Origin of the sequence: Priestia koreensis (assembly GCF_001274935.1) — a bacterium.
Classification (GTDB): domain Bacteria; phylum Bacillota; class Bacilli; order Bacillales; family Bacillaceae_H; genus Bacillus_AG; species Bacillus_AG koreensis.
This window is the reverse complement of the sequence record NZ_LILC01000025.1, coordinates 1-52,193: the sequence shown is the minus strand read 5'-3', so window position 1 is coordinate 52,193 and position 52,193 is coordinate 1. Positions and strand designations below refer to the sequence as shown.

The following is a 52,193-nucleotide window of genomic DNA, read 5'->3' as shown; positions in this document are numbered from 1 at the left end:
AACACGGAAGTTAAGCTCTCGAGCGCCGATGGTAGTTGGGGGTTTCCCCCTGTGAGAGTAGGACATCGCCAGGCACATTAAAAAAAGACTAGTCATTTGACTAGTCTTTTTTGTATTTTTATTAACATGGCATTAGCCTAGTGCGTATGATATAAAAAGTAAATCATCTTCTAACTGAATAAATTTCTGAAAACTGTTTATAACTGTTTAATGGAGGTGGAGAAACTTGTTAACGACTCAAGAAACGACGTGTATTGTATGTGAAGAATTGAAAGAAGAGGGAATCCATATCTTTTCCAATTTTATATGTGTAGAATGTGAACAAAAAATGGTAAGTACTGAAACGGATGATGTTCAGTATCAATACTTTATACATCAACTAAAACATATAAGTTTATCCTATAGTGAATAACCAAAGCCTACGAGAATAGGCTTTTTCTTTTTTCTGCAGGTTACTGTTCTTATTGTTATAATAGAAATAGTTTAAGCAAAATGAAAGGTTTTAAAAATAATGTTACATAAACAGCAAACTTGCCCATTATATAATCAATTAAGAAGTCATGCTTTAAAGAGTCCTATCTCTTATCACGTGCCAGGACATAAAAATGGAGCTGTTTTTTCTCGTAAAGAAGATCATTTTTTTAAATCGATCTTGCCGATAGACGTGACGGAATTAACAGGATTAGACGATCTTCATGATCCTTCTGAATCTATTAAAGAGGCAGAAGATCTTGCTGCTTCGCTTTATGAAGTGAAGCACACTTTTTTTCTAGTAAACGGTTCTACAGTAGGAAACTTAGCTGCTATTTTAGCTACTTGTAGTGAGGGTGACAAAGTATTGGTTCAGCGAGATTCACACAAATCCATTATAAATGGATTAAAATTATCTGATGCTGATCCTATCTTTTTAGCACCAGCAGTAGATGAAGATCTTTCGCTAACGTTAGGAGTTCCAAGTGAAACTGTTTGTAGAGCAATCAAGCAATATCCCAATGCGAAGGCGTTAATTTTAACAAATCCTAATTATTATGGAGTAAGTCGAGATCTAAGTGAAGTCGTCCGGGTGGCCCATAATTATAATATTCCTGTCATTGTAGATGAAGCACATGGTGCCCATTTTGCCATAGGACATCCTTTTCCGATATCTGCAATTCAAGCTGGAGCTGATATTGTTATTCACTCTGCACATAAAACGTTGCCTGCTATGACAATGGGGTCTTATTTACATATTCAAGGTGATTTGATTTCTAAAGAGCAAGTAGGCAAATACCTTTCTATCCTACAATCTAGTAGCCCATCTTATCCCATTATGGCTTCTCTAGATATTGCACGCGCTTATTTATATGAAATGGCTCAAAATGATCGCAAAGCGTTATTAGTAAAGCAAATTTCAAACTTTAGAGAACAAATATCTAAAATAGATGGTCTAACGGTAGTGGAATATAAAGATAAACGTGTTGAAATCGATCTTTTAAAAGTAACGATCATGCCATCTTTCTGTACGGGCTATGAGTTACAGCAAAAATTAGAGGAAGTGGGCATCTATACAGAGTTAGCTACTACTCAGCATGTTCTATTTGTTTTGCCATTGGCAGCGGAATTTAGGTGGGAAGAAACGATTGAAAAGATAGAAAAAATTGTTAGTCCATATCAAGAACTGCCTCATGACTTTTCAAGCGCTCCACTATCATTTAAGTTTTCTAATAGCCAATTAGGGATATCTTATAAGAAACAGAGTATTTTTACAAAAACCAGTCTTCCATTAACAATGACAGTGGGGAGAATAGCAGCTGAATCTGTTATTCCATATCCACCCGGTATTCCTGTATTAATGGAAGGTGAAATCATTACGAATGATCACATCGAATATATAGAAGAAATTTTAAGCACAGAAGTAAAACTACAAGGCAGTGCGACTTCATTAGAGAGACGTTTAATTAGTGTATTTGAAGACGAAAGGGAGTTAACACCATGAGAGGTAAATTCATTACGTTTGAAGGTCCAGAAGGGGCTGGTAAAACAACCATTATGGAAATGGTTTATAACTATTATAAACAGAAAGAGGTACAGATTTTATCTACTAGAGAGCCTGGAGGAATCCATATTGCGGAGGAGATCCGAAAAGTGATCCTAAATCCCGATCACACAACAATGGATGGAAGAACAGAGGCTTTACTGTATGCAGCAGCACGTAGGCAGCATCTTGTTGAAAAAGTCGTGCCTGCATTAGAAAACGGGACAACCGTATTTTGTGATCGATTTATCGACAGTTCACTTGCTTATCAAGGCTTCGCACGAGAGTTAGGTATTGAAGAAGTGTTCCAAATTAACCAATTCGCAATTGGTCATACGATGCCTGACCTTACGATTTATTTTGATCTTGATCCTGAAGTAGGTCTACAGAGAATCAATGAAACACAGGGAAGAGAAATTAACCGTTTGGATCTAGAAAAGTTAGATTTTCATCGAAAGGTTAGAGAAGGTTACTTACTATTGGTAGAAAAATTTCCTAGTAGGATTATGAAAATCAATGCAGATCAATCTATTGAAAATGTGTATAAAGACGTGATAAATCAATTGGAAGCATTATTGTCTTAAATAGTCATTCATCAGTAGGTTTGTGTTTTTAAATTGGTATAATGAGGACAATAAATATGAGACGAAAGAGGCGATTAAGTGATGAAAATGATTATGGTTGTTGTTCAAGATTCAGATAGTACAAAGCTTATTAATGCTCTAGTAGAAGAGGGATTTCGTTCCACAAAACTATCTAGTTCAGGTGGATTCTTAAAGTCTGGGAATACAACAATTATGATAGGAACTGAAGATCATCGTGTCGAATTAGCATTAGAGGTTATAAAAGACACTTGTCAGAATAGACGTCAGCTTATTTCACCTGTTTCTCCAATGGGAGGAAATGCAGATTCTTATATTCCTTATCCAGTAGAGGTTGAAGTAGGAGGAGCTACTGTATTCGTTCTTCCTGTGGAAGGATTCCATCAATTTTAAATTATAGTTAGAGAGTGATTAAACATGAATAAAACGTGGGCACAGCTTGAAGAATTGCAGCCACAGGTTTTAAAGATTTTAAACAACGCGTTAGTGAAAGATAGAGTTGCCCACGCCTACATATTTGAAGGTAATAGGGGAACTGGGAAAAAAGAAGTAAGCGTTTTGTTTGCGAAGTCATTGTTATGTCAAGATAATCGTGGAGTCTACCCATGTAATGAATGCATTAATTGCAAGAGAATTGATTCTGGCAATCACCCCGATATGCACGTTGTTGAACCTGATGGCAATTCAATTAAAAAGGAACAAATTCAGCAATTGCAAAGTGAATTTGTGAAAGCAGGGGTAGAGTCGAACCGGAAAATTTATGTGATTGAGCACGTAGACCGAATGACAGTGAATGCTGCCAACAGTTTGCTGAAATTCTTAGAAGAACCCAACAGTGAGACATATGCTATCTTATTGACGGAAAACCCTCAGAAATTATTGAATACCATTATTTCAAGATGTCAGGTACTATCATTTAGAACTCTCCCTCCCATACACTTGCAAACTCGCTTAATTAATGAAGGCGTAGATGAATCTAGTGCTATCATACTTTCGAATTTGACGAATAGTATGGAAGAAGCGTTACAATTAAATAACGATGAATGGTTTGGACTTGGAAGAAAGTTAGTGATACAATTATATGAAGTACTAATGAATAGACCTCACCAAGCTTTGTTATTCATCCATGAGAATTGGGTAAAGCATTTTACAGATAAAGCCCAAAACGAGGTTGGATTAAATCTATTACTCCTTTTATATAGAGACATCCTTCATATTCAAATAGATCAGGAAGAAAAAGTGGTGTTTTCTTACAAGAAAGAAGAGCTTAAGAAAGACGCTCTTCAGCAGAGTCAGAAAAAAACCGTTCGATCTTTAGAACTTATTTTAGAGGCCAAAAATAAATTAAACTCCAATATGAATTTACAACTTTTAATGGAGCAGCTGGTGTTGGATTTGCAGGAGGGATAAAGGCTTGTACGATGTAGTGGGAGTCCGTTTTAAAAAAGCTGGTAAAATTTATTATTTCGATCCCGGCGAGTTAACTATTGCTGATGGTGAATACGTTATTGTTGAAACCATTCGTGGAATAGAGTTTGGGAAAGTAGTTATCAATAAAAAACAGGTCAGTGAGAATGATGTTGTCTTGCCTTTGAAGAAGGTAATTCGAGTTGCTGATCCGAAAGATAGACTGATCGTAGAAGAGAATAAAAACGCGGCTAAAGAGGCATATGATGTATGTGTAGAGAAAGTTCTTGCACATAGCTTAGATATGAAGTTAGTTGACGTGGAATATACATTTGATCGTAACAAGGTCATTTTCTATTTTACAGCAGACGGGAGAATTGATTTCAGAGAGCTTGTAAAAGACCTGGCAGCGATTTTTCGTACGCGCATTGAGCTTCGTCAAATTGGTGTAAGAGATGAAGCAAAATTGCTAGGAGGTATTGGACCTTGCGGAAGAATGCTATGCTGTTCAACCTTCTTAGGTGATTTTGAGCCTGTATCGATTAAGATGGCGAAGGATCAGAATTTATCATTAAACCCAACAAAGATTTCCGGTCTATGTGGCCGTTTAATGTGCTGTCTAAAATATGAAAATGATGAGTATGAAACGGCAAAAGAGCAATTGCCAGATGTAGGCGAAGTAATTGCGACGCCAAACGGCCAAGGACGCGTAATTGGTCTAAACATTCTTGAGCGTATTCTGCAAATTGAACTTGTAGGTAAAGAGCAAATTGTAGAATTTACGTTAGATGAACTGACGAAAGAAGGCGCTGTTTCATTTCAGTCCACGGAGTAATGAGGTGGGTATAAGTGGATAAGAAAGATATTTTTGATTCTGTAACGAATATGGAGGAGCAGATCGGCCACCTGTACAAGCAGCTAGGTGAATTAAAAGAGCATTTAGCTGATTTAATTGAGGAAAATCATCATATGCAAATAGAGAATGAGCATTTGCGTCGTCGTCTTGAACAGAATGATAAAGAGCTAAGACAAAAAAGTCAGCGAAAACGTTCTAATCGAAACAGCCGTGATGAGAAACAGGCCGATGTTGGGGAAGGTTACGATAACCTTGCCCGCCTCTATCAAGAAGGATTCCATATATGTAATATTCATTATGGTAGTGTGCGCAAAGATGGAGATTGCCTATTTTGTTTATCTTTTTTGAATAAGAAGTAACGAAGCCTTTCCATTAGGAGAGGCTATTTTTATGATGAAGATGTAAGAAAGGGAAACATAAGTTATGGTATATTTATACGAAGATGAGCGTTTAGACTATTTGTTAGCAGAAGAAAACTTGAGGATTATTCAAAGTCCATCCGTATTTTCTTTTTCATTAGATGCTGTATTATTGGCACGCTTTGCCTATGTACCGGTTCGAAAAGGAACCATAGTGGATTTATGTACAGGAAACGGTGTTGTTCCCTTGTTTCTTTCTACTCGAAGTAAAGCCGCTATCACGGGGGTAGAAATACAGGAAAGACTTTGGGGGATGGCAACACGCAGCGTAGCTTATAATGGATTAGAGAATCAGCTTACAATGATACACGACGACTTAAAAAATGCTCCTGAAAGGCTAGGATACGGAAAATTTGATGTTGTTACATGTAATCCACCTTATTTCCCAACGCCTAAAAAAGAAGAGCAAAACTTGAATGAACATTATGCGATCGCTCGACACGAAATTCATTGTACGCTAGAAGACGTTGTACGCGTTAGCAGCCAGCTTGTTAAACAAGGTGGTAAGGTAGCACTCGTTCATCGACCTGGTCGCTTATTAGATATTGTTACTTTGATGCGAAAGTATCGCATCGAACCAAAGCGTTTGCAGTTTATTTATCCAAAAGAAAACAAGGAAGCAAACACCATTTTGATTGAAGGAATTAAAGATGGACAGCCTGATCTTAAGGTACTTCCACCACTTGTTGTATACAATGAGAATAATGAATATACAAAAGAGGTTAAACAGATTTTATATGGAAACGAGTAAGCATTATTTCTATGTATTGAAATGTAAAGATGGTAGTTTTTACGGTGGCTATACAAATAATCTAGAGAAAAGAGTGGCCACGCACAATTCAGGCAAAGGAGCAAAATATACAAAGGCGAGAGTTCCCGTTGTGCTGATTCACTCCGAAACATTTGATACAAAAAGCGAAGCGCTAAGAGCAGAAATACGTTTTAAGAAATTAACGCGAAAGCAAAAGGAACGGTATTTGGAAGAGTTTCACGTATCGTTTGATTAGAAGTATGAGAGGATGGAAAGCCATGCATCAACAAAAGAGTTTTCAATCTCATGAGGCGGAGGGAATGCTTTATCTAGTCCCTACTCCGATCGGTAATTTAGAGGATATGACATTTCGGGCTATTCGTATTTTAAAAGAAGTGGATTATATCGCTGCTGAAGATACGAGACAAACGAAAAAACTTTGTAATCACTTTGAGATTTCAACACCTATTGTTAGTTATCATGAACATAATAAAGAAACAAAAGGACCGAAAATCGTTGAAGACCTGGAGCAAGGAAAAAAAGTAGCGCTCGTAACCGATGCTGGTATGCCTGCTATCTCAGATCCGGGATACGATTTAGCAGTTTTAGCTATTGCGAAACAGCAAAAGGTTGTGCCTCTCCCTGGTGCTAATGCAGCATTAACAGCTTTAATTGCTTCTGGCCTTTCTACGGATCATTTTCTCTTTTATGGTTTCTTGACTCGTCAGAAGAAGCATAAAAAAGAGGAACTTGAGCAATTAGCGTATCTACCATACACGTTGATTTTTTACGAAGCTCCTCATCGCCTAAAGGAGACGTTAAAGGTGATGGAAGAGGTTCTTGGAAATCGTGAAATGGTTATTTCGAGAGAGCTTACAAAGCGATATGAAGAGTTCGTTCGTGGCACAATATCAGAAGTCTCAGAATGGGCCCATAACGATGAGATAAGAGGAGAATTTTGCCTAATCGTTGAGGGAAGCAAGGAAGAAAAGCCGAGCACAGATCTTTGGTGGGAGGAAAAGAGCATCAATGATCACGTCGAGTACTATATCCAAGAAAAAGAATTTTCGACAAAAGATGCGATTAAACAAGTAGCCGTTGATCGCGGGATGGCGAAGAGAGACGTCTACAGTGAATATCATATAAATTAAAAAAAGCCCTAAATAGGGCTTTTTTAATTACTTAGAAGCTTCTAAAGAATTTTGAAGTTCTTGTAAGATTTGTTCTGCACCTTCACGGCTTAAGATTAATTTACCGTTAGCAAGTTTTAAGTTTTCATCTGAAACTTCACCTGTTACTTGGCAAGTCATGTTTGGTTTGTATTTTTTAAGAATGATGCGCTCGTCATCAACATAAATTTCTAATGCGTCTTTTTCTGCAATCCCCAATGTGCGTCGTAATTCGATAGGAATAACCACACGGCCTAACTCGTCAACTTTACGTACAATACCTGTAGATTTCATAAAAATAATTCTCCTCTCGTATTCTTCTAAACTATTTATATTTTTTTCGTCATTATTCGACAAATTCAATTACCCTTACATCATATCAACGTTTCCAAAACTAGTCAATAATTTTATATGTCAAAAACTGTAGATTTCGTTCTTTATGACTAGGAACCTTGATATATCGGGACTTTTCCCTCATGGAAATGAAGGCTTATCAAAATAAATAGCAAAAAACGGGATAAAAAACTATTGCTACTATAATTTTTTATCAGAAGATATAGAAACAGTATATAGATTATTCGACAAAATTCAACGTTTGTCAAAAAACTGTAAACATCTTGTAAATTAAGCAATAAAGAGTAATAAAGAAAAATTACGATCATGTGTATATTTTTTTGAATAGGAAGGACAAGATGATAATATGGAAGTACTGTTATAACAGTACTTAGAATTCATGAAGAAACGTTCTAGCTACAAGATCAACTATCCGCTTTCGAAAGTGTTTTGTAACGGGATATGTCCCATACACAATAGAAGGAACTATTGCATTTTAAAAAGAAGAATTTTATTAAGTTATTATGTAAAATAGTGTTATAGTAGAAGGAAAATGACTTTTAGATGAGTTTCAAATTTGGATATGATTTTCGACGATATTGCATGGAGCTTTTTGTCGGAGGTTATGTCATTTCTACTAACAGAACTCGCTTTTAGCACTAAAGGTCAATTTCATAGAAAAGCTTTTGGAGGTTAGTTATATGTCAGGAGAGAAGAATACGTTTTATCTCACAACCCCTATTTACTATCCAAGTGGAAACTTACATATAGGACATGCTTATACAACGGTAGCTGGAGATGCTATGGCGAGATATAAGCGCCTAAAAGGGTTTGATGTGTACTATTTAACAGGTACGGATGAGCATGGTCAAAAAATTCAGCGTAAAGCAGAAGAAAAAGGCATTACGCCGCAAGAATATGTGGATGGAATGGTTGCCGATATTCAAGAGCTTTGGGGGAAATTAGATATTTCTTATGATGATTTTATTCGTACAACCCAATCTCGTCATAAAGAAGTCGTAGAGAAAATCTTTGCTAAGCTTGTTGACCAAGGAGATATCTATTTAGACGAGTACGAAGGATGGTACTCTGTCCCGGATGAAACGTTCTATACAGAACTTCAACTCGTAGATCCGATCAAAGAAGACGGAAAAATTGTTGGCGGTAAAAGTCCTGATAGTGGTCATCCTGTAGAATTAGTCCGCGAACAGTCTTATTTCTTTAAAGTAAGTAAGTACGCAGATCGTCTGCTAAGCTATTATGAAGAAAATCCTGAGTTCATTCAGCCAGAATCTCGTAAAAATGAAATGGTTAATAATTTCATTAAGCCAGGGCTAGAGGATCTTGCTGTTTCACGTACGACATTCGATTGGGGAATTAAAGTACCTGGAGATCCGAAACATGTCGTGTACGTTTGGATTGATGCTCTTTCAAATTATATTACAGCTCTTGGTTACAGTATGGATGATGATTCTAAATATCAAAAATATTGGCCTGCGAATGTTCACTTGGTAGGGAAAGAAATTGTTCGTTTCCATACTATTTATTGGCCAGTAATGCTTATGGCATTGGACTTACCTTTACCGAAGAAGGTATTTGCACATGGCTGGTTATTAATGAAGGACGGTAAAATGTCTAAATCAAAAGGGAATGTTGTGGACCCTGTAACGTTAATTGATCGATATGGTCTGGATGCCCTTCGTTACTACTTACTTCGCGAAGTACCATTTGGTTCTGACGGCGTGTTCACTCCAGAAGCATTCGTTGAGCGCATTAATTTCGATTTAGCCAATGACTTAGGGAATCTGGTAAACCGCACAGTAGCGATGATTAATAAATATTTTGATGGGGTAATTCCAACTTATAAGGGCAACGTTACGGAGTTTGATGAGTTACTTGTTGCGACTCAAAAAGAGACACTAGCAAAATACGAAGAAGCAATGGAAAACATGGAGTTTTCCGTAGCGCTAGCATCGATCTGGCAGCTTGTGAGCCGTACAAATAAATACATTGATGAAACACAGCCGTGGGCACTGGCGAAAGATGAAAGCAAAATAGAAGAATTAGCTTCTGTTATGAGTCATTTAGCAGAATCGATTCGTCACATTGCTATTCTTCTTCAACCGTTCTTAACTCAAACGCCTCGTAAAATGTTTGAACAACTGGGATTAGAAGATGAAGAGCTACGTACTTGGGGTACTACTGATTCGTTTGGTGTTATTCCAGAAGGTGTGAAGGTTCAAAAAGGAACACCTCTATTCCCGCGTTTAGATATTGAGGAAGAAGTTGGGTTCATTAAAGAAAAAATGCTGGGTAGCGTACATTCTGAAGAAGAAACGTCTAAAAGCAATGATGACGTTCCTGAAGTAGAGGAAATCACAATAGATGATTTCACGAAGGTTGAACTGCGTGTTGCTGAGGTGAAAAAAGCAGAGCCTGTGAAAAAAGCAGACAAGCTTCTTAAGCTACAGTTGGACCTGGGTTACGAAACACGTCAGGTCGTATCTGGCATTGCGAAGTTTTATAAGCCAGAAGATTTAATAGGAAGAAAAGTTATTTGTGTTACGAACCTAAAGCCTGTTAAATTACGCGGAGAATTGTCTCAAGGGATGATTTTAGCAGGAGAAGATCAAAATGGCCTTTCATTAGCAGCAATTGATGCTAACGTAGCGAACGGTACGAGAATTAAATAAATTCATAGTGAATAGGGCAATTTAATTATGTAAATGGGTGTTTCACGTGTAACAAACGAGAGCACCCATTTTCCTTTCAGCAGAAAAGAAATAAGTAGAAAGAAGGTTTGTGGAGATTATGTTATTTGATACACACGTACATTTGAACGCAGAACAATACGATGAAGACTTGCAAGAAGTAATAGACCGAGCGCTTGATGCGGGTGTCCAGAATATGGTTGTGGTTGGCTTTGACGAAGAAACGATCAACAAAGCGATGGAATTAGTGGAGCGTTATGACTTTTTATATGCAAGTGTAGGGTGGCATCCTGTAGATGCAATCGACATGACGGATGAGCATTTAGCTTGGTTAGAGGAGCTAGCCGCACATCCTAAAGTAGTAGCACTTGGTGAGATGGGATTAGACTATCATTGGGATAAGTCTCCGAAGGATGTTCAAAAGGAAGTTTTCCGCAAACAAATTCGTCTTGCTCGTAAGGTGAAACTACCTATTATTATTCATAATCGTGATGCAACAGAGGATGTTGTAGAGATTTTATCAGAAGAAAATGTAAAAGAAGTAGGCGGCATTATGCATTGCTTTACGGGTAGCTTAGAAGTTGCCAAGCAGTGTATGGATATGAATATGTACATTTCCTACGGTGGACCGGTTACGTTCAAAAATGCAAAAAAACCAAAAGAAGTAGTGGTAGATATCCCCTTAGACCGCTTACTAATTGAAACAGACTGCCCGTACTTAACACCACATCCTCATCGTGGAAAACGAAATGAACCTGGATATGTTTCACTTGTAGCGGAGCAAATTGCAGAATTAAGAGGCATATCTTATGAGGAGTTGGCAGTAAAAACGACTGAAAATGCGAAAAAATTATTCGGCATAAATCGATAATTTTTTTCTGTTAAATACAGCCATTTTTCTACTAGCTATCACGCTTCGTAAAAAAAGTTCTAATTCTCTTTTCCCATTCATAGGATTAACTTGTCGACAATTCTTCCTTCCATTTTTTAGAACATTCGGACATAATAGACTACATGCAGTGCTCGAGTGGGAGGGTTGACAAGCAAGTGACGACTCTATATAATCTCTGCGAGAGAAGGAGGAGTTTTTCATCGTGTCAAAAAACGTGAAAAAGCTGTTATCCAAATCTATGAGTGGGAGGAGACTGTTAGTCGTTTTTGCTAGCTTAATAGTCGCTTTCTCTGTGATTGGATTTGTTACGTTTAAGGCTACTCAAGCCTCTGTAGCTCTTACATTAGATGGGAAAAAGCAAAAGGTAAAGACCCATGCTAAAACGGTAAAAGAGTTACTAGCAGATCAAGACATCAAATGGAAAAAGGGAGACTATGTCTCTGAGCCGTTAGATGCTGATGTAACAGATAATATGAAGATTGTGTGGAAATCTTCAAAGCCAGTCAAACTTGTAGTAGGGAGTCAAAAGAAAACCATTTGGACTACGGCTCATACAGTTCAAGATGTGTTGAATGAACGTCAGATTCAACTTTCGAAGCATGACCAAATTCATCCCAGTCAACATACAACAGTCAAAAAAGATTTAAACATAGAAGTAAGCAAGGCTTTTCCAGTTACACTACAACAAAGTGCCCATCAAAAAAAGGTTTGGTCCACTTCGACTACGGTCGCTGACTTTTTAGAGCAACAAGGAATCAAACTCAATAGATTAGACAGAGTAGAGCCTAATTTATCTAGTCCTATTTCCCCTAACAGTAAAGTAAATATCATCAGAGTTGAAAAAGTCACCGATGTGGTGGAAGCACCAGTGGATTATGCTGTCGTAACGAAGAGTGATCCTTCATTGAAAAAAGGCAAGAAAAAGGTTATCGAAGAAGGAGAACAAGGGCGTGTAAAGAAGCATTATCGGGTTATTTTGGAGAATGGAAAAGAAGTGTCCCGAACGCTAGTTAAGCAAGAAGAAAAGAAAAGTAGTAGAGATCGTGTCGTAGCAGTAGGTTCGAAGGTTGAAAAGCCTGTATCTAAAACGGCTGCTGAAGTTTCTTACAACGGTCAGGTATCTCGTAGTAACAATGATAAGGGTAAAGAAATGCGTGTAATGGCAACAGCTTATACAGCTTTCTGTACCGGATGTTCTGGAAAAACAAGAACAGGTGTTGATTTACGAGCGAATCCTAATGCAAAAGTCATCGCTGTTGACCCAGATGTCATCCCATTAGGCAGTAAGGTGTATGTCGAAGGTTATGGATATGCAATCGCCGCAGATACTGGATCAGCTATTAACGGAAACCGCATTGATGTGTTTTTCTCAGACCAGTCTGAAGCATATCGATGGGGACGTCGAACGATCAAAATAAAAGTGCTAAATTAATTCATTCTGTGCAGAGGATATTTTGTCCTCTGCATTTTTTTCCGTTAAAATAAGAAAAGTGTTGATTCTAGTTAATAAGACGTATAAGAGTACAAAAAAGTTTCACGTTTTGGAGGAAAAAATGAAGATAAGAGAATTTATTGTGGTTGAAGGTCGAGATGATACGACTGCCATTCAGCGTGCGGTAGAAGCTGATACGATAGAAACAAATGGTTCTGCGATCGGAGAGGCCGTAATAGAGCGTATAAAGCATGCACAGGAGAAGAGAGGGGTCATTATTTTTACAGACCCGGATTATCCAGGACAACGCATTCGAAATATTGTTTCAGAGCGAGTACCTGGCTGTAAGCATGCCTTTCTTACAAAGGAAGAGGCTTTACCTAAAAAGGGGAAAGGCATTGGAGTAGAGCATGCGAGCCGTGAGGCCATACGTGCGGCGTTGAAGGCTGTACAGCAGGAGATGGAGGAGGAAGTAGACTCGAATATTACAGCTGAAGATTTAATCGATGCTGGACTTATCGGGGATGCTAAGTCTAAATTAAGAAGAGAAATTATCGGTAAGATTTTAAAAATTGGCTATACAAATGGAAAGCAGCTTCATAAGCGCTTAAAAATGTTTCAGATTTCGAAAGAGACATTTGCTCAAGCAGTGGTGAAAATGAAAGAGGAGGAACAGAAGCATTGTTAAAAGATATTGCAACTCCAAAGCGTACAAAAGAAATTTTAGACAAATATGGTTTTTCATTTAAGAAGAGTTTGGGTCAAAACTTTTTAATCGACACTAATATCCTGCATCGTATTGTCGATCATGCTGATATTACGGAGGAGACAGGAGTGATTGAAATTGGTCCTGGAATTGGAGCATTAACAGAGCAGTTGGCAAAGCGAGCAAAGAAGGTAGTTGCATTTGAAATTGATCAACGTCTATTACCCATTTTAGCGGACACGCTCTCTCCTTATCCAAATGTGAAGGTTATTCATCAAGATATTTTAAAAGCAGATGTACAAACGGTTATTAAAGATGAATTCCAAGAATGCAAAGATTTAATGGTTGTTGCAAACCTTCCATATTACGTTACTACACCAATTTTAATGAAATTACTAGAAGAGCAGCTTCCTTTGCGTGGAATCGTTGTTATGCTTCAAAAAGAAGTAGCAGACCGTATTGCAGCAGAGCCAGGGAATAAAAGTTATGGCTCGTTATCAATTGCAATTCAATACTATACAGAAGCAGAAACAGTTATGATCGTTCCAAAAACGGTTTTCAATCCACAACCTAACGTTGATTCAGCAGTTATTCGTCTTATTAAGCGCCCTGAGCCTCCTGTTAAAGTAAAAGATGAGGCATTTTTCTTCCAGGTTGTGCGAGCAAGCTTTGGACAAAGACGTAAGACGATCTTAAATAATTTAACGAGCAATTTATCATTTGGAAAAGAGCAAAAAGAGCAGGTTATCCTCGCTTTAGAAACCGCTCAGATTGATCCAAAAAGAAGGGGCGAAACACTGTCCATTCAAGAGTTTGGTGTGCTAAGTGATGAGCTTCTGAAGCTTAGGGAAGAAAGCAAGTAATAAAAATCACCTTTTTGAAACTCCGTCATAGGCTATTTAGAGATTTAATATCCACGATTTTTGAGTAGCTAAGACGGAGTGAATAATATGCAAATAAATATTGGTGACATCGTAACCCGTCCTTCCTATGATCGGGATTTGCTTTTTCGGGTTATTTCTTTTACGAGAGAGGGAAGTAATGCTTCTGACGCCATTTTGTACGGAGAAAACATTCGCTTAATAGCCGATGCTCCCTTTTCGGATTTGGAAGTCGTAGACCCTCAGGAAAGGCTGCGAAGGCAGCGGAGTGAAGAAGAGATATTAGATAGATCGTTGGCCCTCATTCAGCAGGATTATCGCTTAGCTCGGGAAAAAAGTGAGTATGCCGTCACGAATGGATACGGTCATTCCCACCAGTTCTTTCAGTTGCCTGGTAAGGTGCTCCATGTAGATGGAGATCCCAATTATTTACGCAAGTGTCTTGTTCTCTATAACAAGATTGGAATACCGGTGTACGGAATTCACTGTAGCGAAAAAGAAATGCCCAAAAAGGTTCCGGCGTTAATCAATGAGATTCGTCCTGACATTTTAGTGATTACCGGCCACGATGCATATTCAAAGGCTCAAGGAGAAAAAGGAGATATAGAAGCTTATCGCCATTCACAATATTTTGTTCAAACGGTTCATGAGGTGCGAAAACAACTTCCTAATCTTGATCAATTGGTTATCTTTGCAGGTGCCTGTCAATCTCACTTTGAATCGATTATACGGGCAGGTGCGAACTTTGCAAGCTCTCCGGGGCGTGTTAATATTCATGCGCTAGATCCTGTGTATATTGTGGCAAAAGTCAGCCTAACGCCTTTCACAGAGCGTGTAAACATCTGGGATGTGCTTCGCAATACGCTCACAGGTGTAAAAGGGCTTGGAGGCGTCGAAACAAAAGGGTTACTTCGAACAGGTATGCCATATCAATTTTATGATAATGAACAAAATATGAATACTTAAAAAGGTAGAGGGGATTATTCTCCTCTGCCTTCTTTTCATGATCCATTATTGATTTTTATAGTAGTGTTTAGCTATGTTTTTCATGATGTTCCTAAATATAGAAATAAATATGCATAAAATGTGTGTTTTTGTTGAAATATATGTATTGACAACAGAATGCACGCATTGATATAATTTATAATTTTGCATTTACGTAAAATTATGTTATACTGTGTATAGCGAGGTGGATAAGATGGCAAAAACATTATCTGATATCAAAAAAGACCTTGATTTAAACTTAGGGAAAAGATTGACGCTAAAGGCAAATGGTGGACGCAGAAAAACTGTCGAGCGCTCAGGAGTACTAGCTGAGACTTACCCGTCTGTATTCGTGGTGGAATTGGATCAAGAGGAAAACTCGCTTGAAAGAGTTTCTTACAGTTATGCGGACGTTTTGACAGAAACGGTTCAACTTACATTCTTTGATGAAACACATGGAAGTATGGCAATAAGCAGTGGGCAGTAGACTAACGTTTGCTGCTTTTTATTTTGCCCTTTTTTAGGATACATATGGAGCAAAACCTGTTAACATATCATTTCCCCTTTGGATGGATACTACAAAGGTCGGCGTTATCTAAAAGGGGATGAAGAACAATGGCGAAACGAAAAGGCACAATGTCACCCGGGTTCAAAGAAGAACTCGCAAAAGAGCTAGGTTTTTACGATACGGTTCAACGAGAGGGCTGGGGTGGTATTCGCTCTAAAGATGCTGGAAACATGGTTAAGAAAGCGCTGGAGCTTGCTGAACAACGATTAAATCAATCGAAAAATTAATTCGTAAATTTATTCAGAACCTCATATGAAAATGACTCTGCAGTGGTATAATAAGTACTATTGAAATTGCGACAGCCGAAGCGTAATAGCTTCGGCTTCTTTTAGTCATATAATGAATCGATAAAAGAGAGAAAAAGCGAAAAAGTTTATGATACAATAACGTTAAAATGTAGAAGTCGGAGTAGGTGAGTAGAAATGAAGTTAATGGTGAAAGCACCAGCTAAAATAAATTTATCTTTGGACGTCTTACATAAGAGACCTGATGGGTATCATGAGGTTAAGATGGTCATGACGACAATTGATCTGGCAGATCGAATTGAATTAGCGAAGCGCAACGATTCTAAAATTATTGTGCAATCGCAAAACCGCTTCGTTCCCGATGATCAACGTAATTTGGCATATCAAGCCGCTCATCTGTTAAAGGAGCGCTTTAACGTGTCTAGTGGGGTAACGATTAATATTGAAAAGAACATTCCGGTAGCAGCGGGGCTTGCAGGAGGAAGTAGTGATGCAGCTGCGACCTTAAGAGGATTGAATACGCTTTGGGAATTAGGTCTTTCCTTGGACGAGCTAGCAGACATAGGAGCTGAAATTGGATCAGATGTGTCCTTCTGTGTGTATGGAGGAACAGCTCTTGCGACTGGAAGAGGAGAAGTTATTGAGCATATTGAAACGCCACCTAATTGTTGGGTTATTCTAGCAAAACCTGAAACAGGCGTTTCAACAGCTGAAGTGTATCGTAACTTGCGTCTAGGAAACGTGGAACATCCGGACGTTGACGGGATGGTTTCAGCAATTAACGAACAAAATTATGCAGATATGTGCAAATTGGTAGGAAATGTGCTTGAGAGCGTGACATTAAACATGCATCCGGAAGTTGCTTTAATTAAAGACCAAATGAAGCGCTTTGGTGCGGATGCAGTTCTAATGAGCGGAAGTGGGCCAACTGTTTTCTGCTTGGTGAAATATGATTCTAGAATGCAACGGATTTATAATGGGTTAAGAGGTTTTTGTAGCAAGGTTTATGCAGTGCGATTACTTGGGGAACGTCTACCTCTTGATTAAATCCGTATGTTGATGATATATTTATATTAGAATATTCGGATTTTAAGGAGGACGAAATGAAATTTCGGCGCAGTGGACGATTAATTGATATGACTAACTATTTTATTCAAAACCCCCAACGTCTTATCCCTTTGACCTATTTTGCAGATAAGTATCAATCCGCAAAATCTTCTATTAGTGAAGATATGGGAATTATTAAGCAGACTTTTGAGCAACGTGGGATTGGTACGTTGATTACACTACCAGGAGCAGCAGGAGGGGTTAAATTTATCCCTAAAACTTCGAAAGAGGAAGCAACCTCCTTTATCGCAGAGCTTGGCGATATTGTTCAAAACCCTGAACGCCTCTTACCTGGTGGATACTTATACTTAACAGATATTTTAGGGAATCCAACGCTTGTAAATCACATTGGCAGACTCTTTGCTTCTGTATTTGCTGATCGCGACATCGATGTGGTCATGACGGTTGCTACAAAGGGTATTCCGCTTGCTTATGCGGTAGCACAGTATTTAAATGTTCCAGTTGTGATTGTAAGAAGAGATAGCAAGGTGACAGAGGGGTCTACTGTAAGTATTAATTATGTATCAGGCTCATCTAAACGAATTCAAACAATGCTACTTGCAAAACGAAGCTTAGCTCAAGGATCGAAAGTATTAATCATTGATGACTTCATGAAAGCTGGCGGAACGATAAATGGAATGATTAGCTTGCTAGAGGAATTTGATGCTAAGGTAGCAGGAATTGGCGTTCTTTTAGAATCTGAGGATACACAAGAGCGTTTAGTTGATGAATATGTATCGCTTGTTAAATTAACAGCAGTAGATGTAAAAGAAAAACATATTAGCGTTGAGGCAGGAAATTATAGCTCATTTATCTAATGTGAATATAGAAAAACAAAAAGCTCTAATTTTAGCAAGGAGATCATCCCCTATAGAATTAGAGCACTTTTATATTGGAGGAAAAATTATGCGTCAAGTACAAACGAAAAATGCTCCCCAGGCTATTGGCCCTTATTCTCAAGGAATCATTGTAAACAACTTATTTTATAGCTCCGGGCAAATTCCCTTACGAGCTGATGGAACGATGGTTGAAGGGGATATCCAAGCACAGGCTCATCAGGTGTTTCGAAATCTACAAGCAGTACTAGAAGCTGCAGGTGCTTCTTTCGAAACAGTGGTAAAAGCAACTGTATTTATTAAAGACATGAATGACTTTGCATCATTAAATGAAGTATACGGAGAGTATTTTTCTACGCACAAACCTGCACGTTCCTGTGTAGAGGTGGCGAGATTACCTAAAGATGCTTTAGTTGAAATTGAAGTTATTGCTCTTGTAAAATAAGCCTTAAATCATAAAAAATAAAGGTTTTTTACTAAGATGTTCACGCCAAAAGTCCTGATAATCCAGAATAAATTTCCATTTGTTCACTTTTTTTGCGAAATATTACTAAAAAATTTTTTAGAATTGCAGGAAAACTCTAAAAGCTGTTGAATTACTATTTAAAGCTTCATTTAGAGAAAAGGTGGTGAACATAAATGGAAGTAACTGACGTAAGATTACGCCGCGTGAACACCGATGGACGTATGAGAGCGATTGCATCTATTACTCTAGACAACGAATTTGTTGTCCACGATATCCGAGTAATCGATGGCAATAATGGCTTATTTGTTGCAATGCCAAGCAAACGTACACCAGATGGAGAGTTCCGTGATATTGCTCATCCGATTAATTCTGGCACTCGCGGAAAAATCCAGGATGCTGTACTGGCTGAATATCACCGTTTAGGTGAATTAGAAGTTGAATTCGAAGAAGCTGGAGCTTCCTAAAATAGTTTAAAAGAGCCTATTTGAAAAAAATGGGCTCTTTTATTATGGAAGCGCTATTTATTTTAATAAGCGCTTAATGCGTTTGGTTCAGCCTATACATAATGATTTACTCCGAGTGTCGCATCTATGAGCAACTTCAAAAAAAAATTCCTCTTTAAAAAATCCGTCAAACCTATTTCTACTCGTACTCCATGAATTGCTAAAAATATGTACTTTGTTATCCTTCTTGAAATGCAAGCTTATTTAGGATAATATTCATAATGGATAAAAAGGTAAAATTGGAGGCCTATTATGACAAAACGATATGCAGTCATATTGGCAGCTGGCCAAGGAACGCGCATGAAATCTTCTTTATATAAGGTTTTACACCCTGTTTGTGGGAAACCGATGGTTCAGCATGTCATTGAACAACTTGCTTCTCTGAATTTAGAACAGATGGTCACAATTGTGGGCCATGGTGCTGATAAAGTAAAAGCTGAAATTGGCAATCGCAGTGCATTTGCTTTGCAAGCAGAACAACTTGGAACAGCACATGCAGTTATGCAAGCTACACAGCTAGAAGGTAAAGAAGGAACAACTATTGTCGTATGTGGTGATACACCGCTTATTACAGCAGAAACAATTCAATCTTTATTAGATCATCATGAGCAACAAGGGGCGAAAGCAACTATTTTAACAGCTCATGCTGAAGATCCAACTGGATACGGACGCATTATCCGTAACCAAGAAGGACTAGTGGCAAAAATTGTTGAGCATAAAGATGCTTCAGAGCAGGAACGTAACGTGCAAGAAATTAACACTGGTACGTATTGTTTTGATAATGGTTTCTTATTTGACACGCTTAAGAAAGTTTCAAATGATAATGTTCAAGGTGAATACTACCTTCCAGACGTTATTGAGATCTTGAAAAATGAGGGCGAAGTTGTTTCGGCATTCCAAACACCTCATTTTGAAGAAACATTAGGGGTAAATGATCGTTTTGCTCTTTCTCAAGCAGAAGAGTTTATGAAAAATAGAATTAGTAAAAAACATATGTTAAACGGCGTTACAATTATTGATCCTTCTCACACATATATTTCTGTGGATGCAGAAATTGGTCGAGACACAGTTTTACATCCAGGAACAACAATTTCTGGTGAAACGGTAATCGGGGAAAACTGTTTCGTTGGACCGAATACAGAAATAAAGGATAGTAAGATTGCAAACAATACAGCAATCAAGCAATCGGTTGTACACGATAGTGAAATCGGAAATGATGTAACAATTGGTCCTTTTGCTCATATTCGTCCTCAATCTTCTATTAGTGACGAAGTTCGAATCGGAAACTTTGTAGAAATTAAGAAAACGAAGTTTGGAAAAGGAAGCAAGGCTTCTCACTTAAGCTATATTGGTGATGCAGAAGTAGGTCAGGATGTAAACTTGGGTTGTGGTTCTATTACAGTGAACTACGACGGGAAAAATAAATTCTTAACAAAAATTGAGAACGGTGCATTTATCGGATGTAATTCAAACCTAGTTGCACCTGTAACAGTTGGAGAAGGCGCATATGTTGCTGCAGGATCCACAATTACAGAAGATGTTCCGGGCAATGCGTTATCAGTTGCACGAGCTAGACAAGTGAATAAAGAAAATTATGTAGATAATATGGATGTTAAGAAAAAGTCCTAATGGAGGGTTATTAAAAAGATGTCAAAAGTATACGCGGATCAAAATTTGAAGGTGTTTTCGTTAAACTCTAACCCAGATTTAGCGGATGAAATTGCTAAGGTTATTGGTGTAGAGTTAGGGAAATGTTCAGTAACTCGCTTTAGTGACGGAGAAGTACAAATCAACATCGAAGAAAGTATTCGTGGTTGTGACGTATATGTAATTCAACCTACAAGTGCTCCTGTGAACGAGCATATCATGGAAACACTTATTATGATTGATGCATTAAAACGTGCGTCAGCTAAAACGATTAATATCGTAATGCCTTATTACGGTTATGCACGTCAAGATCGTAAAGCGCGTGCTCGTGAGCCGATTACAGCGAAACTAGTAGCAAATTTACTTGAAACAGCTGGTGCTACACGTGTTATTACGCTTGATTTACACGCGCCGCAAATTCAAGGTTTCTTTGACATCTTAATCGACCACTTAGTGGGTGTGCCAATTTTAGGTGAATACTTCAAGAGCAAAAACCTTGATGATATAATTGTAGTTTCTCCAGACCACGGTGGTGTAACACGTGCCCGTAAGCTTGCTGAGCGCTTGAAAGCACCAATCGCTATTATTGATAAACGCCGTCCGCGTCCAAACGTAGCAGAAGTAATGAACATCGTTGGTAACATCGAAGGAAAAACGGCCATCTTGATTGATGACATTATTGATACTGCGGGTACGATCACGTTAGGAGCTAATGCTCTAATCGAAAATGGTGCAACAGAGGTTTATGCTTGTTGTACACACCCTGTTTTATCGGGTCCAGCTATTGAGCGCATTGAAAACTCTAAAATCAAAGAGCTTGTTGTAACAAACTCGATTGCATTGGCAGAGGAAAAGAAAATTCCAAAAGTAACGCAGCTTTCAGTTGCACCTTTACTAGCGGAAGCAATTATTCGTGTTCATGAAGAGCAATCTGTAAGTACATTATTTGATTGATTCGTTTGAAGATAAATTCGATCTGAAATTTCATGTTTAACTCTACTAGATTTAGGGAAACTATATAGGGAACCTAAAAATAGATAAAACATGGAAGGTGAGATAGATGAGTACTTTAGTAAAAGCTAATGAACGCAATGATTTTAAAAATTCAGCGAGACGTAAGATTAGAGAGGGAGGAAACTTCCCAGCAGTAGTCTACGGTAACAAGGTGGAGCCAAAGGCTATCTATCTTGACAGCGCTGAGTTTATCAAAACAATTAGAGAGACTGGACGCAACGGAGTATTAAATCTCCAAGTAGGAAAAGAGAAATTTTCCGTCATGCTACATGACGTCCAAGTAGACTCTTTGAAAAATGATATTGTACATGCTGACTTCCGCGTAGTCGATATGTCTACAGAAGTGGATGCTGATGTAAATATCGTGCTAGTAGGAGAAGCAAAAGGTGTAAAAGAGGGCGGAGTTTTACAACAATCTCTTCACCAAGTTTCTGTTACAGCACTTCCGAATGACATTCCATCTGAAATCGAAGTGGATGTTACAGACCTAGAAGTGAACGACACAATTACGCTTGCTGACTTAAAAGCGAACAAAAAATATACGCTAAACCAAGATGATAGCGAAGCAATTGCTTCTGTGTTACCTCCTCAGCAGGAGGAAGTAACGGATAGTGGGGAAGAGCAAGAAGAGAGCGATCAAGAGCCTGAAGCGATTAAGGAAAAGAACGACGAAGAATAATTCGTTAAAATCCCTTACGCATTAAGCTTTTTTGGTAAAGAAAAAAAGAAAATGAAAAGACGTAACCAAAAGGTTACGTCTTTTCGTATGAATTGATTATAATATAGAGTAAGAGCTATTTTTAGAAAGGGGCAAGTCCTTTTGAAGTTGATTATTGGATTAGGAAATCCAGGAAGAGAATATGATCGTACAAGGCATAACATTGGTTTTATGATTATCGACCAATTAGCTGATCATTTGTCGATCTCTTTGGATAAAACAAAGTTTAACGGCCTATTCGGAATGGGAATGGTAAAGGGTGAAAAGGTTATCCTATTGAAGCCATTAACCTACATGAATTTATCCGGAGAGTCTATACGACCTTTAATGGATTATTATAATATAGATGTAGAAGACATTATGGTTATTTATGATGACCTAGATCTTCCAACAGGAAAAATTCGTCTTCGTACGAAAGGTAGTCCTGGTGGACATAACGGAATTAAATCAATGATTCATCATTTGCACACGCAAGAGTTTAAGCGCATACGTGTAGGAATCGATCGCCCGTTCAAAGGGATGAAGGTACCTGATTATGTATTAGGTCGCTTTACTGAAGACGAAATGGTTCATATGAAGCCAGCAATGGACAAGGCGGTTGAAGCGTCGGAAGAATCGATTAGCAAGCCATTCTTAGAAGTAATGAATGTCTACAATCAGTAAGAAATGAATAATGTCCTTCTTATGTGTCCATAATAGGAATAAAACACATGGAGGATTCATATGTCTATTCATTATCGCTGTCGACACTGTAGATGCGCAGTAGGCGAACTGGATCAGCCGCACGTTGATATGAAGCAGCTAGGTTTAGATCACCTGAACATCGAGGAAAGAAAAGAATTTGTCTCTTATGAAACAAATGGAGATGTTGTTATTCAAACAATTTGCGAGGATTGTCAAGAAGCGTTAGAGCGCAATCCAGATTATCATCAGATAAGAACCTTTATACAGTAAGAAGGCTTTGGGCTTAAGACTCAAAGCATTTTTCTGTTTTGAATACATGTAAGACCATCGGGAGGAGGGAAAGTTTTGTTAGGCATTAAACAACATTTTTTACATAGTGATGAAGTTGGAACCATCATTAGCAGTTTAGAAGAAGGCTTAAAAGAGCAGCTTATTACCGGGCTTTCTGGATCAGCACGTTCTGTTCTTTTATCTGTTTTACATGAGGAGAAAAATAGACCTGTTTTAGTTGTAACTCATAATTTACTTCAAGCGCAGAAGATCTATGATGATCTACAGAACTTATTGCCTCGTGGGAACGTATTTTTGTATCCCGCTAATGATTTAATTGCCTCTGAAATGGGAACAGCAAGCCCCGAATTAAAGGCACAGCGTATTGAAGCACTAAACTATTGGAGCAGTCACACAAGCGGGGTGATGGTAGCGCCAATTTCAGGATTAAGAAAACTTTTACCAAGCAGAGAGTCATGGAAGAAAAGTCAGCTGAAGTTTGAAATAGATCATGATATTGAGGTTGATGAATATGTGAATGAGCTTGTCACGCTAGGGTATGAGCGTATGTCGATGGTTTCAGCACCAGGTGAATTCAGCGTTCGGGGTGGAATTATTGATATTTACCCTCTCACAGAGGAATTGCCGGTTCGTATTGAATTATTTGATACACAAGTGGATTCTATTCGTACGTTCACCATCGAGGATCAGCGCTCTCAAAAAACGTTATCGTCCATTACAATCGGACCTGCGACAGAATCGATTATCTTTAAAGAAGAGATGGCAGCAGGGATTCAGCGCTTAGAGGAAGAGCTATCTGTTACATTGAAAAAGATAAAAGATGAGAACGTCAAAAAAGAGCTAGCTGAAAACGTAGGGTATGAGCTAGAGCAGCTGAAACAAGGGAATATTCTTGAGAATATGTTCAAATACCGCTCGCTTTTCTACGATGATCCTGCTAGTTTGCTAGACTATTTACCGAACGACGCAACCGTTGTAATCGATGAAATGACGAGGGTCCATGAGACATCAGAACAGCTCGATAAAGAGGAAGCTGAATGGGTCACAGAACTTCTTTCCATGGGGAAAATTGTTCACGACGTCACACTCTCTCATAAGCTTCCAGCCCTTATTCAACAATCAAAACAGTCTATCATTTACTTGTCGCTGTTTCTAAAGCATGTCTCGTATACAAATCCGCAGAACATTTTAAGTATCTCTTGTAAAGCGATGCAGCAATTTTATGGGCAGATGAATTTGCTGAAAAATGAGATCGAACGGTGGAAGAAGGGGAACTACACGATTGTTGTGCTAGGAGCAAACGAGGAGCGTGTGGATAAGCTTGAGCAAGTATTAGCTGATTATGATATTGAATCGTCGATGCTCTCAAGTGACAGTGAATTTACAAGAGGAAAGGTCCAAATTATTGAGGGAGATCTTCAATCTGGATTTGAGTTACCTCTTCAAAGGCTTGCCGTTTTAACGGAAGAAGAGCTGTTCAAAAAGCGCGTGAAGAAGACAAAGCGTAATCAGAAGTTATCTAACGCAGAGCGAATTAAAAGCTATTCAGAGCTTAACGTTGGAGATTATGTTGTTCATATTAATCACGGAATCGGGCGTTATTTAGGAATCGAAACGCTTGAGATTAATGGCATTCATAAGGACTATATCCACATAAAATATGATGGTACAGACAAGCTTTACGTTCCGGTAGAGCAAATTGATCAGGTTCAGAAGTACGTTGGTTCAGAAGGAAAAGAACCAAAAGTCTATAAATTAGGCGGCAACGACTGGAAAAAGGTGAAGCGTAAAGTAGAATCCTCTGTACAAGATATTGCGGATGATTTAATTAAGCTTTATGCAGAGCGTGAAGCAAGTAAAGGCTACGCATTTGCACCTGACAGTGACTTACAGCGCGAATTTGAGATGGCTTTCCCATATAACGAAACAGAAGATCAGCTTCGTTCTATCACTGAAATTAAGCGTGATATGGAGAAAGAACGTCCAATGGATCGCTTGCTTTGTGGTGATGTTGGTTATGGGAAAACAGAGGTTGCGATTCGTGCAGCTTTTAAAGCTATTCATGATGGTAAGCAGGTAGCTTTCCTAGTTCCAACCACTATTTTAGCTCAGCAGCACTTTGAGACAATTCGAGAACGTTTTCAAGACTATGCGATTAATATCGGGCTGTTAAGTCGATTCCGCACCCGCAAACAACAGCAGGAAACGTTAAAAGGAATTAAAAACGGTACGGTTGATATCGTGATTGGTACGCATCGCCTACTCTCAAAGGATGTTGTATACAAAGATTTAGGACTATTAATTATTGATGAAGAGCAGCGCTTTGGGGTAACACATAAAGAAAAAATTAAGCAGTTTAAAGCCAATATTGATGTGCTAACCTTAACAGCAACGCCAATTCCTCGTACGCTTCATATGTCTATGCTTGGGGTACGTGATTTGTCGGTCATTGAAACGCCACCTGAGAATCGTTTCCCTGTACAAACATATGTAGTTGAGCAAAATCCGACCCTTACTCGTGAAGCAATTGAACGAGAATTAGCAAGGGAAGGTCAAGTGTATTACCTTTATAACCGAGTGGAAGATATTGAACGAAAAGCAGAAGAGATTGCGATGCTCGTTCCGGATGCGCGTGTCACATATGCTCACGGGAAAATGAACGAAACAGAGTTAGAGTCTGTTATCCTGAGCTTCTTAGAAGGAGAGTATGACGTTCTAGTAAGCACAACCATTATTGAAACGGGTGTTGATATTCCGAATGTGAATACGCTCCTTGTTCATCATGCGGATAAAATGGGTCTATCTCAGCTTTATCAGCTGCGTGGACGTGTAGGGCGCTCAAATCGCGTAGCTTATGCATACTTTACTTATCAAAAGGATAAGGTGTTAACAGAAGTAGCTGAAAAGCGTCTGCAGGCTATTAAGGAGTTCACGGAGCTTGGATCAGGATTTAAAATTGCGATGCGTGATTTATCGATTCGTGGAGCAGGAAATCTGCTTGGAGCTCAGCAGCATGGATTCATCGATTCTGTCGGATTTGATTTATATTCTCAAATGCTGAAAGAGGCGATTGAAGAACGAAGAGGAGATCAGTCCGAGCAAGCGCGTACACCAAATGTTGAAATTAATCTTGATATTGATGCGTACATTCCAGATCTGTATATCACGGATGGTCGTCTGAAGATTGAGATGTACAAACGATTTAGGGGAATTGAGACAATTGAAGATATTCAAGATCTTCAAGAGGAGATGGTGGACCGTTTTGGTGAGTATCCAGAAGAAGTCGCTTATCTATTCCTCATTTCTGAAATGAAAATTTATGCCCGTCAATCGAATATTGAATCGATTTCACAACTGAAGCAGGACGTAACCGTTCTGTTATCTGAACAAAGAAGCCAGGCAATCGATGGAACGAAGCTTTTCCAACTAGGAAATGAATATGGCCGCATGGTAGGTCTTGGTATGGACGATGGCAAAATCAAAATTGTTGTTCATACGAAGGGATTAAAACAGAAAGAATGGCTAGATGTTGTGTATGGTCTTACGAAACGTCTACCGGAAGCTCAAAAAGAGCAAATTCCTAATTAACGTAATAGGGTTTTAAAAAATAGAAAACAGGGAAAAATATCCAAAAATTACAAATGTGGCGTCTATACATTACTTTGTGGAACGTCTTAATTCCAACTTTGGTGACTTTTTAGCAAAAAAAGAGATAGTTGGTGTATAGAAGTGATTTTGTGAAGGATACTAATTTCAACAAAGATGATAAAACATTATTACATCATCTAATCTTAACTATTCATGATATGAAAGAGAGGCTTCCCTGATGAAAGCAACAGGTATTGTTCGTCGTATTGATGATTTAGGGCGTGTCGTTATTCCGAAAGAAATCAGAAGAACGCTACGTATCCGTGAAGGAGATCCATTGGAGATTTTCGTTGATCGTGACGGAGAGGTAATCCTTAAGAAATATTCTCCTATCAGTGAACTAGGCGATTTTGCAAAAGAGTATGCAGAGGCATTATACGACAGCCTTGGTCACACAGTGCTAGTTTGCGACCGTGACCTTTATATTGCGGTAGCAGGTGGATCAAAGAAAGAGTATCTCAATAAAAGTGTTAGTGAGCTAATCGAATCCGCAATGGAGAGCAGAGCATCTGTATTGGTAACGGATGAGAAAAAGATTGAGGTTGTAGATGGGAATGAAGAGACAATTATGTCTTATACAATTGGACCAATTATTGCAAACGGCGATCCGATTGGGGCAGTTGTCATTTTATCGAAAGACAAGCAGGTAAGTGAAATTGAGCATAAGTCTGTAGAAACTGCAGCCAGCTTCTTATCACGCCAAATGGAGCAATAATTATTTTCATACACCATATCTTTACTCAAAAGAAGAAAGGTAATCCTAATAATGTGGATTGCCTTTTTTTATTTGGAATGGGTTAAGAAGCAAGCAGTAAAGGCGAGACATGATATAATAACAGGGAATTTAGTTGTCGTAGGAAGAAAGGTACGAAAACATGAGTAGAAATAAGAGGAAAACGGCCGTTATTTTGAATGGAGCTGTTCTTCTAACAATTGCCGGACTAATAACTAAAATATTGAGTGCTGGTTATCGCATTCCTTATCATCATATTACAGGTGACGTAGGGTTTTATATCTATCAACAGGTTTATCCGATTTACGGAATGGTTTTATTGATTAGTACGTATGGTTTTCCCGTTGTCATTTCGAAATTAATTGCGGAACAAATTGAGTTGGCTAATTACAAGTCGATACGAAAAGTTTTAATGGTTTCTTTTACTTTTTTATTTTTGCTTAATGTTGGACTATTTTTCATCCAATTTTTAGGTGCTCATAAAATTGCTTGGTTGATGGGAGATCTGAAGTTAACCATTTTAATTAAAACGATGGCGTTCGCTTCTTTAATTACTCCGTTCATCGCGGTTATAAGAGGTTACTATCAGGGACATCAAGATATGCTGCCAACAGCAACATCACAAGTTGCCGAACAAATTGTTCGAGTGGTAACGATTCTACTGGCCTCTTACTTATTTCTTAGGGCAGGATATAGTCTTTATATGGCAGGTGTGGGGGCTGTATTAGGCTCCATTACGGGGGCGCTTGCTTCTATAGTGGTTCTACTAGCATTTTTCCGCAAACGCGTGTTTTATCCAAATCAGCCGATCAAGAAGTCTATTTCTGTCGTTGAAATTTTAAAGCAGTTGGTTATGAATGGAACGCTTATGTGCCTTAGTAGCATGGGGTTGATTTTGTTACAATTAATTGACTCGTTTACGATCTATTCACAGCTGACTACCCATCATATGTTGAATGTAGACGCAAAGATTGCAAAAGGAATATATGATCGCGGTCTACCGCTCATTCAGCTAGGAACCGTAGTAGGAACTGCTTTTTCTCTTTCGCTGGTACCCGTTATTTCTTCTGCTTTTACGAAAAGAGATAGACAAGCATTATACGAAAAAATTCATTTATCACTGCGTGTAGCCTTTGTAGTAGGGGTAGGGGCTGCATTTGGATTAGTTGGTATTATGAACTCGACGAACACCATGCTTTTCGGAGATCGTGCTGGGTCTTTCACGCTACAGATATTAAGTCTGCTTATTTTATTTACTACACTCGCCTCCACCTTGGCAGCCATTTTACAAGGAATTGGATCAGTATACGCCCCAGCGCTCGCGATCATAGTAGGTGCATGTATAAAATGGATTGGGAACGTATGGTTAATTCCGCTCTTCGAAATTACGGGAAGCGCTTTGGCATCCGTCGTTGCATTTTTAGCGATTACGGGTTGTAACATCTACGCTTTGCGTAAAAAGATAGCCTTATCCTACAAAATTCAAGACCTTTTATCACCTCTTTTAGCAGGGGGATGTATGCTTGCACTTCTGTTAGGACATCATGAATTATTTCTACGATATGTTCATATTAAAACAGTGTGGAGTTCGGTCCTTGAAGCCTTTAGTGGTGTTGCGATTGGTGGGGTAGTGTATCTCGTTCTGATTTTACAAACGAATGTATTTGCAAAGCGAGAAATTGAACTGTTGCCGTTAGGAAGCAAACTGGCTAAATTAAAAAATAATAAATGATGAAGGTGAATATATGACAAATACGATTACAGTTGTGGGAATAGGAGCAGGTGATTTTGACCAGCTAACAATTGGGGTGCTTCGTACGCTAAAAAATGCGCCTCACCTGTTTTTACGTACAAAAGAGCATCCTGTTGTAAAAGATCTTGAAAATGAAGGAATTACGTTCACTTCATTTGATTCTATTTACGAGAGTCATGATTCGTTTGACGAAGTATATCAGGAGATCGTATCAACGTTGTTTGAAAAAGCAAAAGAGCAGGATATTGTCTATGGAGTACCAGGTCATCCGTTTGTCGCAGAGCGCGCTGTGCAATTGTTGGTAGAAGGTGCGAAATCTCATGATATTAAGATTGATGTAAAGGGCGGACAAAGCTTTTTGGATCCGATTTTCAATTCCTTGCAAATCGATCCAATTGAAGGATTTCAGCTATTAGACGGGACAGCTTTAGACAAATCAGAGCTCAAGTTAACTCAGCACATGCTGATCGCACAGGTATATGATCAATTCGTGGCTTCTGATGTGAAGTTAACATTGATGGAGCACTTACCTGATGAGCACGAGGTTTATATTGTCACCGCTGCTGGTAGTACATTGGAAAAGATTACGAAGGTGCCTCTATATGAACTGGACCATGATATGACATTAAGTAATTTAACAACGGTCTATGTACCTCCAGTAACGAAAGAAGAGATTTTATATCATCAGTTTGAGTCGCTGCGATCAATCATTGCTACATTAAGAGGACCTAATGGTTGTCCGTGGGATAAAAAACAGACCCACCAGAGCTTAAAACCGTATCTTTTAGAGGAGTCTTATGAGCTTTTAGAGGCAATTGATGAGGAAGATGATCAGCACGTAGTCGAAGAGCTTGGAGATGTACTACTACAGGTTATGTTGCACGCTCAAATTGGAGAAGATGAAGGATTCTTTACAATTGATGACGTGATTCGAACGTTATCAGAGAAGATGATTCGTCGACATCCACACGTCTTCGGTGATGTACAAGCAGAGGATGCAGATGAAGTATTAAAAAATTGGAATGCCATTAAGCAAGAAGAGAAACAAACAAAACCAAACTCATTGCTCGATTCGATTCCGAAAAGCCTTCCCGGCCTTATGATGGCGTATCAGATCCAGAAAAAAGCAGGTAAAGTAGGCTTTGATTGGAACGATGTGGCGCCTATGTGGGAAAAAGTATCGGAAGAAATAGAGGAATTCAAAGCAGAAAGTGCGAATGAAGAACCAAATGAGAATATGCTGAAAGAATTTGGAGATGTCTTATTTGCATTCGTCAATATTGCTCGCTATTATCAGCTTGATCCAGAAGTGGCATTACAAAGCACGAATCAAAAGTTTACAAGACGTTTTCAATACATTGAAAAAAGGGTAAAAGAATCGAACAAAGCGTTCGAAGACTATACGCTAGAAGAACTTGATCAATATTGGAATGAAGCAAAGAAAAACGGTTTATAAAAGAAAGGTGATTACAATGCGTTTAGATAAATTTTTAAAAGTATCTCGCTTGATTAAACGACGTACGTTAGCAAAAGAGGTAGCAGACAAAGGTCGTATCGAAATTAACGGCATCGTTGCAAAAGCGAGTTCTATCGTCAAAGTAGGCGATGAATTGAAAATTAAATTTGGCACAAAAGAAGTGACGGTAAAAGTAGAATCGCTTAAAGAAACGGCTAAAAAAGAAGAAGCAAACTCTTTATATTCTGTCGTAAAAGAAGAGCGCGTTCCGGCTGAATAAGGGATAGAAAATCGAGGAGGCTTGTTCTAAAACATCCCTTCATCTCATATGTTTTAACAAGATTATGAGAGCTATTGAAGCGTACAATGCGGCGTATGAATTGCTCTCAGTGAATGAGATGGGGGATTGAAATGAGCCAATTATACGATACAGGTTCAGGCAATAAAGAACAAGCTGTGCATCATGATATTTCAATGAAAGGCCGCAGACTAGTAGATATCACAGGTGTTAAACAGGTTGAAAGCTTTGATAATGAGGAATTTCTCCTTGAAACAGTGATGGGCTTTCTTTCGATTCGAGGCCAAAATCTCCAAATGAAAAATTTGGATGTTGAAAAGGGAATTGTATCGATAAAAGGAAAGGTTTTTGATATAGTATATTTAGATGAAAACCAGTCGGAGAAGGCTAAAGGCTTCTTTAGCAAGCTGTTTCGATGAGTTTAAATTTGCAATTTTACACAATGATCGCTATGATTTCGATGGGTAGTTACTTAGGTGCTGCCCTCGATACATATCATTATTTCTTTAATCGGTCGAAGCGGTCCTCGTGGCTTGTATTTATAAACGATCTTTTATTTTGGTTTCTGCAATCATTACTTGTATTCTATGTACTTTTTACCGTAAATGAAGGAGAACTCCGGTTTTATGCATTCCTGGCTTTAATATGTGGTTTTGCTATGTATCAGGCCTTGTTGAAGGGAATGTATATGAGGGTTCTGGTCTTCCTCGTTCAAACGATTGTGCGTATCTATAAAGTACTCGTTCGAACAATTAAGTTGTTGTTCGTTTCCCCGATTTTCTTCCTAGTAAAAATGGTACTAGCTGTTTTGTTAGGTGGTATACAGATTTTGTTAAAGCTAGCTCTATTCCTTTTGAAGATTATTTTTGCTCCTTTTAAGTGGATAAGCTTTCTCATTTGGCGAATGTTGCCTAAATCTGTAAAAGACTTTTCCGTGAAGACAGCAACTAAAATAAAGGGATTTCTTCCTAGGCTACAGAATATGAAACAACAACTTCTAACGTGGTGGGAAAAATTTAGAAATAAGGAGGAGTAGTAAGGATGAGTTCAAAGCGCGATGAAAAAGTATCTCCGCTCAGTTCCGATTACATGGAAGCCCAAACAATGAAAAAGCAGAATAAAAGCAGACGTCGTGTCGGACTAACGAGAAGACTTATTGCGTTTGGAGTGATTGCGCTCATCATACTGGGCTCCATTACATCTGTTCTTATTTCACAGCACCAAACTCTTCAAAAGCGTGAAGAAGATAAAAAGCAATTGCATACAAAAATTGCGAAGCTAGACCAAAAAGAAAAGCAGTTAAAAGACGAAATAGCGAAATTAAATGATGAAGAATACATTAAGAAAATTGCACGTCGAGACTATTTTTTATCGGAAAATGGCGAAATTATTTTCAACATAAAAAAGGGCGATAAGTCCTCGAATTGACAGTGCATTTTGGATTTTTGTATAATATAATAAAATGATTCATTGATATTTCTAAGGAGGAGCATTTTTTTTATGTCAATCGAAGTAGGCAGCAAGTTACAGGGAAAGGTAACGGGCATTACTAATTTTGGAGCATTCGTGGAATTACCAGAAGGCTCAACAGGCTTAGTTCACATTAGTGAAGTAGCTGACAACTATGTTAAGGACATTCGCGATCACTTGCAAGTCGGGGATTCTGTAGAAGTAAAAGTAATTAACGTTGAGAAAGATGGCAAGATTGGTCTTTCGATCAAGAAGGCAAAAGAAAGTGAGCGCCCAGAACGTCCAGAGCGTCCAGAGCGTACTGACCGTCCACAACGTCCAGATCGTGGCGACCGTCCGCAGCGTCCGTTCCGTGGGGGCGGCGACCGCCCTCAAAGAAACCGTAACAACAATGATAGAGGACCATCAAAAGAGAACTTCGAACAAAAAATGGTGCGTTTCCTCAAAGAAAGTGAAGATCGTCTAGCTTCTTTAAAACGCAATACGGAGTCCAAACGTGGTGGCCGTGGCGCTAGAAGAGGGTAACTTGCTGCTTATTAACTACTGAGCGAGTTTATGAAATATAGATTACCCCCCTGCATCGTGCAGGGGGGTTTTGTTATGTGTCAGTGATCATAACAAAAAACACATGCGATTTTCGCATGTGTTTTAGGATGACCCGTACGGGATTCGAACCCGTGTTACCGCCGTGAAAGGGCGGTGTCTTAACCGCTTGACCAACGGGCCGTTATAAATGGTAGCGGCGGAGGGGATCGAACCCCCGACCTCACGGGTATGAACCGTACGCTCTAGCCAGCTGAGCTACACCGCCATTTATTTAACAACAAAATATATATTACTAAGTTTCTTTTGTAAAGTCAACACTTTTTTAAGGAACCTAAAAAATTAGCTTTAGGAAACTTTTATTGCGATTGTTTAGAACAATTCTTACCGCCTTTTTACTTTACAGAAGTCACCTGTAAATTTCAATATCATTTTTTAAAAATATTCCTGCAAAAAGATGAGAAATTACTACGAGATATGTCAAAATATTCACTTTGTCTGAACGGATTATGATGGAATTTGTATAGTTTGATTTGTAATTCTAGAAAACCGTCGAACGATTCTTAGAGTTCTTCTCTTGTTTTGACAAATTATGAAGGAAACAATCGTTATAATAGCTACACAAGTATAACGTTTGGGTGGTGGAAAAATGCAAAAAACAGAAAGGAATTATTCACAGCCAGTTGGAGAAGTAGTCTTTAATCGGTCGCGTTTAGAATTTTCACGTTTTTTTGGACGAGTTAGCTTGAAGATTGAGCGTCTTATGTTTCAACACGGTTTATTACTCCTAATGGTCGGTTTCCTATTAGGTCGTGCATTAATCCTAATGAAAATTATGCCGTTTGCCCTCCCGTTCTTTGCGTCAGTTTATGTGATTAAGAGAGATAAATTAGGGATTGCGACAATATCTGTTTTGGCTGGTGCATTTAGTTTATCCATTCAAAATGGTGGAATGGTATTCTTATCGATCTTTGCCTTTTTACTCTTTAATCGACTTAGCGGCTTTTTTTCCGTAGAGCCTCTGCGTAAGCTACCATTCCTCGTTTTTGCTACGATGCTCATTACAAAAGTAGGCGTATTTTATGTGATTGATCGAGATCTTACGTTTTATGATTTTACTTTTGCGGCTGTTGAAGCTGGTTTGAGCTTTATTTTAACCATGATTTTTCTTCAAAGTATTCCTTTGCTATCTAGTAAAAGTCGACGGCAGTCTCTAAAGGTTGAAGAGGTTATTTGCTTAATTATCTTGCTTGCTACTGTCATGACGGGTACAAGTGGTTGGAGTGTGTACGGATTATCGGTTGAGCATATTTTATCTCGTTATTTGGTCGTTGTGTTTGCATTTGTAGCTGGATCTACAACAGGTGCTACGGTAGGCGTTGTTTGTGGACTAGTACTTAGTCTAGCAAATGTATCAAGCTTATACGAAATGAGCCTCTTAGCCTTTGCTGGTCTGCTTGGTGGTCTGCTAAAAGATGGAAAAAGAGTGGGGGCAGCTCTTGGTCTAATTGTCGGTTCGCTATTAATCGGTTTATATGCACAAGCTGATCAACCGGTAATGACAAACCTCTACGAGTCACTCGTAGCAGTGGGGCTCTTCTTCTTAACACCTCTTATTATTCTGAAAAATATTGGTAAAATCATTCCCGGTACGACTGAAAATCTCAACGACCAGCAGCAATATTTACGGAAAATTAGAGATGTAACTGCACACCGCGTACAGCAGTTTTCTACTGTGTTCAATGCGCTCTCAAACAGTTTCTCTCAAAATGGTTTTTACGATGAGGGAAATGACGAAAATAAAGAAGTGGATTATTTTTTAAGTAACGTCACAGAGCGAACATGCCAGCTTTGTTTCAAAAAGGAACAGTGTTGGGGAGCTCAGTTCGATAAAACATACGAATACATGACGCAAATCATGGAAGAAGTCGATAATGGAACTCTTCATCAAAATACGAGAATTAGTCGTGAGATGGACAAGCACTGTATTAAGGCTAAAAAGGTTATTGATATTATTGATCAAGAACTAACGTATTTTAAAGCGAATCAAAAAATCAATAAACAAATTCAAGATAGTCGAAAAATTGTCGCTGAACAGCTTATGGGTGTTTCACAAGTGATGGAGAACTTTGCAAATGAAATTAAAAGAGAACGTGAAAATTGGTATATGCAAGAAGAACAAATTCAAGCGGCTATTCGCGATTTTGGAATTGAGATCAATCAAATTGAAATCTATAACCTTGAGGCTGGAAATGTGGATATTGAAATGTGGACGCCTTATTGCCATGATCGAGGCGAAAGTGAAAAGCTCATTGCTCCAATGCTTTCAGATATTTTGGGTGAAACAATTATGGTCAAACACGAAGAATGTGCTGCTTATCCGCAGGAACTTTGCCACGTTTCCTTTGGTTCAGCGAAAGCCTTTGTTGTTGAAACAGGCGTGGCACATGCTGCAAAAGGCGGAGGATTTGTATCAGGAGATAGCTATTCAATGATTGAATTAGGAGCAGGAAAGTATGCCCTAGCGATTAGTGATGGAATGGGTAATGGTGAACGAGCCCACTACGAGAGTAATGAAACGCTTCAGCTCTTAAAGAAGATTCTGCAGACGGGAATTGAAGAAAAAATAGCGATTAAAGCAGTAAATTCAATTTTAGCGTTACGAACAAGCGATGAAATTTTTGCGACACTTGATTTAGCAATGATTGATCTACAGGATGCTCATTCAAAATTCTTAAAGATTGGTTCTACACCAAGCTTTGTTAAAAGGGGCGATAAGATTATTAAAATACAAGCAAGTAATCTACCAATGGGAATTATAGAAGATTTTGAGGTAGATGTTGTAAGTGAGCAGCTTAAGGCTGGAGATTTGCTAATCATGATGAGTGACGGTGTGTTTGAAGGACCAAAGCATGTTGAAAACTATGAAATGTGGATGAAGCGAAAAGTAGCTGAGTTGCAAACAAGTGATCCACAGGAAATCGCCGATTTAATTATGGAAGAAGTTATTCGTACACGGTCTGGAATGATTGATGATGATATGACGGTTATGGTGGCACAAATTAAGCATAATACACCTAAGTGGTCGACGATTCCCGTCTATTCATACGGAAAACAGGCTCAATAATTACGCCCCCTCCTAACTATTAAGTATAAATTACCGTTTGTGCGTCAAAAATGGTAATAACTAGTTAGGAGGGGATTTTCATTGAAAAAAGGAACGATTAAGCAAATGCTTGTGATTACTGATGGTGGTTCTAACTCAGGTCAAGATCCTGTTGCAATGGCAGCTTTAGCACGTGAACAAGGGATTACGGTAAACGTTATTGGCGTTATGGAAGAGAATTTAATAGATGAGCAAGGAATGAAGGAAATTGAGGGAATCGCAGCTTCTGGTGGAGGAGTTAGTCAACTTGTCTATACACAGCAACTGGCACAAACCGTCCAGATGGTAACGAGACAAGCCATGACACAAACGTTGCAAGGCGTTGTCAATCAGGAGCTTCAACAAATACTAGGTTCAAAGCTACAGATGGAAGATCTTCCTCCTGAAAAGCGTGGAGAAATCATGGAAGTAGTTGATGAACTTGGTGAAACGGTGGATTTAGAGATTTTGATTCTTGTTGATATGAGTGCAAGTATGAAGAATAAGCTTCCAACCGTTAAAGAATCACTGTTAGATCTTGCAATGAGTTTAAATGCCCGTATGGGAAGTAATTTATTTTCTATCTTTTTATTTCCAGGGAAAAAGAAAGATGTGGAGAAACTAATGGACTGGAGTCCGCGACTAGAATCTCTATCTAGTATTTTTCCAAAGCTAACGGCTGGAGGGATCACACCAACAGGTCCGGCCATTCAGGAAGCAACGCATTATTTTGAGAGAAGACGTTCTTTAAGGAGTATGTTAACTCACCATGAACAAAATATTGAAGAATCAGGTATGTAAATTAGCCCCAGGTACACTTATCAGTGGAAAATGGCATCATCATACATATCGCATCGTCCGACTCTTGGGCATAGGTGCTACCGGAGTGGTTTATTTAGTTGAAAATCATACAGGTTTGCATGTAGCATTAAAAATTAGTTTTACCAATGCATCTGTTACATCCGAAGTTAATGTGTTGAAACACTTCTCAAAGGTCCATGGAAAAGTCCTTGGACCTTCTTTAATAGATGTAGACGATTGGAAAATGACCTACCAGTCTGAAGTTCTTTCTTTCTATGTGATGGAATACGTAAAAGGGGACTCATTTTTATCTTTTGTAAGTAGTAGGGGAATTGAGTGGATGCCCGTACTTACAATGCAGTTATTGAAAAGCCTTGGGGAGCTCCATCAATCTGGATGGACATTTGGGGATTTAAAGCCAGATAATCTTGTTGTCACTCCGAATCCTGTTCAAGTGAGATGGTTAGATGTAGGAGGAACAACGCTCCATGGACGTTCCATTAAAGAATTCACGGATTTTTATGATCGAGGTTACTGGGGACTAGGGACAAGACAAGCACACGCAAGTTACGACTTGTTTGCGGTTGGAATGATTATGCTAAATACCGTCTACCCAAAACGATTTAAGAAAACAGAAGGAGGCATTGCTCAACTTAAAAAGATGATCGGGGCAAAAGCGGAGTTGAAGCCTTATGAGAAAGTACTATATAAAGCCTTAACAGGAAAGTACGCAAGCGCTGAGGAGATGAGGCAGGACCTTCTTTACATCACGACTCACCAAGATAAAAAAGACTCTTCGTATAGAGTTAATATACAAAGCTCTAAGGCTTCAAGTAAGACGAGACAAACGAAGCATAAAAAGAAGAAACGTTCACGTTTTTTAGAGACGGTTACGTTATTTGTGTCTGTTACCCTTATTTATCTTTTGTATTTATGGATTCAAGTACTATAAAAGTGTGAAGAAAATATGAAACTTATGCGTAAGTTTTTCGTATACAATGAAATAGTGGTAAATTTATCATATAATGAAAAGTGAAAAAAGTAAGGGCTGACAGCAATGATTGGAAAGGTTCAACAATTTATTAAGAAACATACGTTATTTTCTCCCAACTCTACTGTTATTGTAGGAGTATCAGGGGGACCCGATTCGTTGGCACTTTTACATTTTTTACATGAGGAAAGTGAGCGAAGAGGTCTAACGCTAATAGCAGCTCATGTTGATCACATGTTTCGAGGGAAGGAATCAGAAGATGATTTAAAATTCGTGGAAGCCTTTTGTCGGTCAATTGATATAAGGTGCGAAAGTATTCAAATTGATGTGACGGCTTATCAACAAGAAAAGAAACTTACTTCCCAAGTAGCAGCAAGAGAGTGTAGGTATGCTTTTTTCGCTGATGTGATGAAAAAATACAATGCTGACACATTGGCCCTAGCTCATCACGGTGATGATCAAGTAGAAACAATCCTTATGAAGCTGACGCGTGGGAGCACGATGAATGGATACGCTGGCATTCAAGCCAAGCGCCCATTTTATCAAGGAGAAATCGTCCGTCCCTTATTGTCAGTCACAAAACAAGATCTCATTAAGTATTGTGAACACGTTGGATTAGAACCGCGTGTAGATCCTAGCAATGAAAAAACTACTTATACTCGTAATCGATTTCGTCACTATATTCTCCCGCATTTAAAGGCTGAAAATCCTGAGGTACATGAGCGTTTTCAAGCTTTTAGCGAAAATTTATCTGAAGACCAAAAGTACTTAGAGGAATTAACGGTAGCGGAAATGAATACAGTAATGAAAAAGAAAGGTGACCAAGGTATTCTGATCGATATAGAAGAGTTCCAAAAAAAGCGTAAACCTTTACAAAGACGTGGGATTCAACTAATATTAAACTATCTCTACACGGAGATTCCTCCGACTCTTTCCTCAGCGAATGTAAGAGATCTTTTAGCATTATTTAAAAGTGATCATCCATCAGGGCGTTTGCATTTGCCTGGCGGATTACAGGCTATTCGTTCTTACAATGAATGTCTGCTTACTTTTGAGGAGAAGAAAGATCAGTCATATTCATATCACCTTACAGTTCCAGGACAGCTTACTCTCCCTAATGGACGAAAATTAATTTGTTCCATACATAACCAACATCCAATTGAAGTAAAGGGAAATGATATATTTTTACTTGATGAGAGATACATTGGAGAGACTTTAACTGTTCGCTCACGAAATTTAGGCGATAAGTTAAAGATAAAAGGCATGAAAGGGACGAAAAAGGTAAAGGATATTTTCATCGACGCTAAAGTACCTTTGTCGGAACGGAGCGTATGGCCAATTGTAGAGGATCGAGATGGTACGATACTGTGGATACCTGGTTTGAAAAAATCATCCTACGAGTTAAATACCTATCAACAGCAAAAGTATGTTATTTTATACTATAAGTAGCTAAACTTCTAGGAGGCAAATAAGGAAATGAATCAAGATATTAAAGAAATTTTAATTACTGAAGAAGAAATTCAGGAAAAAGTAAAAGAATTGGGTAAGATACTAACAGATGAGTATCAAGACCGCTTTCCTTTGGCGATTGGCGTGTTAAAAGGTGCAATGCCGTTCATGGCTGACCTTCTTAAACGTGTAGATACATATTTAGAAATGGATTTTATGGACGTATCTAGTTATGGAAACCAAACGGTGTCATCTGGTGAAGTAAAAATCATTAAAGACCTTGATACATCAGTAGAAGGCCGTGATGTCTTAATTATTGAAGATATCATTGATAGTGGTTTAACTTTAAGTTATTTAGTGGAACTATTTAAATATCGTAAAGCCAAATCCATTAAAATTGTCACGCTTTTAGACAAACCAACAGGCCGCAAAGCAAAAATCAAAGCGGATGTTGTCGGGTTCAATGTTCCAGATGCGTTTGTGGTTGGATATGGTCTAGATTATCAAGAAAAATATCGCAACTTACCGTACATCGGAATTCTTAAACCAGAAGTATACAGTAACTAACAATTTTCGGGACCATTACAGCAAGCAATTTGTTGTATAGGATAAATTTTCTATGATACTATTGAATACATTCTTACTTATTGTGGGAGGAGGTAAGGGATGAATCGCATCTTCCGTAATGCCATATTTTACTTACTTATCTTTTTAGTGGTTATTGGCGTTGTGACATTCTTCAGTGGATCTAATCAACAAACTGAACCAATGCGCAACGATACGTTTATTTCTCACCTAAATAAAGGCGATGTAGAGTCACTCTCCATTAAGCCTGAACGAGGTGTGTACGAAGTTCGAGGGAAGTTAAAATCGTATGATCAAGACAAACAATTCTTAACTTATATCCCGAATAGCAACAAAGCATTAGAGCGCATTGATAATGCAGCTACTGAAAACAAGGTGAAGGTGACGACAGATCCTGCTGATGAAGCAAGTGGCTGGATGACATTCTTTACATCAATCATTCCGTTTGTGATTATCTTTATCCTGTTCTTCTTCTTGATTAATCAGGCTCAAGGCGGCGGAAGTCGTGTTATGAACTTTGGTAAAAGTAAAGCGAAGCTTTACAGCGAAGAAAAGAAAAAGGTTAAGTTTAGAGATGTAGCAGGCGCAGATGAAGAGAAGCAAGAGCTTGTTGAGGTTGTAGAATTCTTAAAAGATCCTCGCAAGTTCGCTGAGCTTGGAGCACGTATTCCAAAAGGTGTTCTTCTTGTAGGACCCCCTGGTACTGGTAAAACATTACTTGCTCGTGCAGTAGCTGGTGAAGCTGGCGTTCCATTCTTCTCAATCAGTGGTTCTGATTTCGTAGAAATGTTTGTGGGTGTCGGTGCTTCTCGTGTACGTGACTTGTTTGAAAATGCGAAGAAAAATGCACCATGTATTATCTTTATCGATGAAATTGATGCAGTAGGTCGTCAACGTGGAGCAGGTTTAGGTGGAGGACACGATGAGCGTGAACAAACACTAAACCAGTTACTTGTCGAAATGGACGGATTCGGTGCAAACGAAGGAATTATCATCGTTGCTGCAACTAACCGCCCTGACATTCTTGACCCAGCTTTATTACGTCCAGGACGTTTTGACCGTCAAATTACGGTAGATCGCCCAGATGTAAATGGTCGTGAAGCAGTACTTCGAGTGCATGCACGTAACAAGCCACTTGATGAAGGTGTTAACTTAAAAGCAATTGCAATGCGTACGCCTGGATTCTCGGGAGCAGATCTTGAGAACTTACTTAATGAGGCAGCGCTCGTAGCAGCTAGACAAAACAAGAAGAAAATTGATATGACTGATATTGATGAAGCAACTGACCGTGTTATTGCAGGTCCTGCTAAGAAAAGTCGTGTCATTTCTCAGAAAGAACGTAACATTGTTGCTTACCATGAGGCAGGTCATACAATTATCGGTGTTGTACTAGATGAAGCGGATATGGTACATAAAGTAACAATCGTACCACGTGGTCAAGCTGGTGGTTATGCTGTTATGCTACCAAGAGAAGACCGCTACTTCATGACGAAACCAGAATTGCTTGATAAGATTACCGGCTTACTAGGTGGTCGCGTATCAGAAGAAATCATCTTCGGGGAAGTGAGCACAGGTGCTCATAATGACTTCCAACGTGCAACGAATATTGCACGTAAGATGGTAACTGAATATGGTATGAGTGACAAACTAGGACCAATGCAGTTCGGTCAATCACAAGGTGGCCAAGTGTTCTTAGGGCGCGATATCAATAATGAACAAAATTATAGTGATGCAATCGCACATGAAATCGATCTTGAAGTTCAACGCTTCATCAAAGATTGTTATGAGCGAGCTCGCCAAATTCTACTTGATAACCGCGAAAAACTTGAGCTTGTAGCTCAAACGTTACTGAAAGTGGAAACATTGGATGCTGAACAAATTCAGCACCTTGTAGACCATGGAAAGCTACCGGATCGTACTCCAAAAGATGATGATGTGAAAGTTAACATCTTAACGAAAAAGGACGAAGACGTGAAAGTAGAGCCTAAAGAAGATCCAAAACCAATTGAAGAACCAAAGCAAGACCCAATCGATGATCCTAAAGATAACGGTCCGAAAATATAAAAAGGAAGGTGTCCTTAAAAAAGGGCACCTTTTTTTGTGCGTTTGGAACGGGTGAAAAACTTATCATCCCATATGGTAGTTATGGTATGATTGTGGCAGTGTGTAATACTGAAAAATAATTAAAGTGGTGATTAAATGATTTTCGTATTAGATGTAGGGAATACAAATACAGTTTTAGGTGTGTATAAAGGCGACGAGCTTAAATACCATTGGCGTATTGAAACAAGTCGTAACAAGACAGAAGATGAATACGGTATGGTAATCAAACCTCTTCTTGAGCATGTTGGACTTACTTTCAAAGACATTCATGGTATTATTATTTCCTCGGTTGTTCCGCCTATTATGTTTGCATTGGAAAGAATGTGTCAAAAATACTTCCACATCAAACCACTTGTTGTGGGCCCAGGAATTAAAACGGGATTAAATATTAAGTATGAAAATCCACGTGAAGTGGGTGCGGATCGAATTGTAAATGCAGTAGCAGGGATTCATTTATATGGAAGCCCGCTTATTATTGTAGATTTTGGAACGGCAACAACATATTGTTATGTGAATGAAGACAAGCAATATATGGGAGGCGCTATTGCCCCAGGTATTACAATCTCCACAGAGGCTCTTTATTCTCGTGCTGCGAAATTACCGAGAATTGAAATCGCGCGTCCAAGTCATATTATTGGTAAGAATACCGTTTCAGCCATGCAGGCAGGAATTGTGTATGGATATGTAGGACAAGTTGAAGGAATTGTATCTCGTATGAAAGCAGAAGCTAAAACAGAACCTAAAGTAATTGCGACAGGTGGTTTAGCGACTTTAGTTGCCAAAGAATCGAACATCATTGATATTGTCGATCCTTTCCTAACGTTGAAAGGGTTGCAGTTGATTTACACAAAGAATGCAGACACCATCTAAAGCGAACGATTAGATCAAGCAAAATTGAAAGGTGTGTCATATATGAGTGATTATTTAGTAAAAGCATTGGCTTTTAATAATCAAGTTCGTGCGTATGCTGTGCGAACAACAGAAACTGTTGGAGAAGCACAACGACGTCATTACACATGGCCAACAGCATCTGCTGCATTAGGAAGATCAATGACAGCAGGCGTTATGATGGGAGCTATGTTAAAAGGTGAAAATAAATTAACGATTAAAGTTGAAGGTGGAGGTCCAATCGGTCCTATCCTGGTGGATAGCAATGCGAAAGGACAAGTACGAGGATATGTAACACATCCCCAAACACATTTTGACTTAAATAAATTTGGAAAATTAGATGTTGCACGTGCTGTTGGAACAGAAGGGTATTTAACAGTTGTAAAAGATCTTGGCATGCGTGAAAACTTTACAGGTCAAGTTCCAATCGTATCTGGTGAACTTGGTGAAGACTTTACGTATTATTTCGTTTCTTCGGAGCAAACACCGTCATCTGTTGGAGTTGGAGTATTAGTAAACCCGGACAACACGATCCTTGCGTCAGGTGGGTTTATTATTCAACTTCTACCAGGGACAGACGAAGAAGTTATTTCAGAGATTGAAAATCGCTTAAACTCTGTACCGGCTATTTCGAAGCTTATTGAAAAGGGTCTAACACCAGAAGAAATTCTTCATACCTTACTAGGTGAAGAGAACGTAAAAATTCTGGAGACAATGCCAGTTGAATTTCATTGCCAATGTTCTAAACAGCGAATTGCTGATGCGATCGTTAGCTTAGGAAAAGAAGAAATTCAAGACATGATTGATGAAGATGGAAAAGCAGAAGCACAATGTCATTTCTGTAATGAACTTTATCAATTTGACAAAGAAGAACTGGAAGAGTTGAAAGAAAACGCTCAATAATAGTCACAAAGAGTAGAGGCTAATGAATTTGGCCTCTATTTTTGTATATGGAGAACGTAATCTGAGGCACGAACGTCTTTTAAAGGCATCATAGGACGGCAATTCGATTACATATATAGGTCTTTTATAACGTACACTATGAGTAAAATGATTGACAATTTAGAAAATAACTGATACATTTTTGACAGATAAAATCAATAAAATTACTCGGGATTAGGAGTGGATTTAGATGGTTCGTGTAGCAAACTCAGTAACAGAATTAATTGGTCAAACGCCAATTGTAAAATTAAATCATATCGTTGAAGAGGGTTTAGCAGACGTTTATTTAAAGCTAGAGTTTATGAATCCCGGCAGTAGTGTCAAAGATCGTATTGCATTAGCGATGATTGAAGCAGCCGAAGAAAAAGGTGCTTTACAACCAGGAGCTACCTTGGTGGAGCCAACAAGTGGTAACACAGGAATCGGTCTTGCAATGGTAGCAGCAGCAAAAGGATATAAAGCAATTCTTGTAATGCCGGATACAATGAGTATAGAGCGTCGTAACCTTTTAAAAGCTTATGGTGCAGAGCTTGTGTTAACTCCTGGAGCTGAAGGTATGGGAGGAGCAATCCGAAAAGCAGAAGAGCTTTCAAAGGAACATGGCTATTTCATGCCTCAACAATTCAGCAATGAAGCAAACCCAGAGGTGCATCGCCGTACAACTGGAAAAGAAATTGTTGAGCAGATGGGCGATCAGTTAGACGCTTTTATTGCAGGTGTTGGTACTGGTGGAACGATTACAGGAGCTGGCCAAGTATTAAAAGAAAAATACCCAGACATCAAAATTTATGCTGTGGAACCAACTGATTCGCCAGTTCTAAGTGGTGGGAAACCAGGACCTCATAAAATTCAAGGTATTGGTGCAGGATTTGTTCCATCCATTTTAGATACAGAAGTTTATGAAGGAATTATTAAAATTCAAAATGAAGAAGCATTTGAATATGCTCGTCAAGCTGCACGTACAGAAGGAATTCTAGGTGGTATTTCTTCAGGAGCTGCGATTGCTGCGGCATTAAAAGTAGCAAAAGAGCTAGGAGCAGGGAAAAAAGTCTTGGCGATCATTCCAAGTAACGGTGAGCGTTATTTAAGCACACCTCTTTATCAATTTGATGAAAACTAATCAACATTGAGGTGAAAAGCCAGACGGGAACTTCTCGTCTGGCTTTTTTTATTTCCTCCTTTTACTAACCTAAGAGTCGTGAACAAAGAAAAAAAATCATGTACAATAAGAAGTAAGTGAATGCTTTTAGGAGAGTGAATGCATGCAACAGTGGGCATCTTGGGGTAAGAAGATAGATCTTTCAAGTAGTACTTGGTTTCAAAAATATCAAGAACTTAGTGCAGAAGAAACGAGCCACATTTTGTTGGAAAGTGGTCGAGGTGGTCGTTACAGCATCATAGGCCTAAGACCTTTTGCTATTTTAAAGGGCTCAGAAGGTCAGTTAGAGATTCAAGAGCAAATGGAAAAAGTGATTAAGCAAGGGAACCCCCTTCAGTTGATGAAGGAGTGGATGAAGAAATATGAAGCACCGACAAACCCGGAACTTCCTTCGTTCCAAAGCGGGGCGATTGGCTACTTAAGCTATGACTATGTTAGATATGTCGAAAAACTACCGGCTAGCGCCAAAAATGATTTAGCATTTCCAGAGCTTTATTTTTTAATGTTTCATGATGTTTTCGTTTACGATCATCACACAGAAGAGTTATGGGTGATGGTTCACGATCAGCATGAAAGAAAAAAAGCTGCGGATGATCTCATAAATGAATATATAAAAAAGTGGACATCTCCTGTACAACACCATATCAAGTATGAAAAAATAGGAATGGTGGAAAATCCCTTATCTGTTTCAATGGAAGAAGATGAATTTGAACAAGCAGTCGAAAAAATTAAGCAATATATATCACAAGGAGACGTTTTTCAAGTAAACTTGTCTGTAAGGCAATCAAAGCCGCTGCATACTCATCCCATGAACTTGTATGAGCAACTACGCTCGGTGAATCCTTCTCCTTATATGTCTTATATGCAAACCGAGGATTTCCATATTGTAAGCTCTTCTCCTGAACTGCTGATTAAAAAGCAGGGGAAGGAACTAAGTACGCGTCCTATTGCAGGGACTCGTTCGAGGGGGAGAAATGCAAAAGAAGATCTCGAGCTTGCTAACGAGCTTATCCAAAACGAGAAAGAACGAGCAGAACATGTCATGCTAGTGGACTTGGAGCGAAATGATCTAGGTCGCGTCTCTCAGTACGGGACGGTAGAAGTGGATGAGTTTATGGTAATTGAAAAGTACTCACACGTGATGCACATTGTTTCAAACGTAAAGGGACTCGTACAAGATAACAAAGACTTTGTTGACGTTATCGATGCAGTATTTCCTGGGGGAACTATCACAGGAGCCCCTAAAATTAGAACAATGGAGATCATTGAGGAGTTAGAGCCTGTTCGCCGAGGCCTGTATACAGGCTCTATTGGCTGGATTGGTTTTAATGGAGATATGGAGTTGAATATTGTTATTCGCACCATGCTAGTTGAGAAGGGAGAGGTTCATGTTCAGGCCGGTGCTGGAATTGTCATCGATTCAAAGCCGTCCCGTGAATATAAAGAATCTCTAAAGAAAGCAATGGCTTTATGGAAAGCCAAAGAGTTGAGTGAAAAAGAGCTGAGCGGAGGTAGTAGAGAATGATTTTAATGATTGATAATTACGATTCATTTACTTTTAATTTGGTACAGTATTTAGGTGAACTTGGGGAAGAGCTTGTGGTAAAACGAAATGATGAAATCACAATTGAAGAAATTAAGGAGTTAAATCCAGATTTTCTAATGATTTCACCAGGCCCATGCAGTCCAAACGAGGCAGGTATAAGCTTGAAAGCAATCGAAGAGTTTGCTGGGGAAATTCCGATCTTTGGAGTTTGTCTAGGGCATCAATCCATTGGACAAGTATTCGGTGGTAATGTAATCCGCTCCGAACGTTTAATGCACGGGAAGACATCTGAAATTCATCATGATGGAAACACAGTCTTCGAAGATTTAGAGCAGCCATTTGTTGCAACGAGATATCACTCACTAATCGTTGAGAAAGAATCGTTACCAGAATGCTTAGAGATATCAGCGTGGACAGAAGAAGGAGAGATTATGGGTCTTCGTCATAAAACGCTCCCTATTGAAGGTGTACAATTTCACCCTGAATCCATTATGACGTCGTTCGGAAAAGAAATGCTTCAAAACTTTATTCATACTTACCAAAAGAAGTGATGAAATGTATATATATATAAACAACCGCATTGTAGAAGAAAAAGAAGCAACGATCTCCCCTTTCGATCATGGATATATGTATGGGCTTGGATTATTTGAAACGTTTCGTGTCTATGATGGACATCCCTTCTTACTCGATGATCATCTAGAGAGGTTGAAAAGAGGGTTATCTACGCTGTCCATTCAATGGGATATGACAAGAGAAGATATATTGACTACTTTGAAACAGCTGATGACTAAAAATAAGATAAGGGATGCTTATGTTCGCTTGAATGTATCGGCGGGTCCTGGGGAGCTAGGATTATATACAGGTGTTTACAATCATCCAACGACGATCATGTATATAAAACCATTACCAGAGCCCAGTGGTTTTCCAGTCAAAGAAGCACAAATTTTGGCGCTCAGAAGGAATACACCAGAAGGAGAAGAACGTTTGAAATCCCATCACTACTTAAATAATGTATTGGCCAAACGAGAAGTAGGAGATACACCATATAAAGAGGGGATTTTTCTAACAAATGATGGATATGTTGCAGAGGGTGTAGTGTCGAACGTATTTTTTGTAAACAATAAGAAGGTGTATACGCCTGCTTTGGATACAGGTATCCTAAATGGCATTACACGACAGTTTGTTTTATCACTGTTGAAGCATTTAGACACCTCGGTAGTAGAAGGCTTTTATACACAGAGTGAGCTTTTAGAGAGTGATGAAGTGTTTGTCACTAATTCTATTCAGGAGATTGTATCGATTACCTCTATTGGAGAGAAACAGTTTCAAGTAGGAGAAGGTACGTTAACTCGTCATTTGCAGCAGCTCTATCGTCAAAAGACCTCTTCTTTATGGAGTCGATTTGCTTTATAGAAAGGAACATGACATGGCTTCAAATACTTTAGTGCCTTCTTCACTCATTTCGTGTGGAGATTACACATTAAATCACAAAGAAAAAACCCTTATTATGGGTATTCTAAATATGACGCCTGACTCATTTTCAGATGGTGGGAAGTACAATCAATTGGAAGTGGCCGTTAAGCGTGCTCAACAGCTTGTCGAGGATGGCGCAGATATTATTGATGTAGGTGGAGAATCTACGCGTCCAGGATACACAAAGATTTCAGATGAAGAGGAAATTGCTCGTGTAACGCCTGTCATTGCTTCGATTAGAGACAATGTACAAGCGCCTATTTCAATTGATACGTACAAGTCGGAAGTCGCTAGGTGTGCGGTTGAAGCGGGTGCTCATATCATTAATGACATCTGGGGCGCGAAAGCTGATCCCGAAATTGCTGAGGTGGCCGCTTCTTATAACGTCCCGATCGTTCTCATGCATAACCGAGATGAGTCGAGCTATAACGATCTTATACCGGATATGATCAAAGACTTAAATGAAAGTATTGAAATTGCTAAGCGCGCAGGCGTAAAAGACGAGCAGATTATTTTGGATCCTGGCATTGGCTTTGCCAAAGGGTTTCAACAAAATTTAGAAGTAATGCGTAATCTACACCGCTTTAAGGTATGGGGGTACCCTGTTCTTTTGGGGACTTCTAGAAAATCAATGATCGGTCGTGTGTTGGATTTGCCTCCTGAGGAACGGGCAGAAGGAACTGCGGCGACTGTGGCTTTAGGTATTGAACAGGGAATTGAAATAATGCGGGTACATGATGTATTAGAAATCTCTCGTTTTGCTAAAATGATGGATGTACTAGTTGGTAAAGGGGATGTCAACAATCGATAAGATTTTTGTCAACCAGATGCAGTTTTATGGTTACCATGGTGTTTTACCAGAAGAAAATAAATTAGGTCAACGATTTAATGTTGACCTAATGGTAGAACTGGATTTGGCAGAGGCCGGAAAGAATGATAATTTTCAGCATACGGTTAGCTATGCAGATTTATATGCTGTTTGTAGAGATGTAGTAGAAAACAAGCGTTTTAAGCTTGTAGAAGCAATTGCCGAGGAAATTGCTGCTCAAATCTTAGTAGAATATGAATTGATTCAAGCATGTACTGTAAAAGTATACAAGCCTGATCCTCCGATTCAAGGCTATTACAATTCAGTAGCTGTTGAAATCAAGAGGAGCAGATAGATGGAGAATGAAGCGTTTATCGCCCTTGGTTCAAATATAGGAGATCGAGCTAGTTTTTTGTCTGAGGCAATTCAAGGTCTTCGGGAAAATCCGCATATCACTGTGGAACAAGTTTCTTCTATTTATGAGACAGCCCCTGTTGGTTATACTGAGCAGGCTTCTTTTTTAAATATGGTGGCGAGAATAAAGACAGGATTGAATGCTCATGACTTATTGGATATCTTACAAGATCTTGAACAAAAGGGCGGGAGAACAAGAGAGATCCACTGGGGGCCTAGGACGCTAGACCTTGACATTTTGTTGTATAACCAAGAAAATATTGTATCAGAACGACTCATTCTTCCACACCCTCGAATGTGGGAAAGAGGCTTTGTTATGATTCCATTAGCAGAGATTGATTCTTCGCTCCGTGTACCAATAACGAACGAGCCAATCTCTGCTTATATAGATAAATTAGAAGGTAGAGAAGGAGTAAGGGTATGGAAACAGAAAAATGGGGAAGACGAATTCGAGCTTTTCGAAAACTAAAAGGATATACGCAAGAAAGCTTTGCGGAAACTTTAGGAGTTTCTGTTTCTATTGTAGGTGAAATTGAAAGAGGTAACCGCATGCCATCTGCTGAATTTTTAGATGAAGCGGTTAATGTTCTAGGGATTACGAAAGATGAGTTAACTCCTGAAAAGTAAGGGGAGTATTATAGAACTTATTTAAAATGGGAGTTCACATCTTGATTATGCAGGAGCCCTTACTAATGAAGGAAGAAAAGCACTAGTACAACCCCTTGATAGGAAATGGTTTTGCGGAAACGATTATTGAAGAGGCAGAAAAGAAAGACGAAAACATTCAGGCTATTTGACAGCAATAGTGTGCTAACCTATAATACCCCTATTGTATAACAATCATTGCCAGTAACAAACTGGCATTTTCCGATTGATAGCTTGTAAGAAATGAACCAACAATTATATAAGCATGGAGATGATTATAGATGAGTCATGAAGAATTAAATGACCAACTACTTGTTCGCCGAGAAAAAATGCAGGACTTACGTGAAAAAGGTTTAGATCCGTTTGGTAAAAGATTTGAACGTTCTCACCTAACACAAGATGTAATTACTGAGTATGATAGTTTTTCAAAAGAAGAACTAGAAGAAAAAGATGTTGAAGTAACGTTAGCGGGTCGTATAATGACTAAGCGCGGAAAAGGAAAAGCAGGATTCGCGCATCTTCAAGATCTCAAAGGACAAGTTCAGATTTATGTTCGTAAAGATGCTATTGGTGAGGAAGCTTACGAGATCTTTAACACAGTAGATATCGGAGATCACGTAGGTGTGAAAGGGACAGTCTTCAAAACAAAAGTAGGAGAACTTTCTATTAAAGTTCAAGAGTTTACTTTGTTGTCTAAGGCTCTACGTCCGTTACCTGATAAATTCCACGGCCTTAAAGATATTGAACAACGCTATCGTCAAAGATATCTAGACTTAATCACAAACCCAGAAAGCAAAAGTACATTTATTACACGCAGCTTAATTATTCAGTCTATGCGCCGCTATCTAGACAGCCATGGCTACCTAGAAGTTGAAACACCAATGATGCATTCAATTGCTGGTGGAGCATCAGCTCGTCCGTTCATTACACATCATAATACATTAGATATGACTCTATACATGCGCATTGCGATCGAGTTGCATTTAAAACGCCTTATTGTAGGTGGTTTAGAGAAAGTGTACGAGATTGGGCGCGTATTCCGTAATGAAGGAGTATCTACACGTCATAATCCTGAATTCACAATGATTGAACTGTATGAAGCTTATGCAGATTACAAAGATATCATGAGCCTTACTGAAAACTTGGTTGCTCATATTGCTCAGGAAGTATTGGGTACAACTAAAATTCAATATGGTGATCAAGAAGTAGACTTAACTCCAGAATGGACACGTCTACACATGGTTGATGCCGTTAAGGAATATACAGGTGTAGACTTCTGGAAAGAAATGTCCTTAGAAGAAGCACGAGCTTTAGCAAAAGAAAACGGTATTGAAATTACAGAACATATGCAATACGGTCATATCGTAAATGAATTCTTTGAACAAAGAGTAGAAGAGAAACTAATTCAACCTACATTTATTTACGGTCATCCAGTAGAGATCTCACCATTAGCGAAGAAGAATGATGAAGATTCTCGCTTCACAGATCGCTTTGAGTTGTTCATTGTAGGACGTGAACATGCAAATGCGTTTACGGAGCTTAATGACCCAATTGATCAGCGCGAACGTTTTGAAGCGCAGTTAAAAGAGAAAGAACAAGGAAATGATGAAGCGCATGAAATGGACAATGATTTTATTGAAGCGTTAGAATACGGTTTGCCGCCAACAGGTGGTCTAGGAATTGGCATTGATCGTCTAGTAATGCTTCTAACGAATGCACCATCTATTCGTGACGTATTATTATTCCCTCAAATGCGCCAACGTTAATAAGGGGAAGAGGAAGGCTTGTAGAAGCTTTCCTCTTTTTTTACTACTTAACAAAAACTAAAAATTACAACTTCTTTTAAAGATATTGCTATCACTAAAAATATTTGATATATTAATATTCGTTGCTGCAAACGACATAAATATTTTGGAAAACCTAGAAAAACTTTTCAAAAAAGATGTTGACATCAACGAAACGAAATGATATGATAGTTAAGTCGCTTGCGAGCGAGATGAACTTTGAAAACTGAACAAAACAAGCAAAATGTCAACGTTTTAAAAGTAAGACAACAAATGAGCAAGTCAAACATTTCTTCGGAGAGTTTGATCCTGGCTCAGGACGA

Annotated in this window: 54 protein-coding genes, 2 tRNA genes and 1 rRNA gene; 54 read left to right on the top strand and 3 right to left on the bottom strand. The window is 38.8% G+C overall.

Features of this window, described 5'->3' with window-relative positions; translation table 11 throughout:
• The 11 genes from rrf to rsmI form a co-directional block, all read left to right on the top strand.
• Positions 1–74: ribosomal RNA gene (gene rrf, locus AMD01_RS25105) — 5S ribosomal RNA — on the top strand; the annotation flags it as partial.
• A gap of 152 nt (positions 75–226) precedes the next feature.
• The gene (locus tag AMD01_RS18505) at positions 227–412 is read left to right on the top strand and encodes a sigma factor G inhibitor Gin (RefSeq protein ID WP_053402933.1); all 186 of its coding nucleotides are present in this window, start codon (positions 227–229) and stop codon (positions 410–412) included.
• Positions 413–511: 99 nt separating this feature from the next.
• Positions 512–1,975, top strand: coding sequence for an aminotransferase class I/II-fold pyridoxal phosphate-dependent enzyme (locus AMD01_RS18500; protein WP_053402932.1), 1,464 nt, complete (start codon positions 512–514; stop codon positions 1,973–1,975).
• Entirely contained in the window at positions 1,972–2,598 is a 627-nt protein-coding gene (gene tmk, locus AMD01_RS18495; protein ID WP_053402931.1) for a dTMP kinase, read from the top strand. Before AMD01_RS18500 ends, tmk begins: the two co-directional genes overlap by 4 nt.
• 81 nt (positions 2,599–2,679) lie before the next feature.
• Complete coding sequence (locus AMD01_RS18490) at positions 2,680–3,009, top strand: cyclic-di-AMP receptor (protein WP_053402930.1); 330 nt, start codon at positions 2,680–2,682, stop codon at positions 3,007–3,009.
• A gap of 24 nt (positions 3,010–3,033) precedes the next feature.
• Positions 3,034–4,026: a DNA polymerase III subunit delta' gene (gene holB, locus AMD01_RS18485; RefSeq protein ID WP_053402929.1), complete on the top strand. Its 993-nt coding sequence runs from the start codon at positions 3,034–3,036 to the stop codon at positions 4,024–4,026.
• A gap of 4 nt (positions 4,027–4,030) precedes the next feature.
• Entirely contained in the window at positions 4,031–4,858 is an 828-nt protein-coding gene (locus AMD01_RS18480) for a PSP1 domain-containing protein (protein WP_053402928.1), read from the top strand.
• A gap of 14 nt (positions 4,859–4,872) precedes the next feature.
• Entirely contained in the window at positions 4,873–5,238 is a 366-nt protein-coding gene (yabA, locus tag AMD01_RS18475) for a DNA replication initiation control protein YabA (protein WP_053402927.1), read from the top strand.
• Between the two features lie 64 nt (positions 5,239–5,302).
• On the top strand, positions 5,303–6,049 hold the full coding sequence (locus AMD01_RS18470; RefSeq protein ID WP_053402926.1) for a tRNA1(Val) (adenine(37)-N6)-methyltransferase: 747 nt from the start codon (positions 5,303–5,305) through the stop codon (positions 6,047–6,049).
• The gene (locus AMD01_RS18465; RefSeq protein WP_053402925.1) at positions 6,036–6,305 is read left to right on the top strand and encodes a GIY-YIG nuclease family protein; all 270 of its coding nucleotides are present in this window, start codon (positions 6,036–6,038) and stop codon (positions 6,303–6,305) included. Before AMD01_RS18470 ends, AMD01_RS18465 begins: the two co-directional genes overlap by 14 nt.
• 22 nt (positions 6,306–6,327) lie before the next feature.
• Complete coding sequence (rsmI, locus tag AMD01_RS18460) at positions 6,328–7,200, top strand: 16S rRNA (cytidine(1402)-2'-O)-methyltransferase (protein WP_053402924.1); 873 nt, start codon at positions 6,328–6,330, stop codon at positions 7,198–7,200.
• A gap of 27 nt (positions 7,201–7,227) precedes the next feature.
• Here the strand turns inward: rsmI and AMD01_RS18455 are convergent, their stop codons facing one another.
• Entirely contained in the window at positions 7,228–7,518 is a 291-nt protein-coding gene (locus AMD01_RS18455) for a transition state genes transcriptional regulator AbrB (RefSeq protein WP_211263411.1), read from the bottom strand.
• Between the two features lie 734 nt (positions 7,519–8,252).
• Here AMD01_RS18455 and metG point away from each other — a divergent pair.
• From metG to AMD01_RS18325, 26 genes are all read left to right on the top strand, one after another.
• The gene (gene metG / locus AMD01_RS18450) at positions 8,253–10,244 is read left to right on the top strand and encodes a methionine--tRNA ligase (RefSeq protein WP_053402922.1); all 1,992 of its coding nucleotides are present in this window, start codon (positions 8,253–8,255) and stop codon (positions 10,242–10,244) included.
• A gap of 118 nt (positions 10,245–10,362) precedes the next feature.
• Complete coding sequence (locus AMD01_RS18445) at positions 10,363–11,133, top strand: TatD family hydrolase (protein ID WP_053402921.1); 771 nt, start codon at positions 10,363–10,365, stop codon at positions 11,131–11,133.
• A gap of 223 nt (positions 11,134–11,356) precedes the next feature.
• Positions 11,357–12,586, top strand: coding sequence for a resuscitation-promoting factor (locus AMD01_RS18440; RefSeq protein ID WP_157052790.1), 1,230 nt, complete (start codon positions 11,357–11,359; stop codon positions 12,584–12,586).
• 121 nt (positions 12,587–12,707) lie between these two features.
• A complete protein-coding gene (gene rnmV / locus AMD01_RS18435) occupies positions 12,708–13,274 on the top strand; it encodes a ribonuclease M5 (RefSeq protein WP_053402920.1) in 567 nt (188 codons plus the stop codon).
• Complete coding sequence (rsmA, locus tag AMD01_RS18430) at positions 13,268–14,155, top strand: 16S rRNA (adenine(1518)-N(6)/adenine(1519)-N(6))-dimethyltransferase RsmA (RefSeq protein ID WP_053402919.1); 888 nt, start codon at positions 13,268–13,270, stop codon at positions 14,153–14,155. Before rnmV ends, rsmA begins: the two co-directional genes overlap by 7 nt.
• A gap of 87 nt (positions 14,156–14,242) precedes the next feature.
• The gene (gene yabG, locus AMD01_RS18425; RefSeq protein WP_053402918.1) at positions 14,243–15,139 is read left to right on the top strand and encodes a sporulation peptidase YabG; all 897 of its coding nucleotides are present in this window, start codon (positions 14,243–14,245) and stop codon (positions 15,137–15,139) included.
• Between the two features lie 232 nt (positions 15,140–15,371).
• Entirely contained in the window at positions 15,372–15,644 is a 273-nt protein-coding gene (veg, locus tag AMD01_RS18420; RefSeq protein WP_053402917.1) for a biofilm formation stimulator Veg, read from the top strand.
• Positions 15,645–15,772: 128 nt separating this feature from the next.
• Positions 15,773–15,952: a small, acid-soluble spore protein, alpha/beta type gene (locus AMD01_RS18415; RefSeq protein ID WP_053402916.1), complete on the top strand. Its 180-nt coding sequence runs from the start codon at positions 15,773–15,775 to the stop codon at positions 15,950–15,952.
• Between the two features lie 195 nt (positions 15,953–16,147).
• Entirely contained in the window at positions 16,148–17,017 is an 870-nt protein-coding gene (gene ispE / locus AMD01_RS18410; protein ID WP_053402915.1) for a 4-(cytidine 5'-diphospho)-2-C-methyl-D-erythritol kinase, read from the top strand.
• A gap of 56 nt (positions 17,018–17,073) precedes the next feature.
• The gene (gene purR, locus AMD01_RS18405) at positions 17,074–17,895 is read left to right on the top strand and encodes a pur operon repressor (protein WP_053402914.1); all 822 of its coding nucleotides are present in this window, start codon (positions 17,074–17,076) and stop codon (positions 17,893–17,895) included.
• Between the two features lie 85 nt (positions 17,896–17,980).
• Positions 17,981–18,358, top strand: a complete 378-nt coding sequence (gene ridA / locus AMD01_RS18400) for a 2-iminobutanoate/2-iminopropanoate deaminase (RefSeq protein WP_169775990.1) — start codon at positions 17,981–17,983, stop codon at positions 18,356–18,358.
• A 194-nt stretch (positions 18,359–18,552) separates the two neighbouring features.
• Positions 18,553–18,843 carry a septation regulator SpoVG gene (spoVG, locus tag AMD01_RS18395; RefSeq protein WP_023613316.1) on the top strand — a complete coding sequence of 97 codons (291 nt, stop codon included), beginning with the start codon at positions 18,553–18,555 and terminating at the stop codon, positions 18,841–18,843.
• A 291-nt stretch (positions 18,844–19,134) separates the two neighbouring features.
• On the top strand, positions 19,135–20,511 hold the full coding sequence (glmU, locus tag AMD01_RS18390; protein ID WP_053402912.1) for a bifunctional UDP-N-acetylglucosamine diphosphorylase/glucosamine-1-phosphate N-acetyltransferase GlmU: 1,377 nt from the start codon (positions 19,135–19,137) through the stop codon (positions 20,509–20,511).
• Positions 20,512–20,529: 18 nt separating this feature from the next.
• Positions 20,530–21,483, top strand: coding sequence for a ribose-phosphate diphosphokinase (locus AMD01_RS18385; protein ID WP_053402911.1), 954 nt, complete (start codon positions 20,530–20,532; stop codon positions 21,481–21,483).
• A 106-nt stretch (positions 21,484–21,589) separates the two neighbouring features.
• On the top strand, positions 21,590–22,222 hold the full coding sequence (locus AMD01_RS18380; protein WP_053402910.1) for a 50S ribosomal protein L25/general stress protein Ctc: 633 nt from the start codon (positions 21,590–21,592) through the stop codon (positions 22,220–22,222).
• 141 nt (positions 22,223–22,363) lie between these two features.
• Positions 22,364–22,924 (top strand): aminoacyl-tRNA hydrolase, encoded by a 561-nt coding sequence (pth, locus tag AMD01_RS18375; protein ID WP_053402909.1) that lies wholly within the window; start codon positions 22,364–22,366, stop codon positions 22,922–22,924.
• Positions 22,925–22,984: 60 nt separating this feature from the next.
• Positions 22,985–23,215 (top strand): anti-sigma-F factor Fin, encoded by a 231-nt coding sequence (gene fin / locus AMD01_RS18370; protein ID WP_053402908.1) that lies wholly within the window; start codon positions 22,985–22,987, stop codon positions 23,213–23,215.
• Between the two features lie 75 nt (positions 23,216–23,290).
• Positions 23,291–26,824 carry a transcription-repair coupling factor gene (mfd, locus tag AMD01_RS18365; protein ID WP_053402907.1) on the top strand — a complete coding sequence of 1,178 codons (3,534 nt, stop codon included), beginning with the start codon at positions 23,291–23,293 and terminating at the stop codon, positions 26,822–26,824.
• Between the two features lie 238 nt (positions 26,825–27,062).
• Positions 27,063–27,599 (top strand): stage V sporulation protein T, encoded by a 537-nt coding sequence (gene spoVT, locus AMD01_RS18360; protein WP_053402906.1) that lies wholly within the window; start codon positions 27,063–27,065, stop codon positions 27,597–27,599.
• A 160-nt stretch (positions 27,600–27,759) separates the two neighbouring features.
• Positions 27,760–29,349 (top strand): putative polysaccharide biosynthesis protein, encoded by a 1,590-nt coding sequence (locus AMD01_RS18355; protein ID WP_053402905.1) that lies wholly within the window; start codon positions 27,760–27,762, stop codon positions 29,347–29,349.
• Positions 29,350–29,362: 13 nt separating this feature from the next.
• Entirely contained in the window at positions 29,363–30,826 is a 1,464-nt protein-coding gene (yabN, locus tag AMD01_RS18350) for a bifunctional methyltransferase/pyrophosphohydrolase YabN (protein WP_053402904.1), read from the top strand.
• A gap of 16 nt (positions 30,827–30,842) precedes the next feature.
• Entirely contained in the window at positions 30,843–31,106 is a 264-nt protein-coding gene (locus tag AMD01_RS18345; RefSeq protein ID WP_053402936.1) for an RNA-binding S4 domain-containing protein, read from the top strand.
• Between the two features lie 131 nt (positions 31,107–31,237).
• Positions 31,238–31,543, top strand: coding sequence for a sporulation protein YabP (gene yabP / locus AMD01_RS18340; protein WP_053402903.1), 306 nt, complete (start codon positions 31,238–31,240; stop codon positions 31,541–31,543).
• On the top strand, positions 31,540–32,160 hold the full coding sequence (gene yabQ, locus AMD01_RS18335; RefSeq protein WP_053402902.1) for a spore cortex biosynthesis protein YabQ: 621 nt from the start codon (positions 31,540–31,542) through the stop codon (positions 32,158–32,160). The genes yabP and yabQ overlap by 4 nt, the downstream gene beginning before the upstream one ends.
• A 5-nt stretch (positions 32,161–32,165) precedes the next feature.
• Complete coding sequence (locus tag AMD01_RS18330; protein ID WP_053402901.1) at positions 32,166–32,552, top strand: FtsB family cell division protein; 387 nt, start codon at positions 32,166–32,168, stop codon at positions 32,550–32,552.
• Positions 32,553–32,624: 72 nt separating this feature from the next.
• Positions 32,625–33,119: a S1 domain-containing RNA-binding protein gene (locus tag AMD01_RS18325; RefSeq protein ID WP_053402900.1), complete on the top strand. Its 495-nt coding sequence runs from the start codon at positions 32,625–32,627 to the stop codon at positions 33,117–33,119.
• A gap of 129 nt (positions 33,120–33,248) precedes the next feature.
• Here the strand turns inward: AMD01_RS18325 and AMD01_RS18320 are convergent.
• Together AMD01_RS18320 and AMD01_RS18315 are read right to left on the bottom strand one after the other, a co-directional pair.
• Positions 33,249–33,320, bottom strand: a tRNA-Glu gene (locus tag AMD01_RS18320).
• 8 nt (positions 33,321–33,328) lie between these two features.
• Positions 33,329–33,405 (bottom strand) — tRNA-Met (locus tag AMD01_RS18315).
• 381 nt (positions 33,406–33,786) lie between these two features.
• On the opposite strand from AMD01_RS18315, the gene spoIIE reads away from it, so the two are divergent.
• From spoIIE to lysS, 17 genes are all read left to right on the top strand, one after another.
• Positions 33,787–36,264 carry a stage II sporulation protein E gene (gene spoIIE, locus AMD01_RS18310; protein WP_053402899.1) on the top strand — a complete coding sequence of 826 codons (2,478 nt, stop codon included), beginning with the start codon at positions 33,787–33,789 and terminating at the stop codon, positions 36,262–36,264.
• A gap of 81 nt (positions 36,265–36,345) precedes the next feature.
• The gene (locus tag AMD01_RS18305) at positions 36,346–37,083 is read left to right on the top strand and encodes a vWA domain-containing protein (protein WP_053402898.1); all 738 of its coding nucleotides are present in this window, start codon (positions 36,346–36,348) and stop codon (positions 37,081–37,083) included.
• Entirely contained in the window at positions 37,052–38,035 is a 984-nt protein-coding gene (locus AMD01_RS18300; RefSeq protein ID WP_053402897.1) for a protein kinase domain-containing protein, read from the top strand. The genes AMD01_RS18305 and AMD01_RS18300 overlap by 32 nt, the downstream gene beginning before the upstream one ends.
• 105 nt (positions 38,036–38,140) lie before the next feature.
• Entirely contained in the window at positions 38,141–39,523 is a 1,383-nt protein-coding gene (gene tilS / locus AMD01_RS18295; protein WP_053402896.1) for a tRNA lysidine(34) synthetase TilS, read from the top strand.
• A gap of 27 nt (positions 39,524–39,550) precedes the next feature.
• Positions 39,551–40,090, top strand: coding sequence for a hypoxanthine phosphoribosyltransferase (hpt, locus tag AMD01_RS18290; RefSeq protein WP_053402895.1), 540 nt, complete (start codon positions 39,551–39,553; stop codon positions 40,088–40,090).
• A gap of 99 nt (positions 40,091–40,189) precedes the next feature.
• Entirely contained in the window at positions 40,190–42,172 is a 1,983-nt protein-coding gene (gene ftsH / locus AMD01_RS18285; RefSeq protein ID WP_053402894.1) for an ATP-dependent zinc metalloprotease FtsH, read from the top strand.
• A gap of 135 nt (positions 42,173–42,307) precedes the next feature.
• Positions 42,308–43,081, top strand: coding sequence for a type III pantothenate kinase (locus AMD01_RS18280; RefSeq protein ID WP_053402893.1), 774 nt, complete (start codon positions 42,308–42,310; stop codon positions 43,079–43,081).
• Positions 43,082–43,123: 42 nt separating this feature from the next.
• Entirely contained in the window at positions 43,124–44,002 is an 879-nt protein-coding gene (gene hslO / locus AMD01_RS18275; RefSeq protein WP_053402892.1) for an Hsp33 family molecular chaperone HslO, read from the top strand.
• Positions 44,003–44,231: 229 nt separating this feature from the next.
• The gene (gene cysK, locus AMD01_RS18270; protein ID WP_053402891.1) at positions 44,232–45,161 is read left to right on the top strand and encodes a cysteine synthase A; all 930 of its coding nucleotides are present in this window, start codon (positions 44,232–44,234) and stop codon (positions 45,159–45,161) included.
• A 142-nt stretch (positions 45,162–45,303) separates the two neighbouring features.
• Positions 45,304–46,725 carry an anthranilate synthase component I gene (trpE, locus tag AMD01_RS18265; RefSeq protein WP_053402890.1) on the top strand — a complete coding sequence of 474 codons (1,422 nt, stop codon included), beginning with the start codon at positions 45,304–45,306 and terminating at the stop codon, positions 46,723–46,725.
• Positions 46,722–47,297: an aminodeoxychorismate/anthranilate synthase component II gene (pabA, locus tag AMD01_RS18260; RefSeq protein WP_053402889.1), complete on the top strand. Its 576-nt coding sequence runs from the start codon at positions 46,722–46,724 to the stop codon at positions 47,295–47,297. Before trpE ends, pabA begins: the two co-directional genes overlap by 4 nt.
• 4 nt (positions 47,298–47,301) lie before the next feature.
• The gene (gene pabC, locus AMD01_RS18255) at positions 47,302–48,159 is read left to right on the top strand and encodes an aminodeoxychorismate lyase (RefSeq protein WP_053402888.1); all 858 of its coding nucleotides are present in this window, start codon (positions 47,302–47,304) and stop codon (positions 48,157–48,159) included.
• Positions 48,160–48,172: 13 nt separating this feature from the next.
• On the top strand, positions 48,173–49,030 hold the full coding sequence (gene folP / locus AMD01_RS18250) for a dihydropteroate synthase (protein ID WP_053402935.1): 858 nt from the start codon (positions 48,173–48,175) through the stop codon (positions 49,028–49,030).
• On the top strand, positions 49,023–49,382 hold the full coding sequence (gene folB / locus AMD01_RS18245; RefSeq protein WP_053402934.1) for a dihydroneopterin aldolase: 360 nt from the start codon (positions 49,023–49,025) through the stop codon (positions 49,380–49,382). The genes folP and folB overlap by 8 nt, the downstream gene beginning before the upstream one ends.
• Positions 49,383–49,910, top strand: a complete 528-nt coding sequence (gene folK / locus AMD01_RS18240; RefSeq protein WP_053402887.1) for a 2-amino-4-hydroxy-6-hydroxymethyldihydropteridine diphosphokinase — start codon at positions 49,383–49,385, stop codon at positions 49,908–49,910.
• Positions 49,862–50,068, top strand: coding sequence for a helix-turn-helix domain-containing protein (locus AMD01_RS18235; protein WP_053402886.1), 207 nt, complete (start codon positions 49,862–49,864; stop codon positions 50,066–50,068). Before folK ends, AMD01_RS18235 begins: the two co-directional genes overlap by 49 nt.
• Positions 50,069–50,367: 299 nt before the next feature.
• Entirely contained in the window at positions 50,368–51,852 is a 1,485-nt protein-coding gene (gene lysS / locus AMD01_RS18230) for a lysine--tRNA ligase (RefSeq protein WP_053402885.1), read from the top strand.
• Positions 51,853–52,193 lie beyond the last annotated feature (341 nt).

Bases quoted from the DNA above. Each gene is read 5' to 3' on its own strand.
- AMD01_RS18500 (WP_053402932.1), top strand. From the start codon at position 512: ATGTTACATAAACAGCAAACTTGCCCATTATATAATCAATTAAGAAGT.
- tmk (WP_053402931.1), top strand. From the start codon at position 1,972: ATGAGAGGTAAATTCATTACGTTTGAAGGTCCAGAAGGGGCTGGTAAA.
- AMD01_RS18490 (WP_053402930.1), top strand. From the start codon at position 2,680: ATGAAAATGATTATGGTTGTTGTTCAAGATTCAGATAGTACAAAGCTT.
- holB (WP_053402929.1), top strand. From the start codon at position 3,034: ATGAATAAAACGTGGGCACAGCTTGAAGAATTGCAGCCACAGGTTTTA.
- AMD01_RS18470 (WP_053402926.1), top strand. From the start codon at position 5,303: ATGGTATATTTATACGAAGATGAGCGTTTAGACTATTTGTTAGCAGAA.
- AMD01_RS18465 (WP_053402925.1), top strand. From the start codon at position 6,036: ATGGAAACGAGTAAGCATTATTTCTATGTATTGAAATGTAAAGATGGT.
- rsmI (WP_053402924.1), top strand. From the start codon at position 6,328: ATGCATCAACAAAAGAGTTTTCAATCTCATGAGGCGGAGGGAATGCTT.
- metG (WP_053402922.1), top strand. From the start codon at position 8,253: ATGTCAGGAGAGAAGAATACGTTTTATCTCACAACCCCTATTTACTAT.
- AMD01_RS18445 (WP_053402921.1), top strand. From the start codon at position 10,363: ATGTTATTTGATACACACGTACATTTGAACGCAGAACAATACGATGAA.
- rnmV (WP_053402920.1), top strand. From the start codon at position 12,708: ATGAAGATAAGAGAATTTATTGTGGTTGAAGGTCGAGATGATACGACT.
- yabG (WP_053402918.1), top strand. From the start codon at position 14,243: ATGCAAATAAATATTGGTGACATCGTAACCCGTCCTTCCTATGATCGG.
- veg (WP_053402917.1), top strand. From the start codon at position 15,372: ATGGCAAAAACATTATCTGATATCAAAAAAGACCTTGATTTAAACTTA.
- AMD01_RS18415 (WP_053402916.1), top strand. From the start codon at position 15,773: ATGGCGAAACGAAAAGGCACAATGTCACCCGGGTTCAAAGAAGAACTC.
- ispE (WP_053402915.1), top strand. From the start codon at position 16,148: ATGAAGTTAATGGTGAAAGCACCAGCTAAAATAAATTTATCTTTGGAC.
- purR (WP_053402914.1), top strand. From the start codon at position 17,074: ATGAAATTTCGGCGCAGTGGACGATTAATTGATATGACTAACTATTTT.
- spoVG (WP_023613316.1), top strand. From the start codon at position 18,553: ATGGAAGTAACTGACGTAAGATTACGCCGCGTGAACACCGATGGACGT.
- glmU (WP_053402912.1), top strand. From the start codon at position 19,135: ATGACAAAACGATATGCAGTCATATTGGCAGCTGGCCAAGGAACGCGC.
- AMD01_RS18385 (WP_053402911.1), top strand. From the start codon at position 20,530: ATGTCAAAAGTATACGCGGATCAAAATTTGAAGGTGTTTTCGTTAAAC.
- AMD01_RS18380 (WP_053402910.1), top strand. From the start codon at position 21,590: ATGAGTACTTTAGTAAAAGCTAATGAACGCAATGATTTTAAAAATTCA.
- fin (WP_053402908.1), top strand. From the start codon at position 22,985: ATGTCTATTCATTATCGCTGTCGACACTGTAGATGCGCAGTAGGCGAA.
- spoVT (WP_053402906.1), top strand. From the start codon at position 27,063: ATGAAAGCAACAGGTATTGTTCGTCGTATTGATGATTTAGGGCGTGTC.
- AMD01_RS18355 (WP_053402905.1), top strand. From the start codon at position 27,760: ATGAGTAGAAATAAGAGGAAAACGGCCGTTATTTTGAATGGAGCTGTT.
- yabN (WP_053402904.1), top strand. From the start codon at position 29,363: ATGACAAATACGATTACAGTTGTGGGAATAGGAGCAGGTGATTTTGAC.
- AMD01_RS18345 (WP_053402936.1), top strand. From the start codon at position 30,843: ATGCGTTTAGATAAATTTTTAAAAGTATCTCGCTTGATTAAACGACGT.
- yabP (WP_053402903.1), top strand. From the start codon at position 31,238: ATGAGCCAATTATACGATACAGGTTCAGGCAATAAAGAACAAGCTGTG.
- yabQ (WP_053402902.1), top strand. From the start codon at position 31,540: ATGAGTTTAAATTTGCAATTTTACACAATGATCGCTATGATTTCGATG.
- AMD01_RS18330 (WP_053402901.1), top strand. From the start codon at position 32,166: ATGAGTTCAAAGCGCGATGAAAAAGTATCTCCGCTCAGTTCCGATTAC.
- AMD01_RS18325 (WP_053402900.1), top strand. From the start codon at position 32,625: ATGTCAATCGAAGTAGGCAGCAAGTTACAGGGAAAGGTAACGGGCATT.
- spoIIE (WP_053402899.1), top strand. From the start codon at position 33,787: ATGCAAAAAACAGAAAGGAATTATTCACAGCCAGTTGGAGAAGTAGTC.
- AMD01_RS18300 (WP_053402897.1), top strand. From the start codon at position 37,052: ATGAACAAAATATTGAAGAATCAGGTATGTAAATTAGCCCCAGGTACA.
- tilS (WP_053402896.1), top strand. From the start codon at position 38,141: ATGATTGGAAAGGTTCAACAATTTATTAAGAAACATACGTTATTTTCT.
- hpt (WP_053402895.1), top strand. From the start codon at position 39,551: ATGAATCAAGATATTAAAGAAATTTTAATTACTGAAGAAGAAATTCAG.
- ftsH (WP_053402894.1), top strand. From the start codon at position 40,190: ATGAATCGCATCTTCCGTAATGCCATATTTTACTTACTTATCTTTTTA.
- AMD01_RS18280 (WP_053402893.1), top strand. From the start codon at position 42,308: ATGATTTTCGTATTAGATGTAGGGAATACAAATACAGTTTTAGGTGTG.
- hslO (WP_053402892.1), top strand. From the start codon at position 43,124: ATGAGTGATTATTTAGTAAAAGCATTGGCTTTTAATAATCAAGTTCGT.
- cysK (WP_053402891.1), top strand. From the start codon at position 44,232: ATGGTTCGTGTAGCAAACTCAGTAACAGAATTAATTGGTCAAACGCCA.
- trpE (WP_053402890.1), top strand. From the start codon at position 45,304: ATGCAACAGTGGGCATCTTGGGGTAAGAAGATAGATCTTTCAAGTAGT.
- pabA (WP_053402889.1), top strand. From the start codon at position 46,722: ATGATTTTAATGATTGATAATTACGATTCATTTACTTTTAATTTGGTA.
- pabC (WP_053402888.1), top strand. From the start codon at position 47,302: ATGTATATATATATAAACAACCGCATTGTAGAAGAAAAAGAAGCAACG.
- folP (WP_053402935.1), top strand. From the start codon at position 48,173: ATGGCTTCAAATACTTTAGTGCCTTCTTCACTCATTTCGTGTGGAGAT.
- folK (WP_053402887.1), top strand. From the start codon at position 49,383: ATGGAGAATGAAGCGTTTATCGCCCTTGGTTCAAATATAGGAGATCGA.
- AMD01_RS18235 (WP_053402886.1), top strand. From the start codon at position 49,862: ATGGAAACAGAAAAATGGGGAAGACGAATTCGAGCTTTTCGAAAACTA.
- lysS (WP_053402885.1), top strand. From the start codon at position 50,368: ATGAGTCATGAAGAATTAAATGACCAACTACTTGTTCGCCGAGAAAAA.